Here is a 49,183-nt window from a genome sequence, read left to right as displayed (position 1 = left end):
GATCGTGTTCCTTCCTAGTTATGATTCGTCGTGATCATTATTGATCGACGACGCGCCAGAAATTGTTATTTTATGCGCCAACGCCCGTTAGCGCAATATTTGGACGCCCTGATCTCGCAAAAAGTCGTAAACTTTTTGTAGTTCAATCGTCAATTAGTAACCACGCTCTGCAATAATTTTATCTGCGAAGTTTTTCGGCACTTCAGCGTACTCGTGAAACTCCATAGAGTAAGACGCACGGCCTTGAGTTGCAGAACGTAGATCAGTTGCGTAACCGAACATTTCAGATAGTGGTACTTGAGCACGGATGATCTTAAGACCAGCCACACCTTCGTCCATGCCTTCAATGATACCGCGACGACGGTTTAGGTCACCAACAACGTCACCCATCCAGTCTTCCGGAGTGGTTACTTCGACATTCATCATTGGTTCTAGAATCACAGGTTGTGCTTCTAGTGCACCTTTCTTGAATGCCATCGAGCCAGCGATCTTAAACGCCATCTCGCTTGAGTCTACATCGTGGTAAGAACCATCAAATAGTGTAGCTTTAATATCTAGTACAGGGTAACCCGCTAGAACACCACTATTCATTTGTTCCTCGATACCTTTCGATACTGAACTGATGTATTCCTTAGGAATCACACCACCCACGATTTCGTCTACGAATACGAAACCTTCGCCAGGTTCAGAAGGCTCAAGTTTGACCCACACATGACCGTATTGACCACGACCACCTGATTGACGAACAAACTTACCTTCAACTTCCGCTTTACCACGAATGGTTTCACGGTAAGCAACCTGAGGTTTACCAACGTTACAATCAACGCTGAATTCACGCTTCATACGATCAACGATAATGTCTAGGTGAAGTTCACCCATACCTGAGATCAGAGTCTGACCTGATTCGTCGTCCGTTTCCACGCGGAATGATGGATCTTCCGCAGCCAGTTTACCTAGCGCGATAGCCATTTTCTCTTGGTCTGCCTTAGAACGAGGTTCTACAGCAATCTGAATAACTGGTTCAGGGAACTCCATGCGCTCTAGAATCACTTTGTGGTTCTGATCACACAGTGTGTCACCTGTTGTTACGTCTTTCAGACCGATAGCAGCAGCGATATCACCAGCGCGAACTTCTTTTACTTCTTCACGCTTATTCGCATGCATCTGAACGATACGACCGAAACGCTCTTTCTTCTCTTTTACAGAGTTGTAAACAGCGTCGCCGGAGTTTACTACACCAGAGTAAACACGCATGAACGTTAGCGTACCCACGAATGGGTCAGTCGCGATCTTAAATGCTAGCGCAGAGAATGGTTCGTTGTCGTCAGCGTGACGCTCAACTTCATTTTCTCTTTCGTCAACACCTTTAATTGCAGGTACGTCAACTGGCGATGGCAAGAACTCGATCACAGCATCTAGTACCGCTTGAACACCTTTGTTCTTAAACGCACTACCACAAGTGGCCAGTACGATTTCGTTGTTTAGTGTACGAGTACGTAGAGCTTGTTTGAGCTCAGCTTCAGTCAATTCACCTTCTTCAAGGTACTTGTCCATCAGCTCTTCGCTAGCTTCAGCAGCGGATTCAACCATGTGGTTGCGCCACTCTTCAGCAAGTTCGATCATGTCAGCTGGGATGTCTTCGTAAGTAAACGAAGTGCCTTGATCGGCTTCATTCCAGTTGATCATCTTCATCTTGATAAGGTCGATGACACCTCTGAACTCATCTTCTGCACCAACGTTCAGTTGGATTGGAACAGGGTTCGCACCAAGACGATTTTTAATTTGGTCCACAACGCGTAGGAAGTCTGCGCCCGCACGGTCCATCTTGTTTACAAATACCAAACGTGGAACGTGGTATTTGTCTGCTTGACGCCATACAGTTTCAGACTGAGGTTCAACACCAGATGAGCCACAGAACACAACCACAGCACCATCAAGTACACGAAGAGAACGCTCTACTTCGATAGTAAAGTCAACGTGTCCAGGGGTATCAATGATGTTTACGCGATGCTCAGGGAACTGTGCTTCCATACCACGCCAGAATGTAGTAGTCGCAGCGGATGTGATAGTGATACCACGTTCCTGCTCCTGCTCCATCCAGTCCATGGTTGCTGCACCATCGTGAACTTCGCCGATTTTGTGAGAAAGGCCAGTGTAGAACAGAATACGCTCAGTTGTGGTTGTTTTTCCTGCATCTACGTGAGCACAGATACCGATATTACGGTAGCGCTCAATAGGAGTTTTACGAGCCACGATTGTATCCTCTTACTAAGGTGTACCTTAGAGTATAGAAAAGTGCTGCGAGAGAACCTCGCAGCACAGAAGGTATTACCAGCGGTAATGAGCGAACGCTTTGTTTGCGTCAGCCATGCGGTGAACGTCTTCACGTTTCTTAACCGCAGTACCTTTGTTCTCAGACGCGTCTAGCATTTCAGCTGCTAGGCGTTGAGCCATAGATTTTTCACCACGCTTGCGCGCAGCTTCAACCAACCAACGCATAGCAAGTGCGTTACGGCGAACCGGACGTACTTCTACAGGTACTTGGTAAGTTGAACCACCAACACGGCGAGATTTAACCTCTACCGCTGGGCGTACGTTTTCAAGAGCTTCTTCAAAAATAGCTAAGTGGTCTTTACCAGACTTTTCAGCCATAGCATCTAGTGCAGTGTAAACGATTTTCTCTGCAGTAGATTTTTTACCGTCAACCATTAGGATGTTAACGAATTTTGCCAGCAATTCAGATTTGAATTTTGGATCTGGAAGGATCTTACGCTGACCAATGACGCGACGACGTGGCATGGATTTATCTCCGTTGTCTTCTTCAGGTTTTATCCAAAACTTTTCAGTTTTTTCAAAAAATTAAAAATAATTTAGTGTTTGGCCTTACTTAACGGAATCCATTAAGACTTAGGACGCTTCACACCGTACTTAGAACGACCTTGTTTACGGTCGTTAACGCCAGCACAGTCAAGTGCACCGCGAACAGTGTGGTAACGTACACCCGGAAGGTCTTTTACACGACCGCCACGGATTAGTACAACACTGTGCTCTTGAAGGTTGTGACCTTCACCGCCGATGTACGATGTAACTTCGAAGCCGTTTGTCAGACGTACACGACAAACTTTACGAAGTGCTGAGTTAGGTTTTTTAGGTGTAGTAGTGTAAACACGAGTACATACACCACGTTTTTGTGGGCACGCTTCTAGTGCAGGCACGTTGCTTTTAACAACTTGCTTTGCACGAGGCTTACGTACCAACTGGTTAATAGTTGCCATTAACTAGCTCCTGATTTACTTGAAAGTAAGCTTTGTGAAAAATCTATCCCCAACTACCATTGCAGTTAGGGACGCAAAATTCTATGCAGCAGTGAGAGGTGTGTCAAGAAATATACGGATCTTTTTTGTTCAATTAGGACAATTCATCCGTAAAGCTTTAGCGACAGTAAATCACGTTCAATCCCAAGTAAGCGATTTATCCTGTTTAACTGTGAGCTCAACGAAGCCTGAGTAATTCACGATCGTCAGTGATGGACTGATACGATTCGCAATACCGCGAGCGTGAATATCGCTCTCTAGCACAAATACACTGCGGTTTTTTAGGTGGGAGAACGCTTTATGCTGCGAGTTAGCAGCGTACACGGCATCTTCTATAAGTAAGATGTCATCCTGTGCACTGCATAAGGGCATGGCGTCTTCTAGAGCGGAGACCGTTTTTATAATATGTAGCATAACTTCCTCAGAACGACAGTAGCTTGCCAGCGTGTTGCAACTTATCTTTGAGCTGCTCTGAGCTTAACGCTTGAGCTTCAATGACTAAGTCCGCTTGAGCCAAACCTCGCTGAGCTAATGACTCTGAGCACACAAAGACTTGTTCAATATCGTATAAATCGAAGAGCTTCAGCATCGGCGCATAATCTTTGCTCAAGATCTTACTCGGTTCTTGTCCTAGTAGAAGCTGGTAAACCCCATCTCCCATGAAAATGACGCTGATATCTTCACTGTAAGCCGATGCAGCTAACAGTGCATCCACACCTTCACGACCAGCCGCACTGCCATGCGGCGCACTACGAAATAGATAAGTTAGCTGACTCAAAACTGTACCACTCTATCTTGGGTTAACATCGCTTCGGCTAAGCTACCTAAGCCGGCTTGCTCAAAACCTTCCGCTAGATTGCTCTGGACCAAACCATGTTGATTCGCTTCTTCTTCACTTACGATCCCGCGACGCAAAGCCGCAGCAACACAAGTTTCTAGACGAACACCATGCTCTTTTGCCAAAGATTGCCATGCCTTATTGAGATCAAATTCGTCGTTGGCAGGCACACTCAAAGCAGTACCATTGGTCACGCCCTCTTGATAAAAGAAAACGCTCACTAACTGATGGCCTTGCTCAATCACCGCCTTGGCGAACTGATAAGCACTGCGCGCTGACTGGCTACCGTAAACAGGACCGTTCACCACCAACGTGTAAGTCAGTTTACTCACTTTTCATCGTCCTCGGTTTTACGTTGACGAATGTATAAGTAGACGGTGTGTTTTGAAATGTTAAGACGATCTGCAACGCGGTTGATGGCATCCTTAATATCGAAGATGCCTTTGTCGTACAATTCCATCACGATTTGGCGATTCTTGGTGTTGTTCGATACCGATTTATCCGCATTGATCTCTTCGATGGTGCGTTCAACAGTTTGGTCCACCAGCTCTTCTACGTCACTAGCAAAGTTAACCGAGGAAGCCGCTTCTTTTGCTTCTTGCGTTGGCATGAAAGATTGAAGGACTTGCGAGAAGGGCGCGTCCAAGTTGACGTTGATACACAACAAACCAATCACGCGATTTTCACCATTACGAATGGCAACAGTGATCGACTTCATCAACACGCCACCTTTTGCACGGGTAAAGTACGAACGTGAGAAGTTGCGCTCCGAGCCTTCGATGTCTTTTAGCATTTTAAGCGCTAAATCAGTGATCGGTGAGCCGACTTGGCGACCCGTGTTTTCACCGTTAGCGATTTTAATTGCAGAGGTATTTAAGTCTTCTAGCGAGTGAAGAACGATTTCACAAAAGGGACCTATCAGGCTGGCGATACCATCAACGACCGCCTCATAAGATCTTAAAATGATTTTGTCGTGCTCGGTAAACGGCATCACGTTAACGGATTCCATTTCGAGCAACATCTCCGCGTTTATTGTTTCTGTAGTTGTCATAAGCCTTCGAGCGAAAAATCAACAAATTGGTGTAAGTTTATCAGAAAATTTGAAAATCAACCTAGCAAACTCACCAACTAGTGACCTAGAACAAAAAAGGCCCGTTAAACGGACCTTTTTCAATAACTTATCGCTGCTTATTGTTATTGCTCTGCGTTGTCGTTCTCGACTTTTAGCAGCTCAACTTCAAATACTAGCGTTGAGTTAGCAGGAATGCTTGGTGTGTCTTGATCACCGTATGCTAGCTCTGGCGGGATGACGAATTTGAATTTAGAACCCACAGGCATTAGCTGAACACCTTCTGTCCAACCTGGGATTACACGGTTAAGTGGGAAGGTTGCAGGTTCACCACGATCGTAAGAGCTATCAAATTGCGTACCATCGATTAGCGTACCTTTGTAGTGTACTTGAACCGTATCAGTGTCTTTTGGCTTCTCGCCTTCAGCTGGAGTAATAACTTGGTATAGAAGACCTGTATCTGTCTTCACTACGCCTTCTTGCTTCTCGAACTCAGCACGGAAATCATCGCCAGCTTTTTTTGCTTCAGCTGCTTTCTCAGCCGCTTGTGCTTGCATCTTTTCAGCAACACGCTTATCTAGAGATTCTAGTGCTGCACGTGTTTCTTCTTCATTCAATTCAGCATTGCCTTTGAAGACGTCTTCGATACCTTTTAGTACCAAGTCTTTGTTAAGATTAATGCCGATTTCGCTTGGCTTGTCGATGCTTGTGCTTAGGTAGTTAGCAAATGAAACACCGATTGCGTATGCCGCTTTATCGTCGTCGGTTTTAAAGTGAACCGCTTTACCGGTTTCTGCTTGAACTTGTTCTGCTTGAGGTGCGGCTTCTGTTTTAGTTTCTTCTTTCTGACAACCTACCGCTAGCATAACTGTTGCAGCAAGTAGCGACACTTTTAAAACTGATTTCATTAAATTCTCCCAATAATGGCTTTGCCATTGGTTGTTGTGCACAAATCTTCTATGAGACTAGTGAAGACAATCGTTATATCAATATACTAGCTATATGTCTTAAGACACAAACCGGATTATTAGATGTGATGCAAAGAATTTCTCATTTATTCCTATATTTAATTGTCATCACCACGTTAAATGGTTGCTTTTTCGCCGAGCGTGAAGTGCAGCGTTGGCCGATAGAACCTCAGGGTGCGACGAGCTTCGCACTTAGCAGAGATGGACGATTTGCTCTGCTCTATTCTCAGCAACACCATTTGATGTTGTGGGACCTAGAGCAAAATGAACAACTAGCCAACCTGGGTGAGCTCGATGCCGATGCCAACGTGGTATCCCATATTCGTATCTCAGACAATGGTCGCTATGCAGTCACAGCAAGCCAAATGAACTTCGCAGTTTGGGACTTAGGTTGGACGCAATCCGAAGGCCTTTGGTCTATTTCTGATGCGCTCATTCGCGACGTTGATATCACCAGTAACGGTGAGCAAGTTCTGCTCGGGTTATCCAACGGTAAAGCAATTTACGTCAACTTAGTCACCGGACGTCGCTTGGAGTTCCTTGCGCATCGTGAAAAAGTCAATTCCGTCGCCATTTCTCCTAATGGCCGATTCGCACTGACTGGTGGTAATGACTACAAAGCGTATTTGTGGGACACCGAAACCGGACAAGTGCTGCGGACCTTCGAACATGAACAACGGGTTGTTCGTGTTGCCCTGCAACGAGATGGCAAGTTAGCAATGACATCCGATGGCGGAAACCAAGCGGTAATTTGGGATTTAAAAACTGGACAAGAAGTCACACAGTTGAGCAGTTGGTCGCGCCAATTGATCTTCTCTACTGCGCGATTTTCTGATGACGGAACTCAGTTAGTGACAGGAACGCCTTCTGGCCGCGTTTCAATATGGGATACTCAAACCGGACAACGAATGAGTGGATTTGAAGTGGAGCCCAAAAAAGACACTCGCCCTCCCCGTGCGGTCGTGTATGATGCAGCCTTTGATTCAAAACAACGCGTAATTACTGCTACTTCAGCAGGTATTGCCCAAGCTTGGCAGTTAGAGAACGGATCATGACAGAAAAAATCATTCAGCAATTGGAAGCACGCATTAATGACTTAGAATGTCAGCTGGCGTTCCAAGAACAGACTATTGAAGATCTGAACGGTGCCTTATCGCAGCAGCAACTGCAAATTACCAAGATGCTCGATCAGATGAAATATGTGGTAGGTAAAGTAAAAAATATGGACTCGTCGAATTTAGCCGATCCGTCAGAAGAAACCCCACCACCGCATTATTAAAATGCAGGCTCAAATAGCATAAAGCCCAGAACGTGTTCTGGGCTTTGTTGTATTGATTACTTAAGAGGCACTCAAGAGGAAGCTATTCGTCGGCGTAAATTTTAACACTCAGCTCGCCTTGCGTATTAATGCCAGCTCGGTACATGCCAGAGCTGTTCATCGCAAAGTGCAGCTCACCTTGCGCGTCAATTGCGATTAAACCGCCTTCGCCGCCCATCTCTTTCAGTTCCCCCTGAATAATATGCTCACAAGCCGTATGAATATCTTCTTGTAAGTAACGCATCCGCGCGGCGACGTCTTCTGCGACACGTTTACGAATAAAGAACTCGCCGACACCCGTAGTGGAAACTGCGACAACGCCATTTTCGGCCACCGTGCCACAGCCTATCAAAGCCGAATCCCCAACTCGATTGTATTGCTTATTCGTTACGCCACCCGTGCTGGTTGCAGCTGCTAAGTTACCTTGTTGGTCCAACGCTACGGCTCCGACGGTGCCATGTTTACGATCATCTGGGTAGCGAGATTCCGACAAAGCAAACAGCCCTTTCTCACGCATAGACAGCAACTGCTCATAACGGCGATCAGTAAAGAAGTAATCCTGTTCGGTATACTCATGGCCTTGTTCAAAAGCAAACTTCTCTGCGCCCTCACCCACCAACAACACGTGATTGCTGTTTCGCATTACGTCACGAGCGAGCTCAATTGGATTCTTGATATGACGAACACCAGCGACCGCGCCTGCGGCTTGGTTTCGACCATCCATGACAGAGGCATCCATTTCTACCATTTCGTTGTTGGTCAGCACCGAGCCTTTACCCGCATTAAAGTTAGGCGAGTCTTCCAATACTTTTACTGCAGCCACAACCGCATCCAAAGCGTCGCCGCCTTTCTTTAGAATTTGATAGCCAGCTTTTACCGACGCTTCCAAATCAGCCAAGATGGATTGCTGAAGTTCATTGCTCATCTGTTCACGTAAAATGGTGCCTGCGCCACCATGAATCGCAATCGAGAAAGGTTTTGTCATCGCTTTTTCCATGAGTTGTTCTTTTCTTCTATGCACTTCACCTTAGATAAACAAAAAGCGCAAGTTGAAACCTCAACTTGCGCTTTGCAAAGCTTTACTAGATAAAACTATCTAGTAAAGAAGCTTGTGATTAGTGAGAACCACAGCTACCGCCGCCACAGCAGCCTTCATCGTCGTGATCATGGTCATGACCACAGCCACCAGCTTGATGGATATGACCGTGTTCGATCTCTTCTGCTGTTGCTTCACGTGTAGACATAACTTCTACTTCGAAAGTTAGTGTTTGACCAGCTAGCATATGGTTACCGTCAACAACCACTTCGTTGCCGTCAACTTCTGTTACTTCTACAGGGATTGGACCTTGGTCAGTGTCAGCTAGGAAGCGCATGCCCACTTCGATTTGGTCAACGCCTTGGAATACGTCCGCAGGAACGCGTTGTACTAGCGCATCGTTGTGCTCGCCGTAAGCTTCTTCAGGAGCTACCGTTACTGAGAACTTGTCGCCAGCCACTTTACCTTCAAGCTCTTTTTCAAGACCAGTGATTAGGTTGTTGTGACCGTGAAGGTAATCTAGAGGCGCTTCTGCTGTTGATTGATCAACAACTACACCGTCTTCCAACATTACTTTGTATGCAAGGCTTGCAACAACGTTCTTTTCAATTTTCATACTAACTCCAGGGAGATTAATTGACTTAACCTGAATGGGGTTAAGTACTGAGATATCTGGGTGTATTATGGGGATCAATTATCGAAGTTCAATTATTCCGGCTTAAAAATTCCGATCATTTCCTGATCTGAGTGTTTATTTTTCTCTACAGATTGCGGTTTACGCTGCTCAGTAAATTCACACTCGACACACTCAACTAACTCGATATTATTTTCAATCCACCAGCGCAGGGTATCTTGCTGGCTGCAATTTGGGCAGCTAGCGCCGGCAATAAAACGTTTTTTGATTTTCACGCTATTTCCTTAGCTTGAGTCTTGGCTCAAGTACTACTTCCAATGATTAGGTGACTGATGGTCGCTCTCCATCTCACGACCAAAAATTTCTTCTAGCTCTTTGCGTGCCTCTTTCGCTCTCTGAGCCAATTTCTTATCTTCATTGTGCTGAGGCAATAAGTCCTTAAGCATAGCATTATCTAACTTACGAAAATGTGCTTCTGCCCGCTTTGCTTGATAAGGGTGCATACCAAGTTCTACGAGCGCTTGACGACCGAGATCCAATGCCCCTAAAAATGTTTCACGAGAGTAATTCTCAACACCGTGGCTCATTAACTGATACGCCTCGACACGGCTTCTTGCTCGAGCTAGCAACTTAAGTTTCGGGAAGTGCACGCGGCAGATATCAACGATGGCCATCACCTCATCAGGTGAATCGGTACAAATGACCAATGCTTCTGCTTTATCTGCGCCAGCAGCCCGCAAAAGATCAATTTGGGTAGCATCGCCATAAAACACTTTGTAACCATACTTGCGCAGTAGGTGAATTTGGCTGGCATCACTTTCTAATACCGTCACTTTGATTTTATTGGCATACATTAAACGTCCGACGATCTGACCGAAACGTCCAAAGCCTGCAATGATCACACGTGGCCGACGATCCACTACTTTCGTGGTCATGCCCTCTTCTTCTTGATTCAGGGTATGAGCAAACCATTTTTTTTGTCCCATCAGCAAAAGTGGTGTCGTCACCATGGATAGACTGACCACCACCAACAAAAACGCTACTTGCTCTTTGGATAAAATGCCCTCTTGGCTCGCTGCGGTAAATATGACAAAGGCAAACTCACCACCTTGGCTTAAAATCGCGGCCATACGGCTTCTCGCTTTAGCTCCGACACGGGCAGCTCTCGCCAATGCATACAAAACCAAGCCCTTAACCACGACCAAAGCCACCACCGCGCCCAGAATCTCTAAAGGGTGTAATGCCAATAACCCCAAATTTACCGCCATGCCAACCGCGATGAAGAACAACCCCAACAACAAACCTTTAAACGGCTCGATAGCGATTTCCAATTCATGTCGATACTCACTCTCAGCCAGCAGAACGCCGGCTAAGAAAGTCCCTAGAGCCATAGAAAGCCCGAGCTTTTGCATCACGACAGAAATCCCAAGCACGACCAATAGTGCGGCGACGGTAAAGAGCTCACGAACGCCGCTCATCACAACAAAACGAAACAGTGGACGCAATAAGAAATGACCACCAATCAACAGGGCCACCACACTGCCTAATACCGTGAAGACATCCAACCAACTACCGCCACTCTGCCCGCCAGCAAGCAAGGGCAACATTGCCAACATTGGGATCACGGCAATATCTTGAAAGAGCAATACCGCAAAACCAGACTGACCCGTTTCGGTGCCATTGAGCCCTTGCTCTTCAATCACTTTAAGAGCAATTGCCGTCGAGGACAGCGCCAACCCCATCCCAATAACCAAACTCACTTGCATGCTTACGCCGAACATACTGACGACACTGCCGAGCACGGCGGTCGTAACCACCACCTGCGCGCCGCCTAAACCTAGAATCGGTCCTCGCATTTGCCACAGTTTTTTAGGATTTAGTTCAAGGCCGATCAAGAACAGTAACAACACGACCCCAAGTTCAGCAAAGTGCAAAATAGCATCAACATCACTGATTAAGCCAAGACCCCAAGGGCCAATCAACACACCGGCAAGTAAATAACCTAAAACCGAGCCAAGTCCGAGACGCTGAGCAATCGGCACCGCGATAACCGCAGCCGAGAGAAAGACCACGCTACTTTGAAGAAACTCACTGGTTATCGCCATACTGACCTCCTTGGTCTGTTGCTTCCCAGTTTTCAAGTGGGTTGTTCAACCACCGACGATACAATTCGGCGTGCTCATACCGCTCAATATCCGAGACATTACGCGACCAATACAACACCAAAGGTTCAATCCAGTGCATTTGACACAAGGCGGCCGTCAGTTCAAACGGTTGTAAGATTTGCTCTAATGGATATTTGTTGTACCCCTTCGCGCTAAAGGCCTCTTCTTTCCCCCCCGTTGTAATCACACTGCGCCAGTATTTTCCCTCCAGCGCCGAACCTCCGCCAAAAGCAAAACCTTTGCCCAGCACTCGGTCCAACCACTCTTTTAACAGGGCTGGGCATGAATACATATAAAGCGGGTGATGAAACACGATCACATCATGCGTGAGCAACAACTCATGTTCATAATTCACATCAATAAAGAAGTCAGGGTAAACACCGTAAAGATCGTGCACAGTGACGTGCTCAAGCGACTGAGCTTTTTTAATCATCACTTGATTAGCAATCGAGTTATGTGGCTCTGGATGAGCATAAATGACCAGAACTCTTGGGAGAATAGACGGTGCAACAGCCAAATGGTCGTCCTTGTGGTTATTTTTATCCGTTATCAAATTGTTATACTTTTTTGTACAGCATAATGCAATTAAAGCGAATCAATCGACTTTTCCGGCCAATACCCCTACTATTCACCGCTAGATATATACCCAAGTGGCTTTAAAAACGATTGAAACCACTTCGCTATGTAACCAAGCAACGCGCACTGCGCAAAGTGAATGAAAACTTTATGATTACCTTCTCTGATATTCAGTTACTGCGTGGCGGTAAACCTCTTTTAGATCAAGCTTCAGCGACTATCCATCCTGGCGATAAAGTCGGCCTTGTGGGCAAAAACGGCTGCGGTAAATCAACGCTATTTGCATTGCTGAAAGATGAACTGTCGATTGATGCAGGCTCATTTAGCCAACCTCAACATTGGGAGTTGGCCTGGGTCGCACAGGAAACGCCTGCGCTAGAGCGCACTGCACTGGAATACGTCATTGATGGTGATCGCGAGTACCGAGCGCTCGAAAAGCAGTTGGCTGAAGCGGAAGCACAAGACAACGGCACCTTGGTTGCCGAGATCCACGGTAAAATTGAAACCATCGGCGGTTATAGCATTCGCGCTCGCGCGGCAGAATTGCTCGACGGTTTAGGTTTCAGCCAAGAGCAAATGAGTTGGAGTTTGACTCAATTCTCAGGTGGTTGGCGTATGCGCCTTAACTTAGCCCAGGCGCTATTGTGCCGTTCTGACTTATTGCTACTCGATGAGCCAACCAACCACTTGGACTTAGACGCAGTGATGTGGCTTGAACGTTGGCTACAAAACTACCCAGGCACACTGATCCTGATCTCGCACGACCGTGACTTCCTTGACCCAATTGTTGGCCGTATTATTCACATCGAAAACCAACAATTGAACGAATACACGGGTAACTATTCGTCGTTCGAAAACCAACGAGCGCAAAAAATGGTGCTGCAGCAAGCGATGTTCGAGAAGCAACAGAAACAGATGTCGCACATGCAAAGCTACATCGACCGTTTCCGTTATAAAGCCTCTAAAGCACGCCAGGCTCAAAGCCGTATTAAAGCTTTGGAGCGCATGGAGAAAGTGTTACCCGCTCAATTCGATAACCCATTTAGCTTCCAATTCCGTGAGCCCGCGGCGCTGCCAAACCCAATCATGATGATGGATGAAGTATCGGCAGGCTACGGTGACAACCTGATCTTAGAGAAGATCCGCTTGAACTTGGTTCCTGGCAGTCGCATTGGTCTACTCGGCCGTAATGGCGCGGGTAAATCGACCTTGATCAAATTGCTCTCTGGTGAGCTTAACGCGCAAGGTGGCGATCTGACTTACTCACAAGGCGTAAAAATAGGTTACTTTGCCCAGCATCAATTAGAAACGTTGCACCCAGAGGAAACGCCGCTGCAACACATGATGCAGATCGCGCCGGATCAAACCGAACAACAGCTACGTGATTACCTAGGCAGCTTTGGCTTCCAAGGAGACAAAGCACTGGAGAGCGTCGCGCCGTTTTCGGGTGGTGAAAAAGCCCGTTTAGTGCTGGCCTTAATTGTGTGGCAAAAGCCAAACCTGTTGCTACTTGATGAACCAACCAACCACTTGGATTTGGACATGCGTCAGGCATTGACGATGGCACTGCAAACGTTCGAAGGTGCAATGGTGATTGTTTCGCACGACCGTTACCTATTGCGTGCTACAACCGATGACTTGTACTTGGTGCACGATCGTCAAGTTGCGCCGTTCGATGGTGACTTAAACGACTACTACAAGTGGTTAACCGAGCAACAAAGAGCGGAACGCAAAGAGGCACAAGCCACACAGCCAGCCAAAGATAGCGCCAACAGCGCCGCAGCGAAAAAAGAGCAGAAACGTCGCGATGCAGAATTTCGTAAGCAGACGGCGCCAATTCGCAAAACGCTGACACAATTAGAAAATAAAATGGATAAGTTAGGTGCTGCACTGGCCGAAGCTGAAGAACAATTGGCAGATAACTCACTGTATGAAGCCGAAAATAAAGCTAAACTTAACCAAGTGCTGGCTCTTCAAGCTTCTAGTAAGGCAGAGCTCGAAGAAATTGAAATGGAATGGATGTCTGCTCAGGAAGAACTGGAGCAGATGGAGCTAGAGTTTAATCAATGAGTAATCAACACGCTGAATACACACTCACCCTAGAACACCTTTGGCAGTTCAGTCTGCAGTTTTATGGTGTGCGAGAAGTGAAAGAAGCGTGTTTATTATTACAGAACAATTATCACGGCAACGTGAACCTACTCCTGCTGCTCAGATGGCTCGATGAGCAGCAACTCATTTTCCAAGAAAAAGACTGGCCTCTGGTACAAAGCTGTCTGGGCCGAAGCGAAACCTTACTGCACTCTTTTCGCGACTTACGTCGCCATCTTAAGTCTCAAGTCAATGACGCTTTATATCGTGAAACCTTGCAGTTTGAGCTGCAACTAGAAAAGCAGCAACAAGCGGATTTGGTGAACTGCATTAACTCGCTCACGCTGGTCAAAAATGATGGCGCCCCACTCACGCTGAGATACTGTCGTCAACTTGGTGGTGAGCATTTGCAACAGGCCTTTGCTATTCCGGTGCCAAACATTCACCCACCAAAACGCCCATAAATCTGTAGAATACCTATAATCTTTATAAAGGATTATATTAATAAGTTCTTCAACTGACACCGAAGAACCGCATAAGAGCAGTTAGGTATGACACAATTTTTCGCAGCCGCCGGGATCAAAAACCCGCATCTTCAAACGCTTTTACCGCGTTTTATTCGCAAAAAAGCGTTGTTTACGCCGATTTGGCAAACCCTCGATACATCCGATGGAGACTTTCTCGATCTCGCATGGAGCGAGGACCCAACCCAAGAACCTGCGCAAAAAAAGCCGATTTTTGTTTTATTTCATGGACTAGAAGGCTGCTTCTATAGCCCTTACGCCAATGGCCTAATGAATGCATTTGCTCAATCCGGATGGCTGTCGGTGATGATGCATTTCCGCGGTTGTAGCGGTAAGCCAAACAAGAAAGCTCGCGCCTATCATTCTGGTGAAGTGACTGACGCTCGCCACTTCTTAGAGCACCTTGAGCAACGCTTTCCTGATAACCCCAAAGTTGCGGTTGGCATTTCTCTTGGCGGTAACATGTTGGCGAATTATTTAGCCCAATACAAAGACCACCCCATTTTGAATGCGGCGACCATTATCTCAGCACCTTTAGACTTAGCAGCGTGTGCGAACCGTATTGAACAAGGCTTTTCGAAAGTGTATCGCCGTTACCTACTCTCTTCACTCAAACGCAACGCATTGCAAAAACATCACTTGTTGCATGGCGAGCTCGCTTTGTCCTACAACTCAATAAAACGTGTCACACGATTGTATGAATTCGATGATTTGATCACGGCACCACTGCACGGTTTTAAAGACGCACAAGATTATTACGATCAATGTTCTGGCTTAAGTAAATTACAACAGATCACGCTACCGACACTGATCATTCACGCCAAAGACGATCCATTCATGACTGACGATGTGATCCCGAAATTTGTTCTGCCAGATAATATTGATTACCGTCTCTTTGAGCACGGTGGGCATGTTGGTTTCCTTACAGGTTCAGCGCTCAAACCGAAATTTTGGTTGGAAGAAGCGCTGCCAGCGTATTACGAAAGTATTGCCGCAGATTACCTTTCTGCTGTATCCAAGCAGCGAAAGCAGTAAACTAGCCGCTCATCATAAAAGTTCGAGGTATTTATGATCATTCCATGGCAAGACATTGCGCCAGACACATTGGAAAACTTAATTCGTGAATTCGTCTTACGTGAAGGCACGGATTACGGAACCGTCGAGATTTCTTTGCAAGACAAAGTGGACCAAGTAAAAACTCAATTAGAAAAAGGCGAAGCGGTTATCGTGTTCTCTGAACTGCACGAAACCGTCGATATTCAGGTAAAAACAAAATTTTAGACCCTTCACATTTTACCGTACCCCACTCAATGACAAGGCATTGTTACGTGCTATAGTGGGTTATCGACCGTGCAGTAGCAGCCTACTGCACATTACAGGTAAGTAATTTTCGACAAGGTTTGTCATGTCAGCTAAACACCCAATTATTGCGGTTACTGGTTCATCCGGTGCCGGCACGACCACTACATCTGAAGCCTTCCGTAAGATGTTCAATATGATGAACGTTAAACCCGCATGGGTTGAAGGCGACAGCTTCCATCGCTTTACTCGCCCTGAAATGGATATAGAAATCCGTAAAGCGCGCGAGCAAGGTCGACACATTAGCTACTTTGGCCCTCAAGCTAATGACTTTCCAGGATTGGAAGAGTTTTTCCGTAAATATGGTCACGATGGCGCAGGCAGCGTACGTCGCTACCTACACACCTTTGACGAGGCCGTACCTTATAATCAAATGCCTGGTACCTTCACACCGTGGCAAGACTTACCGGAGAACAGTGACGTTCTCTTCTATGAAGGCTTGCACGGCGGTGTTGTGGATGGCGATGTTAATGTTGCGCAGCATGTGGATTTCTTGATTGGTATGGTACCAATCGTAAACTTAGAGTGGATCCAAAAGTTTGTGCGTGATACTCGTGACCGCGGTCATTCACGAGAAGCAGTAATGGATTCTATCGTGCGCTCGATGGACGATTATCTTAACTACATCACTCCGCAATTTTCTCGCACTCATATTAACTTTCAGCGCGTTCCAACGGTCGATACCTCTAACCCACTTAACGCGAAAGGTATCCCAAGCCTGGATGAGAGCTTTGTCGTGATTCGCTTGCGTGGGATAAAGAAAGTCGACTTCCCATATCTCCTAGCTATGATTGATGGCTCATTCATGTCACGCCACAACACGATTGTCGTGCCAGGCGGTAAGATGAGCTTTGCAATGGAGCTCATAGTTCGGCCTATCCTACAACAGCTCATCGAAACAGGGAAAATTGGCTAAAAACCTGCCTGCGAAGATGTTTACTTTTCATACCGTGATCATGTGCACAGTTTTGCTTACAAAATCTCAATCATGGCACGATTAAAATCAAGAAATCGTTTTCGAAAAAGGATACTATTTCTTACCGAAACACAAGAGAGCTTGCAGCATATAAAAAGTGCTCTTATTCTAGTAGGCCTAATTCAGGCTTAGCTAAAATATGGATAGCGCAAGCGTACCCTGCAGAGGAAGTGAGATATTATGGTTCTAGGTAAACCTCAAACCGACCCAACATTAGAGTGGTTTCTTTCACACTGTCATATTCATAAGTACCCTTCAAAGAGCACGCTAATTCACGCGGGCGAAAAGGCAGAAACTTTGTACTACATCGTTAAAGGTTCTGTTGCGGTTCTTATCAAAGACGAAGAAGGTAAGGAGATGATCCTTTCTTACCTAAACCAAGGAGACTTTATTGGTGAACTTGGTCTATTCGAGGAAGACCAAGAGCGCACAGCTTGGGTTCGTGCTAAATCTCCTTGTGAAGTTGCTGAAATTTCTTTCAAGAAATTCCGTCAGCTTATCCAAGTAAACCCAGACATCCTAATGCGCCTTTCTGCGCAGATGGCTCGTCGTCTTCAAGTAACTAGCCAAAAAGTGGGTGACCTGGCGTTCCTAGACGTAACTGGTCGTATCGCTCAGACGCTTCTGAACCTTGCAAAACAACCAGACGCAATGACTCACCCAGACGGCATGCAAATCAAGATCACTCGTCAAGAAATCGGTCAAATCGTTGGCTGTTCTCGTGAGACAGTAGGTCGTATCTTGAAAATGTTAGAAGAGCAGAACTTAATCTCTGCGCACGGTAAAACTATCGTGGTTTACGGTACTCGTTAATCTCAAACCAGAGTGACGCGAACAAAATTATAAAAGCCACCAATGGCGACATTGGTGGCTTTTTATTTGTCTTGTAACCACATTAAGCTCAGAGCAACAAAAGACTAATGAGCAAGTTGGTTAGCCGAAAGGTTAACCCTAAAAGTTAGCCATTCGTACTTTCAAAGATTTTGTCCGCTGAAGCCGCCACAAAACCTGGGTACAGCTCACCATTTTCCATCGGGTAGCGCTTAGCAAACTCGTAAAAGCCACCAGGGATAATTTCAGTGCCTTCGCTAAAGCGAACCGCCACTTTATCCGCCATGGTCGATGATTGTTCTAGTAGCACCTCAGGAGTGCCCTTCACTTCCCCGCCGTTTTCATTGATGGTAAATCCGGCCGTACGTAAGTGATCGTTTACTTGCTTCACTTCTTCGTATTCATTGAGCTGGTTAACGCTCACCGTGAAGTGGTTTGCGCCGTAACCATGCGCAGCCAACCAAGATGCATACTCACTTTCTTTAGCCAACGTTTGGTAGTCAGCAAAGCTTAAATCCCACAAGCGTCCACCATGTAAGAATGCGCTATCGTTCAGCTTGCCTGCATCGACTTGTGCCACCAGCTTTTTCACAATCTCTTGCAGCTCAGGCGAACACTCCTCAACTTTTAGCTCACTAATAAAGACTTTAGGTTGCTTCGGATCAGGGTGCTCATAGTGTTTAGCAACCAGCTTTTTACTTTCGAAAACGTAGTCACCACATGCCTGGTAGCCAATGGCTACAAATGGTTTAGCTAAGGTTTCGATACCAAGAGGCGCAATATTGAAGGTACGTAAAGCTATATGATCATTAATCAGAGGCTCATCTTCTTGAAGCAGCTGATGTACTTTCGCAGCTGAGGGGCAAAGACGTTGAATGTAATCTTGCCATAGCGATTCAAATAACACATCGGGCGTCATAACGACTCCTTGTTACGAGATGTAGAGTTAAAAGGTAAGCGGAAGTTGACTGCTCGCTCACAACGAAAAGTTGTCCAGAATAATGAACGAGCAGCCATCAACCTGTGACGGTAAATGCCAGTCAGTCAACACGCTTTTCCGAGTCTTTGCTCACTTTCCGTGTTCTGCCAACGATCACTACAACCCATACCTAAATGATTCGCCGGCAAGGTGAGCCCCAATACATGGTTGCGACTCTGTTATTAAAACTTATAGCGCCACACCTGGGCTTAATGTTGCTGGCAGGATAGTCTCGTGACCTTCCATTGATGCCATCGGGTACGCACAGTAGTCTGCTGCGTAATAGGCGCTTGGACGTAGGTTACCTGACGCACCAGGACCACCAAATGGCGCATCACCACTTGCACCTGTGAGCTGGCGGTTACGGTTCACGATCCCAGCACGAATATGGTCAACGAAGTATTCCCATTCTTGGTCGTCAGTTGAAACTAAACCAGCAGAGAGACCAAAGCGCGTGTCATTCGCCAGTTCTACGGCTTTTTCTAGCCCTTCGTAACGCACCACTTGCAGAAGTGGACCGAAGTACTCTTCATCTGGTAGCTCAGCAATGTTCGTTACATCAATAATGCCCGGAGAAACAAACGCCGCCTCTCCTGCTTTAGCTTCAATCAAGCTTTCACCACCAAGTGATTGTAGGTTCGCTTGTGCATCGAGAATGAACTTGGCTGCGGCAACGGAGATTTGCGGCCCCATAAATGGCGCAGGCTCTGCAAATGGTTGGTCTACGCGAATATTGAGTGTCGCTTCGACGAGCTTGGTGATAAGCGCATCGCCTTTCTCACCCAATGGCACGTACAAACGACGAGCACATGTACAACGTTGACCAGCACTGATAAACGCTGACTGGATGATGGTGTACACCGTGGCATCCAAATCACCATATTTATCAGAGATCACCATCGGGTTATTACCACCCATTTCTAGTGCTAACATCTTGCCTGGTTGACCCGCAAATTGACGGTGCAATACATGCCCCGTGTTCGCGCTGCCCGTGAACAGTACGCCATCAATGCCTTTCGCATCAGCAAGCGCAATACCGGTTTCTTTCGCACCTTGGACAAGGTTGATCACGCCTTTCGGCAGACCTGCTTCTTCCCAAAGTTTCATAGCTAGCTCGCCAGTCCAAGGCGTTTGCTCGGATGGCTTGAACACAACGGTGTTACCCGCTAGTAACGCAGGCACAATGTGACCATTTGGTAGGTGACCAGGGAAGTTATATGGCCCAAATACCGCCATCACGCCCAGTGGGCGATGACGCAACACAATTTGGTTGCCCGCCGCTTCACGGCTCGCTTCACCGGTGCGGTCATGGTAAGCACGAATAGAGATTGCAATTTTACCTGCCATTGCCGCTGCTTCAGTGCGCGTTTCCCAAATTGGCTTACCAGTTTCTTTGGCAATGACTTCGGCGATTTTCTCGCTGTTCTCTTTTACTTTCTCAGCAAAAGCCAACACGATCGCTTCACGCTCTGCAAATGGGCGTTTTTTCCAGTCAATAAACGCTTCACGCGCTGCAGATACCGCTTGATTCACCTGCTCTGCCGTTGCACCGTTGCCTTGCCAGATCACTTCTTGGTTGTAAGGTGACAGAGACGTAAATGCTTCACCCTGACCTTGTACCCATTCACCTGCAATCCAATGTGTCATTGTTTCTATCCTTAAATTCTGTCGTCTGTTACTGCGGAAGAAGGCGAACAAAATCCCCTTCCTCAACCAAAAGTGCATCCGCAACGTCTGGTGCGATCATGACGCTTTGTGTTTCAGCGTCATACGCCGCTTTGGTGACTGCTGCGCGGAAGTTTTCGAACGATGAGTTGCACATCAAGAAGTCTTGCGTACTGCTATGTTGTGCAATTTTCACTTGCGCACGGAACGAGTGACGTACCGATTCAATATTGCGTAAGTCACATTCAACGGTTGGACCCGCATCGAAAATATCCACGTAGCCACGGTTAGTGAAGCCTTCACGCTCAAGCAGCTTTAATGCTGGGCGAGTATTGTCATGCACTTGGCCAATGACCGCTTGCGCTTCTGGACTCAACAGGTTGATGTAAATAGGCAGCTTCGGCATTAAGTCAGCAATAAAGCCTTTCTTGCCGATACCTGTGAGGTAATCCGCAAGCGTGAAATCGATGGAGAAGAAATGTTCTTGCAACCATTGCCAGAACGGCGAGTTGCCTGCGTCGTCTGAAACACCACGCATCTCCGCAAAGATCGTTTCAGAGAAACGCTCTGGGTGCTCAGCCATCATGAGGAAACGACACTTCGACATTAGACGACCATTCAGACCTTGGCGGAATTTCTCACGCAAGAACAAGGTACAAATTTCGCTGTTACCCGTGTAGTTATTACCAAAAGTAAGCAGTTTGACGACATTATTGACGCCAAGCTTTGGTGACGAGTGCACCACTTTACTAATGTGATACGAGTAAAATGGGACATCCCAGCCGATAGATGCTTCGATTCCGGTGGTACCCGCAACCTCACCCGTTTCAGAGTCAAAGCCGACCATCAGGTAGCCTTCATCACCTGGTTCTGCCACATCTGGCTTACCAAAGCTGTACTCTGAGTGTTTGATTCGATTGGTTAACAGTTCTTCGTTAACCGGTAGAGATGTAAATCCGTGACCAGACTCCACCGCACAAGTGTGCAGCGCGTCATAATCCGACATCGCGATAGGGCGAACTACTAGCATCAATACTCCCTCCAGATGCAAGAAGATCCTAACTATATTGTAGGAACAATTCCCCCATCAGAGATCCTTGACGGGGGTGTCTGCGTTGACGTTGAAACTGATATCGCGCTTAAACTAAAGTCGCGATCGCTTTATCCAGTTTCGCCAAGCCTTCTTCAATTTCTTGTTGTGTGATAACGAGTGATGGTGTGAAACGTACGACATTGGCACCCGCAACCAATACCATTAGACCTTGTTTGCCTGCAGCGACGAGAACATCACGTGCGCGGCCTTGCCATTCTTCATTCAGTGCAGCGCCAAGCAATAGGCCTTGACCGCGCACTTCTGAGAAGATGTTGTACTCAGCATTGATCTTCTCTAGACCTTCGCGGAACATCGCTTCGCGTTCTAGCACACCAGCCAACACTTCAGGCTTAGTAACTTCGTTCACAACTGCTTCTGCTACAGCACACGCGAGTGGGTTACCGCCGTATGTTGAACCGTGCGTACCGACTTTCATGTGCTCTGCTAATTTTGCAGTAGTCAGCATTGCACCGATTGGGAAACCGCCACCGAGTGATTTCGCGGTGCTTAGAATATCAGGTGTAATACCTAAACCTTGGTAAGCGTAGAAGTTACCTGTACGACCATTACCGGTTTGCACTTCATCGAAGATCAGTAGCGCGTTGTGTTTGTCACACAGCTCACGTACTGCTTGAGCAAACTCAGGCGTTGGTGGCACGATACCGCCTTCACCTTGTAGCGGCTCCATCATCACCGCACATGTGCGATCAGACATGTGTGCCTGTAGTGCTTCGATATCATTGTAAGGTAAGTGGGTAACGTCACCAGGCTTAGGACCAAAACCGTCAGAGTAAGCCGCTTGACCACCAACCGTTACGGTAAAGAACGTACGACCGTGGAAACCTTGTTTGAATGCGATGATTTCTGATTTCTCAGCGCCATGTACGTCAGCAGCGTAACGACGTGCCAGCTTAAGTGCCGCTTCGTTCGCTTCTGCGCCAGAGTTAGCAAAGAATACGCGCTCAGCAAAGCTCACTTCTGTTAGCTTTTTCGCCAGACGAAGTGCTGGTTCGTTCGTCATCACGTTACTTAAGTGCCAAAGCTTGTTAGCTTGCTCTGTTAATGCGTTTACCATTACTGGATGACAATGGCCAAGACAGCTCACTGCAATACCACCAGCAAAGTCGATATATTCATTACCTTCCTGATCCCAAACACGTGAACCTTCACCTTTAACAGGGATCATTTCCATCGGGTTATAGCAAGGTACCATTACCTCATCGAATAAACCGCGCTCTACTTTAATTTCCGTTGTCATTGCACATTCCTTCTTGATACCGCATGCGTAGCAGATAAGCGAATTTAACCGGCTCTCTTTGCCAGCAAATAATGTTTTGCATTTAAGCTATTGCGGCATTGTATTTACATTTAATTAACCATTTCAATAGTGATTTATTCTTTTCGTTCTCGAAAGCAACTTCCATTAATCACTGCTTATGACTATTTATGCATCAAGAAAGTAAAATAGAGAAGCGATTTTTTATAAATGTTATGTAATACAGGGGATAGAAGGTTTAAAAAGACATGAATAGACAAAGAGGCCAGAATGAACCGCATAGTTTTGCAATCCACTCACCTCGGCAAAAAGATGAATGATTTGTTAAGAAAAGTGATCGCGATCAGATCGCTTTACGTGCTAAAAAGTTCGCGAGCAACTCGTGACCTTGCTCTGTTTTGATCGATTCTGGGTGAAACTGCACTGCGTCAATTGGCAGAGTTTTATGTTGGTAACCCATGATTTCGTCCATACTTCCATCCGGCAGCTCAGTCCATGCGGTCAGTTCAAACACATCGGGTAACGTACCGTTTTTCACCACGAGAGAGTGATAACGGGTTACGGTGAGTGGGTTATTCAGGTTTTTAAACACACTGCGACCATTGTGACGAATAGGTGACGTTTTCCCATGCATCACTTGTCGGGCGCGCACGACTTCCCCACCAAACACTTGCGCTATCGCTTGATGACCAAGGCAAACACCCAATATTGGAAGCTTACCAGCGAAGTATTCTATAGCTTGTAGAGAGATACCTGCCTCGTTTGGCGTACACGGTCCAGGTGAGATCACCAAGTGAGTTGGGTTCAACGCTTCAATCCCTTGAATGTCGATTTCATCGTTACGCACGACTTTTACACTAGCGCCAAGCTCGCAAAAGTATTGGTAGAGGTTGTAAGTGAAAGAATCGTAGTTATCGATGATCAACAACATAGAGTGTCAGCTGCTCCAATCCGTTTAGGCAAGACTTAAGAGATGATTGTCTGGTTTGCGACAATTAAGGGCGGTATTTTGCAACACCAAACTAGAAAGGCAAGTCTTTGTGCAATAAAAAGGCCAGCATCGGCTGGCCTTTGGTCTTTACAGCTGTATTTTAGGAGACAAAGGCTTAGTTGCGGCGACGTAGTAAGCCAAGTCCAAGCATCGCGAGTAGCGCGCCAAAACCAAACGAACCACCATCTGAATCCTTCGAACCTTCTGCACCCGTTTCGGTTTGCGTCATTGAAACATCACGAACAGAGCTAAACTTAACGACGTTGCCTGTCGAGTCTGTCACTTTCTCTTCTAACTGGTAATTACCTTGTTCTGGCGCTTGTTCAAACTCAATATTCACGCTGCGTGCGTCAATGTCAGTTTGAGTCAAGGTTTGGCTAGCCGAGTAAACTTTTGCATCACTGCTTGTCGCGGCCGCTTGTGTGGATGCTGTTAAGTTCACTGTCACAATATCGCCCGCAACCGCAGTTGGTGGTAGACGTACATCAATAGCTAAGTTTTCACCCGCTTTCGGTAAATCGATATCATCATCTGGCAAATCAATAGCAATAATCACTGGATCATGATCAGACGCTGAGAACGCATCTTTGTACTTCGGCATGTCACCCGTGTATTTGCTGCTGTATTCAAACAAGTTACTTTCTAGGGAGTTGATGTGCCAATCTTCAATCGCCACCACTTTTTGCGCTAAACTGCTGCTTGCCAATGCATGGTCCAAGTTCCCCAACTCGCCTGAATAGGTGTACGAGAACGTATCAGCGCCATGCAGCAAGGTGTTTAAATTGTGCAGACCGTAGCCTTTTTCAATCTTGGTTTTCTCTACTTGAAGCTCACCGCCACCAATGGTTGTGTAAGCGGCAGTGTAGATATCACGGCCGTATTTCTCTTGTGAGTAATCAGTGAGGGTAAGTAACGGATCTTCTTTGCCGTAAGCGTTCAAATCGCCCATGACGAGCACATCGCCATCAATATCTTTCAGCGCTTCACCAACGACTTTCGCAGCAGAAACACGGAAGTTGTTGCAGTTACCTTGCAGATCCGCGGGTTCTGAGTCTTCTACACCAGCAATCCACTCTTCAATACATTCAGAACCTTTCGATTTAAAGTGGTTCACGACCACTGAAAGATCTTCGCCAGTCTCTTTCACTGTAAAGGTCTGTAATAAGCTATGGCGTTGGTACTTGTCGTAAGCAGGGTTACTTTCTGTGCCCTCTTTACGAGTAATGGTGTTCTCTGCAATGTGTTGCTCTGGCGTCACAATGACTTTTGCTGCTTCTTTTGGTGTTACTGCGTTAGCACGATATAAGATCGCCACCATGATCGCATCACTGCCAAAGTATTCCTCTTGGTATTTATCTTGCTCTTCGATTTCGACATACGTGTAATGCTCTTCCACGTCATCAATCTCAGCGTTTAAAGCATCAACCAAGTTTTGGATAGCGCTACCATCACCAAAGCCGTTATTTTCCACTTCCATCAAGCCAATGATGTCCGCGTCCATCTTATTCATCGCTGAAACTATTTTCGCTTGCTGGATCAAGAACTCATCAAGGTTTGTCGCGCCACGATTTTGCCCGGTTGGGTTGTCGTGCCCGCTGTCAGCAACTGAAGTGAAGTAGTTAAGAACGTTGAAGCTCGCTACTCGTAAATCAGAATCGGCTATGGCTGGCGCCGCTTTACGCGCAACGTCAAAGTCATCACCTGACGTGACAAAGTTGCTGCTATCAACTTCATTGGTCGCAATTAGGCGGTACTCGTTGTAGCTGTAAGCCACAACACCTTGCAGGCCCTCGACACGAGAGCCTAGGCGAATGTGCTGCTCTGAAGAGCCATTTTGGTCAAGATCTTGTGCAAACGTTGGGAAATATGGGATTTGACCATTTGGCGCTTTGCTATCCGATTCCAAGTAAATACGGTTGGCCGCATTCTCTTTGGCAAGGGCAACCGCAGCGTCACTCTCTGCTGCATGCAATTGAGTCGGCTTTAACAATGGCGCTTCATGAGAGAGCATCATGTTGTTGCGTCGAGAGTCATAATCGTAAGAAAAGTTACGAGTAACGAAAAGTTCGCTAGCCGAGCTGAGCTCAACTTGCATACCTTCATGACGCTCTAGTGCATCACGTAGTGTTTCCCCTTCCTTAATCGTTAACGGAGTAACCAAAGAGGCGTTTGATGTGCCTGTTTTTACATAACTGTTTGCATCAGAAGAAAGCTGAGTGTTGCTGTAGTACTCTTGTACTTTCCCTTTCACACAAACAACATCACCAGCTTTCAGCTCTGTATCGGCAACATCGGTGTGAATAAACAAACCTTCAGATGTCTTGTCGTTGCCATCATTCTCAAGTGCTTGCAGGTAGAAGCCTTTAGTTAAGCCTGTTGTTACCGCACTGACCACACCAGTTACGAAGTGATCTTCGGTCGTGATGTAAGGGTAGCCATCAATAAATGGAGAAGAAGCACCTTCACCTTGAATCTCTTGGATGGTGGTAAAGGCTGGTTCTTGTCCATCTACTTCACAAGCAAATGGCGCAGGTGGCTCAGTTGTATTTAATTCTCCTAAACCATCAATATTATCTTTAGGTAAGGCTGTCCACTGAGTGGATTGGTAGGTAGTTGAAGGTGTAAGCGCATCACTGTTACGAACTAACGTGGTGTCTTTAGCGAAATCCACGTCCCCCATCACACCTAATATATCGTGCACTTCCCCATCTTTAAGAAGTGCCAACGGATCGTCGCCGTTAAAGTTCGCTACATTTTTATCAGTGTAATCCGCAACCGCCTTTATTGCTTCGCTCGCATCGCCATGAGCAAGCACATACACTTGCTTCGCTTGTAACGTTACGTCACTAAGATCAAGAGTGCTGCCCCACGAGCCGCCACCATTCGAAGATTTTGCTAATTCATAGCCTGTGAGTGTCACCGCAGTATCACCTGTATTGGCGATCTCGACCGCTTTATTATAAGCGCCGCCTTCCACATACTGGGAAATAATAATCTCTGCGTTCGCGTTTGCGCTAAGTGCACTGGCGATGGTTAGTGCGAGTATTGAGGGTTTGATTAACGTGTCCATTGTCATACCTGATATTTATGTAAATGCAAACTTAGCTCTGATCAGAGCCTACCATTTGCGTCTACTATCAGGTTTATTTATGAAATAAATAAGAATGAGCAATTAAAGCCGTGAAATGAATCACATGTGAATGTAAGAAAATATGCCAGAACATCCCATTCAAACATTTTTTGTAATAAATACAGAACGCTATTGATAAACAAATCAAAATTTAGATTAATTACTCAGTTTATTTTTTCACTTCATGTTAAGGAGTAGAAAATACATCGCTCGTGAAGTGGCTTATTAACCAAGCTCACTTTGTTATAAATGAAAATATAATTAATCACTAATTTAGAAAGCTTTGATTTTCATTTTTATAGCCATGTCTAAACTTAAGTCACCTATTATTCGCTCGGCTTTTTCTTACGAATGACCCTCATACTTCAAAATTTTCCTCATTTGCTCAATAACTTCTCCTTATTCACTAGCCAAATTCATACACAAAAGATATAACACCTGCGCGAGACATTAAGATCTCATTAGCTGTAAACCCAGGAACGATAAATGAAAAAAATTCAACGCAGTGCGCTAGCTCTCTTCTTACTTGGCTTGATAACGGGATGTCAATTGACCGCCAGTGAGCCACTTCAACCTACCGCGAATCAAAACATCATCGAATCAGCCAAAAATGAGCTGGATGGAATTGAAGAGTTAGAGGTCAGTGACGAGGGTGTTATTACTTTTACCCAGCGTCTAAGAACACCAGGAACCTACTGGATCCCAGCGAGAATTAAAGAACTTAGCTACGATATATCATGCGTGCAGCTCAGTTACTTCATTGATAGAGGCATGGTGGTGAAGTCCGCCTTTTTAGGAGCTCGAGGACGTGTTGAATATTACGATATGGAACGTTGCATGAAAGACACGCCATTCCAGTAAAAAGCATAAAAAAAGCTCCACCAACGTGGAGCTTTTGTAATCTATTCTTAGCGACTATGGGCGAGCGACAAAGCCTACCGCTTTGTATGCTTTCTTCAGCGTTTCAGCAGCGCGAGCTGATGCTTTTTCCGCACCTTGCTGCATTACCTCATCCATGTAAGCACGATCAGCGCGAATACGATGGTATTCTGCTTGAATTGGCTCAAGCATTGCTACAACCGCCTCACCAACATCTTTCTTAAATGGACCATACATTTCTACGCCTTTGTACTTGGCTTCGATCTCTTCAAAGCTCATGCCTGTCGCCGCAGAGTAAAGTCCCATTAGGTTCGCGATACCCGCTTTGTTCTCGATATCATGGCGAATGCTTGGTGGGGTTTCGGTGTCTGTTTGCGCCTTGTTGATCTTCTTGATGATCGACTTTGGCTCTTCAAGCAGAGTAATCACATTCTTACGGTTATCATCTGACTTCGACATTTTCTTCGTCGCGTCTTGAAGACTCATCACACGTGCATTGACTGTTGGAATGTACGGCTCAGGAACGGTAAAAATCGGACTTTCTGGTGAGTAGATGTTGTTGAAACGCGTTGCGATATCACGTGCTAACTCAAGGTGCTGTTTCTGATCGCTACCAACTGGTACTTGGTGTGCGCCGTAAAGCAAAATATCTGCTGCCATCAACACAGGGTAATCAAACAGACCCACGTTTACGTCATTCGCGTAACGTGCCGATTTGTCTTTAAACTGAGTCATACGGCTCAGCTCACCCATTTGCGTGTAACAGTTAAGAAGCCAACCAAGTTGAGCATGCTCTGGTACGTGTGACTGAACAAATAGCGTGCTCTTCTTCGGGTCAACACCAACTGCCAGACAAATTGCCAGTGCGTCTAATGTCGCTTCATGCAGTGCTTTAGGATCCTGACGAACCGTAATCGCATGAAGATCTACTACACAGTATTGGCAATCATAATCGTCTTGCATCTGCTGCCATTGACGTAGAGCACCCAAGTAGTTACCGATACTTAGTTCACCTGACGGTTGAACACCACTCAATACAATGGGTTTGCTCATTAGAATGATTCCTTTGACTTCTTAATCTAATTAAAATGAAAAACCGTGCGGCTTTTAGCGCACGGTTTACTCAGTGTACTCATTAACAAGTATTTTGGAAGATCTTTTGTTGCCGTTATGCAGAAACAGCGACGACTTCCAGTAATTCCGCGAGGCGGTTCGCCACTACGTCAGGGTTCGAAGCTGAAATGGGCTCGCCATGGTTATAACCGTAAGTTAAACCAAATGAAGCACAACCCGCATTTTTAGCCGCCAAGATATCGTTTTTCGAATCCCCAACCATCAGCATCTCTGCTGGTTTTACCTGGTGCTTTTCCATTAGCCAGTTCAGCGCCACCGGGTTTGGTTTTTTCTCTGGAAACGCGTCACCACCTAATACGTCTACGAAGTACTTGGCGATGTCATGCTGCTCTAGAATTTCTGGTACGAATTTCGAGGGCTTGTTCGTCACAATCGCCATCGTAAAACCAGCTTGGTGTAGCTCTTCAAGCGTCTCTTTTACTGTTGGGTAAAGGTGACTTAGCTTATGGCCGCTTTGCTTGTAGTATTCATCAAACAGCTCACGCGCTTTAGCACGCAGCTCATCACTCAAATCACTGCTGATGGTCATGCTTTGGCTTAATGCACGTCCAATCAATATATCAGCACCATTACCAACGTAATCACGCACCTGCTCTTCTGATACAGAAGGATAGCCTAACGCCTGAACTGCTTGATCGGCCGCTACGGCAAGATCTGGCACGCTATCAAGCAGTGTTCCATCCAGATCAAAAGCAATCAATTTAATATCTTGTTGGGTCATAAATTCCCTAGCTAAAATAACACAGGATGGTTCCCCATCCTGTGTGCTTAATCTTGATGTCACTCAGTGTCACACTCAGCGACGCTTAGTGTGCTCGCCTTATTTTTGGGCAGCCAAACGCTGACGAACCGCTTCAAACAAACAGATACCAGAAGCCACTGATACGTTCAAGCTTGATACACTGCCCGCCATAGGGATCTTAATTAAATCATCGCAGGTTTCGCGAGTAAGACGACGCATACCATCACCTTCAGCACCCATCACGATAGCAAGAGGACCAGTAAGCTTAGCTTGATAAATGTCGTGCGTAGCTTCACCAGCCGTACCCACAAACCAAATACCTTTTTCCTGTAACGTACGCATTGTACGTGCAAGGTTGGTTACACGAATCAAAGGCACAACCTCTGCAGCGCCACATGCTACTTTACTTACCGTTGCATTCATTGGTGCAGAACGATCTTTCGGTACGATGATCGCCGCAGCGCCTGCCGCATCTGCGTTACGCAAACACGCACCAAGGTTGTGCGGGTCCGTCACACCATCTAACACTAACAGTAGCGGTGATTCATGCTGCGCTAAGATGTCATCAATGTCGTTCTCGTTCAGCTGTTTTGCTGGTTTTACGCGAGCAATGATGCCTTGGTGATTTGCACCACGCGCTTTATCATCCAGAGTTTTACGCGTCATTTGTTGAATAGAGACACCACAAACCTGAAGATCATTTAGGATTGGCATTAGGCGATCATCTTGACGACCTTTTAAAACGTATGCCTCGATAAAACGCTCTGGTTCGCGCTCCAATACCGCTTTCACTGCGTGAATGCCGTAGATAAATTCGTTACTCATTGTTTAACCTGTTGTTCGGGTCGCATTGCCTGCGCCAGCCGAGTTTGAACTGAGCTGGCGCTTCAGCCTACTACGCTTCTTTTTTAGTGCGCTTGGTTTTCTTCGGCTTACTGTGTGGCTTTTTTTTACGTGCTTTTTTCACTTTAGGCTTCTTTTTGCCTTCGGCGTCATCACGTTTGGGGCCATTGCGCTTACTCACTGCGCCCGTTTCTTCTGGACGCTTAGTTGGCTCTATCGCAGGAACTGCGCGAGGCGCGCCACCTTCTTTCGATGAAGAGCGAGTCGCAGCGCGTTTTTTATCTTTCGCTTTGCGTTTTGCTTCCGCTGCGCGTTTCTTCGCAGTCTTACCTTCACCGCGTAGCTTACGACTTGTTTCGACCAATTCAAAGTCAATTTGCTTATCATCGAGGTTAACAGCCAGTACTTTTACTTTTACTGCATCACCTAAGCGATAGATGTTACCGAAACTTTCACCAATAAGTCGTTGACCAATCGGGTCAAATTGATAGTAGTCGTTCGCAAGGGTAGAAATATGCACCAAACCATCGATGTGCAAATCCGTTAAACGTACAAAGAAGCCAAAGCTAGTGACATTAGCAATCACGCCGTCTAGTTCGTCACCGACGTGGTCTTGCATGTATTCACACTTCAACCAATCCGCAACATCACGTGTGGCATCATCAGCACGGCGCTCTGTCATCGAACATTGTTCACCGTAAAAGTCCATATCATCGAACGAGTAATGGTAGCCACCCGTTGGTGTCCACCGGTCTTGATTACGACCTTCTTCTTTCGCAATCAGATACTTGATTGCACGGTGAAGTAACAGGTCAGGGTAACGACGAATTGGCGACGTAAAGTGCGCATAGCGTTTCAGTGCCAATCCAAAGTGCCCCGCGTTATCTGCGTTGTATACCGCTTGCTTCATTGAACGCAGCAGCATGGTTTGAATCAACTCTTGATCTTGACGCCCAGAGATTTGACGTGCGAGATCAGCATAGTCCGTTGGTGAAGGCTCTAGACCACCTTTTAGCTCAAGACCAAGTTCACTTAAGAAGTCACGGAAACCTTGCAGGCGTAATTCACCTGGAGATTCGTGGATACGATAGAGCGCAGGCTCTTTCGCTTTTTCTACCAGAGATGCCGAAGCAATGTTGGCTAAAATCATACATTCTTCGATGATCTTGTGCGCGTCATTACGAATCACTGGCTCAATGCTTTCGATTTTACGTTCCGCATTGAAGATAAACTTGGTTTCAACGGTTTCAAATTCGATTGCACCGCGTTGATCTCGTGCATCTTTCAGCACTTTGTACATCTTGTGCAGCTCTTCTAGATGAGAAACAAGCGGCTGGTAGCGCTCACGTAGTTCTTCATCCCCTTCTAGAATCGCGCTCACTTTGCTATATGTGAGACGAGCGTGCGAGTTCATCACGGCTTCGTAGTGCTTGTAGCCCGATAGTTTACCCGTCTCTGAGATGGTCATTTCGCACACCATACACAAGCGATCAACTTGTGGGTTAAGTGAACACAAACCATTTGATAGCACTTCCGGTAACATTGGCACTACTTGCGATGGGAAGTACACCGAGTTACCACGGTTGATGGCTTCTTTATCCAGCGCAGAGTCAGGACGAACGTAGTAACTGACGTCAGCAATCGCTACCCATAAACGCCAACCACCTTCTTTGTTCTTCTCACAGTAAACAGCATCATCAAAGTCTCGTGCGTCTTCGCCGTCAATGGTCACAAGTGGTAACTCACGTAGATCCACACGACCAACTTTGGCTTCTTCTGGTACTTCTTCGCCTAAGTTTTCGATTTGTTTATCGACGGCCTCTGGCCACTCGTGAGGAATTTGGTGTGTACGAATCGCAATTTGCGTTTCCATACCTGGTGCCATATTTTCACCAAGTACTTCAACCACTTTACCCATCATGCCACGTGAGCGTGAGCCACGATCAGTAATTTCAATCACGACCACGTTACCCATGCGTGCACCCGCTTTGTGCTCATTTGGGATCAGAATATCTTGGCTGATACGCGAGTCATCAGGGACAACATAGGAATAACCATATTCGAGGAAGAAACGACCGACGATTTGATCATTACGCTCCTCTAACACTCGAACCAAGCGCCCTTCACGACGACCGCGCTTGCTGTTGTCTGTAGGTTGCACTAAAACAAAGTCACCGTGGATGATGTTCTTCATTTGATGGTGCGGTAACAGAATATCATCATCCTTGCCGACGCTGCCTTCTGGACGCACCCAACCGTGGCCATCACGATGACCAATCACGTAACCTTTCACCATTTCAAGTTTTTCAGGCAATGCGTAGCACTGACGGCGGGTAAACACCAGTTGACCATCTCGCTCCATCGCACGTAGCCGACGACGCAACCCTTCGTATTGCTCTTCGCCCTCAAGCTTTAGTGCCTCAAACAAGTCATTGCGATTCATTGGAACGCCCGCTTGCTCTAGAAACTCGATGATAAACTCTCGGCTTGGAATTGGATTTTCGTAATTTTTGGATTCACGATCTGCAAAAGGATCGTTTGGAATATTGTCTGACATAGGCACGCCTATCTAGCAAGGAAGGTATATGGCTAGTATATCTGAGTCTCTCGATAAGCTACAGAATTGCTTTGAAAAAAGAATGATCGAGATCGACTCTAGACGTGCAAATGAGTTAAGGACGAGCCAGTAAGATCAACAACTCAGAATTGTCGCTCAGCAAGGATTCGATCGTGCAATCATCCAGCTCCGCCAAGAAGGCACTTTTTGCTTTTGCCAATTTATCTTTGAGGCGACAGGCAGGGGTAATATGGCAAAAATCTACGCCGCAATTGACCAAATCTAACGGCTCTAAATCTCGCACGACAACACCTACTGTGATTTCAGAAGCAGGTTTCATCAGCCGAATACCACCGTTTTTTCCACGCACGGTGTGGACATAACCTAGTTGCCCTAAACGGTTGATAACTTTGACCATATGGTTACGTGACACACCAAATAAATCCGTCACTTCAGTGATATTAGTTAACTCATCTTCCGGCAACGAAGCCAAGAAAATTAAGGTTCTCAACGCATAATCAGTAAAGCTCGTTAACTGCATATTCTCTCCCAAAGTGCGACTCAATAACTCGCTGGTGACACTAAAACGCCAAACTTGAGCTATCGATAAAAGTGTAAATCTTTTCTTGATCGAAAGATACATTTGAGATACAACTTTAAACATGCATTATAAATACAACTTAAAGTAGGAAGCCCATATGCTCAGCAATCAAACCATCGAGATCGTCAAAGCGACCGCACCACTTATCGCCGAAACGGGACCAAAACTGACCGCGCACTTTTATGAACGTATGTTTACTCATAACCCAGAGTTGAAAGATATTTTTAACATGAGTAACCAGCGTAACGGCGATCAGCGTGAAGCGCTATTCAACGCCATCTGCGCCTATGCTGCCAATATTGAAAATTTGCCAGCCTTACTTGGCGCAGTAGAAAAAATTGCGCATAAACACACAAGCTTTTTGATCACAGAAGATCAGTACCAAATCGTTGGTAAACACTTACTTGCGACGATTGATGAGTTGTTTAATCCAGGTCAGGAAGTATTGGATGCTTGGGCTGAGGCTTACGGCGTACTTGCGAATGTATTTATTCAGCGCGAAGAACAAATTTACCAACAAAATGAAGCTCTAGAAGGCGGTTGGCGCGGTCTACGCGAATTTGAGTTAGTTGATAAACAAATAGAGAGCGAACACATTTGCAGCTTTGTGTTCAAGCCAACCGATGGCCAAAAAGTGGCACCGTATAAACCGGGACAATATCTTGGCATCTATATCAACAGTGACCAGTTAGAAAACCAAGAAATTCGCCAATACAGCCTATCCTCTGCGGTTCAAGAGAACACTTACCGTATCTCGGTAAAACGCGAAGAAGGCGGAAAAGTATCGAACTTCCTGCACGATAGCCTGAACATTGGCGAAAAAGTGCAGCTTGCCGCCCCTGCCGGTGATTTCTTTATGGATGCCGAACCACAAACACCCGTTGTTCTAATTTCTGCAGGTGTAGGACTGACGCCAACGCTGTCCATGCTAGAAAGTCTCTCAGCACATCAAGCACCTGTAACTTGGGTTCATGCAACAGAAAATGGTCAACAGCATGCTTTCAAGCAACACGTGAACCAACTAGTCGCGACGAAAGAAAACATGAACGCGCTCGTTTGGTATAACCACCCAACGGCAGAAGACAAACTAGGTGAAGACTTCCACTTCACGGGTTTTGTCAATCTGTATGAAATTGAAGCCGCATTAAAGCAAGATAACGTGCAGGTGTACTTCTGTGGCCCTGTCGGGTTCATGCAGCACGTAGCGAAACAACTATTAGAACTTGGCGTACCACAAGAGCAATTCCATTACGAATGCTTCGGTCCACACAAAGTCGTTTAATCGCTCAAGATTACTCTTCGGGAAAACAACAAAGCCCACATTATGTGGGCTTTGTTGTATGAAGTTGTTTGCCTTGATAGGACGTTACCAAAAGGTGTCTCGCCTTTTAGCTCGAGCAATAACGTTTTGTGGCATGCGCTGCTCGAGGCCATTTCTCAATACAGTGATACGCTTATGCTGCCGCTTATCTGCTGTGACAGAGTTATATAACCAACGATACGCATCTTCGTAATCAAGTGGGCTGCCGTAATCACGCAGGAGCAATTCGGCTAAATGAATACGCGCATTTAGGTTTCCCATTGAGGCGGCTTCTCGCAAGTAAGGAATTGCTCGTTCTTTATCTTGCTGCACTAAAGTGCCACGCGAATAGTATCGGCCAATCTGCTCTAGCGCGGCAGGTAATCCCTGATGTGCTGCATTTTCGATGTAGTAAAGGCCCAGTTCGACATCTTGCTCGACACACACACCCCACGCCAACATGTCGCCGTACAGAAATTCATAAGCGGGCAAGTTAATTCGAGTCGCACGAGCAACGATATCCTCCACCAGCTGGCAGTTATCAGCGCGCACACGTTGTAAGTGCTTATTTTGCTCAATAAGCTTTATCAGCTCTGCTTCGGTGTAGATAGGAACTGGCGCCCCCACATCAGCAACATTGGCTTTCGCTGTGGTAGCTACCAAGGTCAATAACAGTGAAGCAGCCACTGTTCGTAACTTCATAAACGTACTCTTTAAGGTATCTAAGAAACCAAAGATCGATGAAGGATCTCCTCTGCTTGATAACCTTATCGGCAAAAACCAGCTAAGCTTTAGACAATTTTTGCCTCTGACTTAGACTCAGCGGCAAAAATTTGCCATATGAGAATCACTGCCGTTTTTTGTTCAGATACAAAAAAGCCGACCAGAAGGTCGGCTTTTGCAATCTTTAACGACTATCAATTAAGCTTCGAATGGATGAACCTTGATGATAGTTTCGTTGCGGTCAGGACCTGTTGAAATGATATCTACAGGCACACCTGTTAGCTCTTCAATACGCTTGATGTAGTTAAGAGCCGCTTGTGGTAGATCTTCTAGCGCTTTAGCACCGAATGTGTTCTCAGACCAACCAGGCATTGTTTCGTAGATTGGCGTTGCTTTTTCGAATGCTTCAGCAGCCATCGGAGAAACTTCTAGCACAGAGCCATCTTCCATCTTGTAACCAGTACAGATTTTTAGCTCTTCTAGACCATCTAGTACGTCTAGTTTAGTTAGACAGAAACCAGATACAGAGTTGATTTGGATTGCACGACGCATAGCAACAGCATCGAACCAACCTGTACGGCGTAGACGACCAGTTGTCGCACCGAACTCGTGGCCAACTTCACCTAAGTGCTTACCAATTGGATCTTGCTTATCTAGACCATCGTATAGTTCAGTCGGGAATGGACCTGCACCAACGCGAGTACAGTACGCTTTCGCGATACCCAAGATGTAACCGATGTGACGAGGACCAAAACCTGAACCTGCAGCAACACCACCAGCAGTCGTGTTAGAAGACGTTACGTATGGGTAAGTACCGTGGTCGATATCAAGTAGCGTACCTTGTGCACCTTCGAACATGATCTTATCGCCGCGCTTACGTGCTGCGTCTAGTTCGTCAGTTACGTCGATAACCATTGAAGTAAGTAGCTCTGCGTAGCCTTTTGCTTCTTCAAGCACAGCTTCGTAGCTTACTGGTTCAGCTTTGTAGAAGTTAACGAGTTGGAAGTTATGGAACTCCATGACTTCTTTTAGCTTCTCAGCGAACGATTCCATATCGAATAGGTCGCCAACGCGTAGACCGCGACGAGCAACTTTATCTTCGTATGCTGGACCGATACCACGGCCTGTTGTACCAATAGCTTTTTTACCGCGAGCGATTTCGCGAGCTTGGTCCATTGCAACGTGGTAAGGAAGAATTAGCGGACATGCTTCAGAAATGAAAAGACGCTCGCGTACTGGAATACCGCGCTCTTCAAGAGGTTTCATTTCTTTAAGTAGAGCTTCAGGTGATAGTACAACACCGTTACCGATAACACATTTTACGTTATCGCGAAGGATACCTGATGGAATTAAGTGAAGAACGGTTTTTTCACCGTCAATTACGAGAGTATGACCTGCGTTGTGACCGCCTTGGTAGCGTACCACGTATTTTGCATCTTCAGTTAAAAGGTCTACGATTTTACCTTTACCTTCGTCACCCCATTGGGTGCCTAGAACGACTACGTTATTTCCCATCTTTCCAAGTCTGATTGCTAGTTAAAAATGGATTCTAGCACCGAATCACGCTTCTTGCAGTCATTTTTTGTTCACAGAGTTGCTACCAGAATGTCATCTTGCTGCTTTGCTCATTTTGAAATCAGCATATCACTGATAGTATTTAGTTTTCTTTATTCGACTGGAAAGCGGTATGTCTGAATCCATATGGTTGGCGATTGGGCTCGTCTTGATCGTGGAAGGCATTGGACCACTCATTGCTCCAAACGGTTGGCGGAATATGGTGGCTCAATTAAGTGAACAGCCCAACAATCAGCTACGACGCATCGGTGGCTGCCTAGTAGTTGCTGGAGCCGTAATCGCCATAATGATGAGCTAGCACTTAGCATCAGATACAAAAAAGGCTCCCTAAGGAGCCTTTTGTTTCATTTGACGCTGAGATTATTTCTCCATGCCGCCCTTCGACTGGTTCATGTATTGGAAGAACTCACTCTTCGGATCAAGTACCAGGATATCGCTCTTAGAGCTGAAGGACTTCTCATACGCACGTAGCGAACGTAGGAAGCTAAAGAATTCAGGGTCTTTGTTGTATGCTTCAGCATAAATCTTCGCTGCTTCTGCATCCGCTTCACCTCGTGTTACACGAGCAGTCTTATCAGCTTCAGCTAGAATGGTTGCCACTTCTAGCTCAGCTTGAGCACGAATAACTTCTGCTTTCTCACGACCTTGAGAACGGTGCTTACGAGCTACAGACTCACGCTCTGCACGCATACGACGGTAGATAGACTCACTGATTTCATCAGGCAGGTTGATTTTCTTCATGCGGAAATCAACAACACGAACACCCAAGTCTTTCATCGCGCTTTCACGCGTGTCTTTCAATACTTCAGACATGATTAGGTCACGTTCACCATCAATCTCAAGCGCTTCACGTGCCGCTTCAGTTGCGACAACATCTGCACTTGCATCTTCTGGTAGTACATCATCGTTACGTGGACCAGATACAATCTGTTTGATTTCACGAGCACCGATTTCAGAACGAAGCACATCCGTTACTTTACGCTCAAGTAGTGCCTCCGCCGTTAGCGAATTACCACCGCCTGTTGCTAGGTAGTAACGACCAAAGTCTTCAATACGCCACTTCACGTAGGTATCAATAATAACGTCTTTTTTCTCAGACGTTACGAAACGGTCTGCACGGCCATCCATCGTTTGGATACGTGCATCAAGTTGTTTCACACGGTCAAACAGAGGCATCTTGAAATGCAAACCAGGTTCGTAAATTCGAGTGATGTCGTTGTTGTCTTTAAGAACACGACCAAATCGAACCACGATACCGCGCTCACCTTCAGGAATCACAAACAAAGACATCAACATTAATGCCAGTGCGATTACCAATACAGGGATCATTAACTTACGCATTCTTAGTATCTCCCTTGACGTGAACCTGTTGAACGAGACTGCGTGTTCGAAGTGTCTTCTTGTGTACGCTCAGACTCCAGTTGAATTTGATCGTAGGTTGAAGATGACTTCGATTTACGTTTTGTGTCTGCCTGACCTTCTTGGCCCGCCAACTTATCGATTGGAAGGTACAGAAGATTGCCGCTTGATTCAGAGTCAATCAACACTTTCGAAGTGCTTGAGTACACCTCTTCCATTGCGTCAATGTACAGACGGTCACGCGTTACACCTGGTGCCGCTTGGTATTCTGGTAGTAGTTTTTCGAACTGTGCTACCTGACCAAGAGCCTCGTTAGTGACACGTTCATTGTAACCTTGCGCTTCTTTCTTCAAACGTTCAGCACGACCCGTTGCCTTCGGCAAGATTTCGTTCTTGTATGCTTCAGCTTCACGGATGAAACGCTCTTCATCCTCACGAGCTGCGATTGCATCATCAAACGCATCTTTCACTTGCTCTGGTGGACGCGCAGACTGGAAGTTTACGTCAACAAGTACCAGACCCATATCATAGCTATCAATGATTTGGTTCAGTGTTTCTTGCGTAGTTTGACGAATTTGCTGACGACCACTGGTTAGAATGCTATCCATCAATGAGTCACCAATTACTGCACGTAGTGCAGAATCCGTTGCTTGACGCAAGCTATCGTCCGCATTGGTTACACGGTACAAGTATTTGTACGGGTCAGTCACTCGGTACTGAACATCCATCGCGACTGTTACGACGTTTTCATCTTTAGTCAGCATTAGACCAGATGCACGTAGTGAACGAATCGCTTGTACGTTTACCGCTTCGTATTCATCAATAAAACGAGGGCGCCAGTTAAGGCCTGGGTCTACGATACGATCGTATTTACCTAAACGCAGCACAACACCACGCTCTGCTTCACCGATGGTGTAAAATCCAGCGAAGAACCAAACTGCAACAGCAATAAGAGCAATCACGCCAAAGCCAATTGCACTACCACCACCGCCGCCGATTGGAGAACCACCGCCGCCTTTTTTACCAAACTTGCCACCCAGTTTTTGACTCAGTTTATTGAACACTTCATCTAAATCTGGCGGACCTTGATCTCGGCCACCAGGACGCTGGCCACCACGATTATTATTACCCCAAGGGTCATTATCGCGGCCATTGTTGCCGTTGTTATTTCCAGGCTCATTCCACGCCATTAGAAAGCTCCATCATTTGATATGACGTTATACTGTAGCAGTCCTTTAAGTGACTATAAAGCCAGTCAAAACTGCCCCTTCTCTTTTTTCAAGTCTAGACCAATCTACTTGCTGCATTCGAATATCGATCAACAAGTTACCATCCTGGTCATATTCCTCACGTTGAATACACTTCATTTGGAAGAAGGTACTACGGAATCGTCCTTGATACTGTGGAGGAATTCGCAACTGATGCTCGACCATTTGTGACGCCAGACGTTCCGTCAGTGCCTCAAACAGGACATCAATGCCCAACCCATCCATTGCTGAAACCCAAACTGCGCGAGGTACGCCTTCCTCGTCTCGTTCTATACGTGGTTTCTGCGAATCTAGATTGTCGATTTTGTTCATGACAACCAGAGTCGGCACTTCATGTGCGTCGATCTCTTCTAGTACTTCATGAACAGCTTGAATATTCTCACGAAAACGCTCATCACTGGCATCAACAACATGTAACAAAATGTCAGCTTCTTGCGTTTCCTGCAAGGTTGCCTTGAAGGCCGCAACCAAGTCGTGAGGCAAATGTCGAATAAAACCAACCGTGTCTGCCAAAATGGCAGGCCCAACATCTGCTAACTCTATCTTACGTAAAGTTGGGTCCAAAGTAGCAAATAGTTGATCAGCGGCATACACGCCAGCTTCTGTAATACGGTTGAAGAGTGTCGACTTACCCGCGTTGGTGTAACCCACAAGTGAAACCGTTGGGATTTCAGCTCGATTTCGGGCGCGGCGCCCTTGTTCACGCTGCTTCGCTACTTTGTCTAAGCGTCGCAGGATGGCTTTGATTCTGTCACGCAATAAGCGACGGTCGGTTTCCAGCTGGGTTTCACCCGGGCCACGTAAACCGATACCCCCTTTCTGCCTTTCAAGGTGCGTCCAACCACGAATCAAACGAGTAGAGATATGACGAAGTTGAGCCAGCTCTACCTGTAGCTTACCTTCGTGTGTTCGAGCTCGTTGAGCAAAGATATCGAGAATAAGACCAGTGCGGTCGAGAACTCGACATTGGCACAGTGCTTCGAGGTTACGTTCTTGGGCAGGAGAGAGGGCGTGATTAAAAATCACAATTTCGGCACCTGTCGACTGTACCGCAGTAGCAATCTCTTGGGCCTTACCCTCTCCGACATAGTATTTCGGGTGTGGGGATTGACGACTACCAGTTACCACTTGTAGTGCCTCTACCCCAGCAGAAGAAACCAGCATTTCGAACTCAGCCAGATCTTCCCATTCACCTTCTTGCGTGAAGTTGATATGAACAAGTACGGCTCGCTCACCGGATTCATAACGGTCAAACAAGCAATCAACTCCTTATTTTAAAAATACTCGATGAAGAATTAATCTTCTGATTTCTCTTGTGGACGCTCACCTTGTGGACGTTCACCGCTGTGATGGCTCACTGGACGAGCCGGCACAACTGTTGAGATCGCGTGCTTGTACACCATTTGGTTAACAGTATTCTTCAGCAGGATCACAAATTGATCGAACGATTCGATCTGACCTTGTAGTTTAATACCATTCACAAGGTAGATAGATACCGGGATACGCTCACGACGTAGCGCGTTTAGAAATGGGTCTTGTAGAGATTGCCCCTTAGCCATTTTATTTTCCTTATTTAATTTGTAGTTGTAATTATTTAGCTAGTGGTGCAATGCAAAAGATACTGCTTTTGCATCTGAGCTAAACGAATCAAAAATGCACTCTAAGTAATTAGCAGCATAGTATAAAAACCGCCAACAACAGATCCTTTGAGAGTGCGTTCACGCAAAAACGATCACATTATACACAGCTATGTCAATCAGATGCTATTGCTTCCGACATCGTTTCTAATGCCTGTTCAATGTTCTCGCTATCCAACCAAGTTAAGTCATCCCAGCTGCGTAACCAGGTGATTTGACGCTTGGCCAATTGACGAGTCGCGCATACGCCACGAAATACTGCTTCGTCACGTGTACACTCCCCATCTAAATACTCCCACATCTGTCGGTAACCGACGCATCGTATGGAAGGAAGATCGGGGTGAAGATCTTTTCGCGAATGTAGCGCTTTCATTTCTTCTTCAAAGCCCGCTTCCATCATCTTTTCGAAACGAAGTTCAATTCGACGGTGAAGTTCTGCCCTATCCTTGGGAGCTATTGCAAACTGCTTGACTCGGTATGGCAGGCTTTCACCTTTCGTTTGAGTCAATTCAGTCAAAGTTTTACCTGAAATACGAAAAACTTCCAATGCCCGAGATAAACGTTGGGGATCATTGGGATGGATTCTCGCTGCTGACACAGGATCAACCTCTTTGAGTTCATCGTGCAACACTGACCAACCTTTAGTCAATGCTTCTTGTTCAATTTGCTGACGAATTTCAGGATTTGCAGCAGGAAGTGGGGATAAACCTTCAAGTAGCGCCTTATAATACAGCATTGTCCCACCCACTAAGAGTGGAATTTTTCCTTCTGCAACAATATCATCCATCGCTTTCAATGCATCACGACGAAAGTCGGCTACAGAGTAAGATTCGCTCGGATCCAAAATATCAATCAAGCGATGAGGCGCTAAACTTAACTCTTTTTCATCCGGTTTCGCCGTACCGATATCCATCCCTTTATAGATCAAAGCAGAATCAACACTGATGATCTCAACCGGGAACTTTTGACGAAGACGAATCGCCAACTCAGTTTTGCCTGATGCAGTTGGCCCCATTAAAAATAGCGCCAAAGGTAGTTTATCTGTCATGGTTTTAATTTGGCTATCGTGGCAGAGAAATCAACAGCGGATACAAATTTTGTATCTTCTAATGGCAATTGACCATCTCTTAGCTGTTCAAGTTCCGCAATAATTTGAATTGCTTCAGAAAAAGTATAGTGACTCTTCACTGTCGTGACCTGCAATGCGAGCCAATCTATCAACTCAGACAGCATCTGAGCCGTTGCTATACCTTCCTTCACACAAGATTGCGCGTAAGATAACAGATCTGGTACTAGATTTTGTAAGTTTTGTTGACGTAGCGGCGCGGGAACGCCCATCACCATTAAGGCTTGCTCATTTCTCGCTTTCAATTGAATGCCAAGTAACGCCAAATCTTGTTGATAATCTTGAGCCAGCTTCACTAACTCGGCCTCTAACTTAATAGATAGAGGAACGAGTAGAGGTTGTGCTTTAAGCGCGCCATCGCTTGGAGTGAGCTGCCCTTTTACACGATAAAATTCCGCTCTAGGTAACGAGACTAACGCCGCCCCACTGTCACTGCTCATCAAAACAAATTGCTCATCGACCATCACTAGCGCTTTGCCTAATGCATTAATCGATGGAAGTGATGCATTCGAAGTTGCCTTTTGGGGCTCTATCGGCGTTACGGGTTGAGACTCAAACTCGGGCGTTTTCAACAACTCGTGATAAGCGCGCACTTCTTGCTTGCTTGGTGCTGGCTCAACATGGCGCTCTTTATTGTGATTCGGCTTTGGTGCGGGTTTGGATTCCACCCAATCAGTACGCTTGAACGAGTCCGCAACGCGAGCTTCTCGCACGGAAGTATCCCTAGGACTGCGATCGCGAGGTTTAACTTCATAATCACTGCGTCCAGGATAAGCCGGTGTACTCTCTATCGCTTGATAAACACGCTCTGGAACTGGTGAAGGTGTCGGCCTTTGCAATTTTTCAGGCTCAGGCGAATGCTCAACCTCTTCGGACTCAGTCGGTTCCACACGATGAAATGCGGATTCATTAACCTGTGGTTTATCAATCACGGCGCTTTGCGCAAGTGCATCCGCCAAAGCTTGATAGATGAAATCATGCACTAAGCGAGCTTGGTGAAAGCGCACTTCATGCTTAGCGGGGTGAACATTCACATCTACCTGGTGCGGGTCTAACTCAATAAAGAGCACATAGGCAGCGAACTGATCTGGCTTTAAGCTCATTTCATAGCTTTGACGAATCGCGTGATTGATTAATTTGTCACGCATCATTCGGCCATTCACATAGCAATACTGTAAATCGCTTTGCTGCCTTGCTCCCTCTGGAGTGGTAATCCAACCATGTAGCTTTAATCCTTGATGCTCAAGCTCGATTCTGAGCATATGCCGCACAAACGCATTACCGCAGACAGCTGCAATACGTTTTTCGGTTTGAAGCTGATTTTTCGCCGCACGATATTGACGAATGATCTTGCCGTTATGGCGCACATTGATGGTGACATCAAAGCGGCTTAACGCAATGCGTTTCAATAACTCATCAATATGAGCAAATTCGGTTTTCTCGGTACGCAGAAATTTGCGACGCGCGGGAGTATTAAAAAATAAATCCAACACCTCAACAGTCGTACCAATCGGGTGCGCTGCAGGCTTAAGCTTCACCTGCATATCACGCCCTTCGGAGTAGGCACTCCAGGCTTCTTCTTGTGCCGCAGGACGCGATGTGAGCGTCAAACGCGAGACTGAGCTAATACTGGCTAACGCTTCTCCGCGAAAACCTAGACTCATGATGGCTTCAAGATCATCCAAGGTATGTATCTTAGATGTAGCATGACGACTGAGCGCTAAGCCGAGTTCATCTTTCGCGATACCTTTGCCGTTATCACGAACACGAATCAGCTTTGCGCCTCCTTTCTCGATATCGATATCGATTCGAGTTGCGCCAGAATCAAGACTATTTTCAACCAGTTCTTTAATCACAGAGGCGGGTCTTTCGACCACTTCCCCTGCTGCGATTTGGTTTGCAAGTCTAGCTGGCAAAATTTTAATCGTCATAATGAGTTAAAAGCTCACCTACTTGTTTGGAATGATAAGAACTTGCCCAACCGCCAGCTGATCAGAGCGTAAGTTGTTCGCTTTACGAATGCTCGAAACGCTGACGCCGTATTTGGACGCTATTTTACCAAGGTATTCACCTCGAGAAACTTTGTGCTTACGGATCGGCTTATCTTTGACAGCGACGGTTATCTTCAACTTTTGTCCTACCCACAAGGTATCTGACTTCAGGTTGTTCTCACGGCGGATATCTGAAACCTTCACTTTATAGTGACTCGCGATCTTACCTAAGAACTCACCTGACTTAACCTTATGAATGATGGTTTCTGTCTCAACAGTAATCGGTTTACTTGGTACTTTAATCGTGCCAGCAGAAGGGATTTTGAGCTTCTGACCAATTGCTAATCCAGTCGACTTCAAGTTGTTTGCCGACATCAGCGCTTTAGAGCTAAGCCCATATTTATTCGCAATCACCGATAACGACTCGCCACGTTTTACGGTATGCACTATTGGCTTCGCTGAAGGCGAGAATACCGTACCCTCTGGTGGATTATCTTTTAAGTACTTAACGACCGCCTTAGTGATCGCCTGAGCTAACTTATCTTGGTGCGCTCGTTGAAACAGCAACCGCTCTTCTGTTGGGTTAGAAATAAAGCCCGTTTCCACTAATACAGACGGAATCTGCGGAGAGCGTAAAACAGCAAGGCTAGTATTAATCGGTTTGGTGTTATGCAGGTGCGCAACACGTCCCATCTCACCAAGGATTTCTGTTGCCAGCTTATACCCTTCTTTTTGTGAATGACTAAACTGCAAGTCCAACAAAGTTTGGTTCACGTTACGATCTTTGGTCTTAGTGAAGAACGCATTACCCGAACCACCTAATATTTCAGATTGTTTCTCATGGTTCTCAACCCAGCGAGCAATTTCAGTATTTGCACGACGAGTATTCAACACGAAAACCGAACCTCCGCGAGGCTTCGGTGAGGTAAACGCATCAGCGTGAATGGAAATTAGTAAGTGCGCATCATTTTCACGGGCAATGGCTACACGACGGTTTAGATTCACAAAGTAATCTCCGGTACGTGTCATACGCGTTTTAATCCCAGGCGTAGCATCAAGCTGAGCGGCGATTTTTCGTGAAATACTTAATACTGCATCTTTTTCATACTTACGGCGTGAAGGGCCAATAGAGCCAGGATCTTCACCACCGTGACCAGGGTCGATAACGATCAAGACTTCTTGAGCTCGTTGTACTGAACTCATGTCTTTACTGGTCGCCGCTGGCTTGCTCGGTTTAGAGGCTGAAGTCGATGCTTTCTTACCGTGCGGCAGGTCAATCACCAAACGGTGACCATATTGCCCGCCAGGTGTTGGGCTTAATTTAAACAATTCTGCTTGAACGCTCTTTTTCAGTTCAAACACCAAACGATAGGTGCCCTTCTCTGGCGGAGAGCTTTTTCGAACTAGCTTTAAAACCGGGCTGTCCGTAACAGTAACAGGCAGTTTGGCCTGCATGGTCGTGCTTTTTAAATCCACGACAAGACGATCCGGTCCGGATAAAGAGAAATAGGAATAGTCAGCTTCCGAGCCTAAATCGATGACAACACGCGTTTCATCAGGTGAAGGCCAAACTCGAAAACTCTTAACGACGTTAGCAAATGCTAAATTGGGGATGAGAAGGAGAAAAGTGGCGACAAACGTCGCCACTACTCTAAAATTTGAAAAACTCAACATAGCTCCAATCGACTGAGTAACTGCACACCATAATCATTATTAGCTGTTAGTTCGGCTACACGCTGCTCACCTTGGTAGCGAATGTTCACATCAAGATCCGGTTGTGGCAACAAACCATGCCCTTTTTCAGGCCATTCAACCAAGCAAATTGCATCATCTGTGAAGTAATCTCGAATCCCCATGAACTCAAGCTCTTCAGGATCCGCAAGACGATAAAGATCGAAATGGTACACTTGCCACTGATCCAACTGATACGGTTCGACTAGAGTATAAGTTGGGCTTTTCACGTTACCTTGATGGCCAAGAGCACGGACAAAACCACGACTAAAGGTTGTTTTACCTGCACCCAAATCACCATGCAGATAAATTGTGGTTTGTTGCGAACAAAGGTGAGCCAGAGCGGTACCTAGTGCAACCGTTTCGTGCTCATCTTTTAAATTGAATTGTTTCGTGCTCATTGATGCTTCTCTAACTAATGATCGTTGACTATATAAAAATCAAAAGAACAGGAATAGTAAACCGTGTTGGTTTTGAGAGACAAGCTTTCAAATGTCATATGTGCGAAAAAAGTATCCAAGGAACGGTATCTTAATCACCTTAGTATCGACCTAGATTTAGAATATATGCAAATGACTTCAATAAGCAGTATTCACAGCATCAAAAACGTCCATAACTGGGTAGCACCAAAGCCAGAGATCCGTTAAGATCCGCCCCCCTTTTATTCCGGTGGTTAGCATGAACTACGAACAACTCGCACAACAAATCAAAATTTGGGGAAAAGAGCTCGGCTTCCAAAAAGTTGGGATCTGCGACGTTGATCTGAGTGAGCATGAAGCCGCCCTGCAAAAATGGCTCGATGCAGGCTATCACGGCTCAATGAACTGGATGGCTCGTCACGGTATGATGCGAGCTAGACCCAATGAGCTACTCCCGGGAACCGTTCGTGTGATCAGCGTTCGGATGGACTACCTACCACCAGAAGCACAATTCGCTTCAAACCTAGCGAATAAAAATCATGCCTATATTAGTCGCTATGCATTAGGGCGTGATTATCACAAGCTCGTCAGAAAACAACTGAATAAACTTGGCAAACTTATTGAACAAGAAGTTGGTCAGTATGGTTACCGACCTTTCGTCGACTCCGCACCAATATTGGAGCGACCACTTGCCCAAAAAGCAGGCTTAGGCTGGACAGGGAAACATTCCCTGATTTTAGATCAAGACTGTGGCTCGTGGTTCTTTTTAGGCGAGTTACTTATCGACTTGCCACTTCCCGTTGACGAGCCAAGCGTTGATCAGTGCGGTAAATGCAAAGCATGCATTACCTCATGCCCAACACAAGCCATCGTTGAAGACAAAGTTGTTGATGCTAGACGCTGCATCTCTTACCTCACCATCGAGTTCGATGGCGTGATCCCTGAAGAGTTTCGCAAGCCAATGGGTAACCGCATTTATGGCTGTGATGACTGCCAATTGGTTTGCCCATGGAATCGCTACGCCGACATAACGGAGCAGAGTGATTTCCATCGTCGCGATAGTTTCAAAAACCCGGATCTCGTAGACATGTTTAACTGGGATGAAGCGACTTTTCTAAAAAATATGGAAGGCTCCGCTATTCGTCGCATTGGTCATATACAGTGGCTGCGTAATATTGCTGTCGCACTTGGTAATGCAGAATACAGTCAACGAGTCATTGATGCGTTAGAAAGTCGACAAGGTGAAAATAAATTACTTGATGAACACATCAAATGGGCTTTGGCCGAGCAACTGAATCAACTCCCCATTGAGAATAAAGCATCTACAGAGACGAAAAAGCAGCGCTTAATAAGAATAGTCGAGAAGGGGCTACCAAGAGACGCATAGTGCGTAGTCTATATGCAAGAGATTGAAAGCACTTTTACATGTTCAATTCATGACCTTGTTCTCAATTTTGTAATGTGGAAAAAAATTTGAGATTCAAGAAAAACAAGCTAGCAGAAAAAAGTTAAACACAGCTTGGAGAAATGACTAGGATCAAAAAAATACCAGTTAATGATCGTATTTTAACGTACCCGATCCGACAAAAAACTTATTTTTCTCTTATTTAACAAAGACTTAATCAATATTTCGTTATTATTTCGACTTTCCTTCAGCGAAAAGATCTTTCTTCTCCATCGCAAAAAGTCAAGCTAAAAACACTTTATCAACTAACTTATCCACAGAACGACGTATGTGGATAACTCTGTTAATTAAAGTAGATAAAACATGCAGAACCTCATCATGCTTGTACGCCAGCCGATTCATATCGTGTTTTAAACACAAACGAAATCGTCCGACATCATATGATGCGGATAAAATTTAGTTTTTGGGGATTCATGCTTCGCAGCATTATGAAAAGAGCGATGTGATTGGTTGCGAGAAGCAGGAATTGAATCAAGCGGCGCATCCGTCGACGACTTAGGATTGTGCTAATAAATAAGCATTCAATCTATCGTCTTGTATTTGGTTGCGGGGGCCGGATTTGAACCGACGACCTTCGGGTTATGAGCCCGACGAGCTACCAAGCTGCTCCACCCCGCGTCCGAGTGCTTCATCTTTGTTGATGATGAAGGCTTTGCTTTCATTTATAAAAAAGAAACTGGAGCGACACACGAGGTTCGAACTCGTGACCTCAACCTTGGCAAGGTTGCGCTCTACCAACTGAGCTAGTGTCGCTTTTGTCACCGTTAAGCACGATGAAGGCTATATATTGGAGCGACACACGAGGTTCGAACTCGTGACCTCAACCTTGGCAAGGTTGCGCTCTACCAACTGAGCTAGTGTCGCATTTCGTCACCGTTAAGCACGATGAGGGCTATATATTGGAGCGACACACGAGGTTCGAACTCGTGACCTCAACCTTGGCAAGGTTGCGCTCTACCAACTGAGCTAGTGTCGCATATTAACAGCAGTCGCTATTAAT

46 protein-coding genes and 4 tRNA genes are annotated in these 49,183 nt (G+C 46.0%); 12 read left to right on the top strand and 38 right to left on the bottom strand.

Annotated elements, in window-relative coordinates; genetic code table 11:
* Positions 1 to 153 precede the first annotated feature (153 nt).
* From fusA to fkpA, 8 genes are all read right to left on the bottom strand, one after another.
* On the bottom strand, positions 154 to 2,253 hold the full coding sequence (gene fusA / locus NDJ01_RS08205) for an elongation factor G (protein ID WP_005397643.1): 2,100 nt from the start codon (positions 2,251 to 2,253) through the stop codon (positions 154 to 156).
* A 75-nt stretch (positions 2,254 to 2,328) separates the two neighbouring features.
* The gene (gene rpsG, locus NDJ01_RS08200) at positions 2,329 to 2,799 is read right to left on the bottom strand and encodes a 30S ribosomal protein S7 (RefSeq protein WP_005382796.1); all 471 of its coding nucleotides are present in this window, start codon (positions 2,797 to 2,799) and stop codon (positions 2,329 to 2,331) included.
* Positions 2,800 to 2,900: 101 nt separating this feature from the next.
* Positions 2,901 to 3,275 carry a 30S ribosomal protein S12 gene (gene rpsL / locus NDJ01_RS08195; protein WP_004399892.1) on the bottom strand — a complete coding sequence of 125 codons (375 nt, stop codon included), beginning with the start codon at positions 3,273 to 3,275 and terminating at the stop codon, positions 2,901 to 2,903.
* A 177-nt stretch (positions 3,276 to 3,452) separates the two neighbouring features.
* On the bottom strand, positions 3,453 to 3,728 hold the full coding sequence (gene tusB, locus NDJ01_RS08190; protein WP_041852883.1) for a sulfurtransferase complex subunit TusB: 276 nt from the start codon (positions 3,726 to 3,728) through the stop codon (positions 3,453 to 3,455).
* 7 nt (positions 3,729 to 3,735) lie between these two features.
* Positions 3,736 to 4,092: a sulfurtransferase complex subunit TusC gene (tusC, locus tag NDJ01_RS08185; protein ID WP_258586534.1), complete on the bottom strand. Its 357-nt coding sequence runs from the start codon at positions 4,090 to 4,092 to the stop codon at positions 3,736 to 3,738.
* Positions 4,089 to 4,484 carry a sulfurtransferase complex subunit TusD gene (tusD, locus tag NDJ01_RS08180; protein ID WP_046874531.1) on the bottom strand — a complete coding sequence of 132 codons (396 nt, stop codon included), beginning with the start codon at positions 4,482 to 4,484 and terminating at the stop codon, positions 4,089 to 4,091. The genes tusC and tusD overlap by 4 nt, the downstream gene beginning before the upstream one ends.
* Positions 4,481 to 5,203 (bottom strand): transcriptional regulator, encoded by a 723-nt coding sequence (locus NDJ01_RS08175; protein ID WP_031780643.1) that lies wholly within the window; start codon positions 5,201 to 5,203, stop codon positions 4,481 to 4,483. Before NDJ01_RS08175 ends, tusD begins: the two co-directional genes overlap by 4 nt.
* A 143-nt stretch (positions 5,204 to 5,346) precedes the next feature.
* A complete protein-coding gene (fkpA, locus tag NDJ01_RS08170; RefSeq protein WP_005397659.1) occupies positions 5,347 to 6,129 on the bottom strand; it encodes an FKBP-type peptidyl-prolyl cis-trans isomerase in 783 nt (260 codons plus the stop codon).
* A gap of 128 nt (positions 6,130 to 6,257) precedes the next feature.
* Here fkpA and NDJ01_RS08165 point away from each other — a divergent pair, with 128 nt between their 5' ends.
* A complete protein-coding gene (locus NDJ01_RS08165; RefSeq protein WP_085344619.1) occupies positions 6,258 to 7,244 on the top strand; it encodes a WD40 repeat domain-containing protein in 987 nt (328 codons plus the stop codon).
* Positions 7,241 to 7,468, top strand: coding sequence for a SlyX family protein (locus NDJ01_RS08160; RefSeq protein ID WP_005381455.1), 228 nt, complete (start codon positions 7,241 to 7,243; stop codon positions 7,466 to 7,468). The genes NDJ01_RS08165 and NDJ01_RS08160 overlap by 4 nt, the downstream gene beginning before the upstream one ends.
* 82 nt (positions 7,469 to 7,550) lie before the next feature.
* Here the strand turns inward: NDJ01_RS08160 and NDJ01_RS08155 are convergent, their stop codons facing one another.
* The 5 genes from NDJ01_RS08155 to kefG form a co-directional block, all read right to left on the bottom strand.
* Positions 7,551 to 8,492, bottom strand: a complete 942-nt coding sequence (locus tag NDJ01_RS08155) for an isoaspartyl peptidase/L-asparaginase family protein (RefSeq protein WP_258586535.1) — start codon at positions 8,490 to 8,492, stop codon at positions 7,551 to 7,553.
* A gap of 130 nt (positions 8,493 to 8,622) precedes the next feature.
* Positions 8,623 to 9,159 (bottom strand): peptidylprolyl isomerase, encoded by a 537-nt coding sequence (gene slyD / locus NDJ01_RS08150; protein ID WP_047010415.1) that lies wholly within the window; start codon positions 9,157 to 9,159, stop codon positions 8,623 to 8,625.
* Positions 9,160 to 9,251: 92 nt separating this feature from the next.
* A complete protein-coding gene (locus NDJ01_RS08145) occupies positions 9,252 to 9,452 on the bottom strand; it encodes a YheV family putative zinc ribbon protein (protein WP_005381449.1) in 201 nt (66 codons plus the stop codon).
* Positions 9,453 to 9,485: 33 nt separating this feature from the next.
* Positions 9,486 to 11,282 (bottom strand): glutathione-regulated potassium-efflux system protein KefB, encoded by a 1,797-nt coding sequence (gene kefB / locus NDJ01_RS08140; RefSeq protein WP_046874533.1) that lies wholly within the window; start codon positions 11,280 to 11,282, stop codon positions 9,486 to 9,488.
* Positions 11,266 to 11,859, bottom strand: coding sequence for a glutathione-regulated potassium-efflux system ancillary protein KefG (gene kefG / locus NDJ01_RS08135; protein ID WP_005397668.1), 594 nt, complete (start codon positions 11,857 to 11,859; stop codon positions 11,266 to 11,268). The genes kefB and kefG overlap by 17 nt, the downstream gene beginning before the upstream one ends.
* Positions 11,860 to 12,068: 209 nt before the next feature.
* On the opposite strand from kefG, the gene NDJ01_RS08130 reads away from it, so the two are divergent.
* The 6 genes from NDJ01_RS08130 (at position 12,069) to crp (ending at position 17,681) form a co-directional block, all read left to right on the top strand.
* On the top strand, positions 12,069 to 13,988 hold the full coding sequence (locus NDJ01_RS08130; protein WP_054868301.1) for an ABC transporter ATP-binding protein: 1,920 nt from the start codon (positions 12,069 to 12,071) through the stop codon (positions 13,986 to 13,988).
* Positions 13,985 to 14,473, top strand: a complete 489-nt coding sequence (locus NDJ01_RS08125; RefSeq protein WP_258586533.1) for a TIGR02444 family protein — start codon at positions 13,985 to 13,987, stop codon at positions 14,471 to 14,473. The genes NDJ01_RS08130 and NDJ01_RS08125 overlap by 4 nt, the downstream gene beginning before the upstream one ends.
* An 87-nt stretch (positions 14,474 to 14,560) precedes the next feature.
* Positions 14,561 to 15,568 carry a hydrolase gene (locus tag NDJ01_RS08120; protein WP_046874535.1) on the top strand — a complete coding sequence of 336 codons (1,008 nt, stop codon included), beginning with the start codon at positions 14,561 to 14,563 and terminating at the stop codon, positions 15,566 to 15,568.
* 33 nt (positions 15,569 to 15,601) lie between these two features.
* Positions 15,602 to 15,814, top strand: coding sequence for a YheU family protein (locus NDJ01_RS08115; RefSeq protein ID WP_237309547.1), 213 nt, complete (start codon positions 15,602 to 15,604; stop codon positions 15,812 to 15,814).
* 124 nt (positions 15,815 to 15,938) lie between these two features.
* Positions 15,939 to 16,808 (top strand): phosphoribulokinase, encoded by an 870-nt coding sequence (locus NDJ01_RS08110; protein ID WP_005397679.1) that lies wholly within the window; start codon positions 15,939 to 15,941, stop codon positions 16,806 to 16,808.
* Positions 16,809 to 17,048: 240 nt separating this feature from the next.
* Entirely contained in the window at positions 17,049 to 17,681 is a 633-nt protein-coding gene (gene crp, locus NDJ01_RS08105; RefSeq protein WP_005381432.1) for a cAMP-activated global transcriptional regulator CRP, read from the top strand.
* A 145-nt stretch (positions 17,682 to 17,826) separates the two neighbouring features.
* Here crp and NDJ01_RS08100 read toward each other — a convergent pair whose 3' ends face one another.
* From NDJ01_RS08100 to NDJ01_RS08075, 6 genes are all read right to left on the bottom strand, one after another.
* A complete protein-coding gene (locus NDJ01_RS08100) occupies positions 17,827 to 18,618 on the bottom strand; it encodes a DUF1338 domain-containing protein (protein ID WP_005397681.1) in 792 nt (263 codons plus the stop codon).
* 249 nt (positions 18,619 to 18,867) lie between these two features.
* Positions 18,868 to 20,325, bottom strand: a complete 1,458-nt coding sequence (astD, locus tag NDJ01_RS08095) for a succinylglutamate-semialdehyde dehydrogenase (RefSeq protein WP_258586532.1) — start codon at positions 20,323 to 20,325, stop codon at positions 18,868 to 18,870.
* Between the two features lie 28 nt (positions 20,326 to 20,353).
* The gene (gene astA, locus NDJ01_RS08090) at positions 20,354 to 21,373 is read right to left on the bottom strand and encodes an arginine N-succinyltransferase (protein WP_005397686.1); all 1,020 of its coding nucleotides are present in this window, start codon (positions 21,371 to 21,373) and stop codon (positions 20,354 to 20,356) included.
* A 109-nt stretch (positions 21,374 to 21,482) separates the two neighbouring features.
* Positions 21,483 to 22,694 carry an aspartate aminotransferase family protein gene (locus tag NDJ01_RS08085; RefSeq protein ID WP_258586531.1) on the bottom strand — a complete coding sequence of 404 codons (1,212 nt, stop codon included), beginning with the start codon at positions 22,692 to 22,694 and terminating at the stop codon, positions 21,483 to 21,485.
* 361 nt (positions 22,695 to 23,055) lie between these two features.
* Positions 23,056 to 23,643, bottom strand: coding sequence for an aminodeoxychorismate/anthranilate synthase component II (locus NDJ01_RS08080; RefSeq protein WP_005397690.1), 588 nt, complete (start codon positions 23,641 to 23,643; stop codon positions 23,056 to 23,058).
* Between the two features lie 175 nt (positions 23,644 to 23,818).
* The gene (locus tag NDJ01_RS08075) at positions 23,819 to 26,773 is read right to left on the bottom strand and encodes an ExeM/NucH family extracellular endonuclease (RefSeq protein WP_258586530.1); all 2,955 of its coding nucleotides are present in this window, start codon (positions 26,771 to 26,773) and stop codon (positions 23,819 to 23,821) included.
* Between the two features lie 546 nt (positions 26,774 to 27,319).
* On the opposite strand from NDJ01_RS08075, the gene NDJ01_RS08070 reads away from it, so the two are divergent.
* Positions 27,320 to 27,694: a hypothetical protein gene (locus NDJ01_RS08070; protein WP_012841336.1), complete on the top strand. Its 375-nt coding sequence runs from the start codon at positions 27,320 to 27,322 to the stop codon at positions 27,692 to 27,694.
* A 54-nt stretch (positions 27,695 to 27,748) separates the two neighbouring features.
* Here NDJ01_RS08070 and trpS read toward each other — a convergent pair whose 3' ends face one another.
* From trpS to nsrR, 5 genes are all read right to left on the bottom strand, one after another.
* Positions 27,749 to 28,765 carry a tryptophan--tRNA ligase gene (trpS, locus tag NDJ01_RS08065; protein WP_053807770.1) on the bottom strand — a complete coding sequence of 339 codons (1,017 nt, stop codon included), beginning with the start codon at positions 28,763 to 28,765 and terminating at the stop codon, positions 27,749 to 27,751.
* 115 nt (positions 28,766 to 28,880) lie between these two features.
* Positions 28,881 to 29,567: a phosphoglycolate phosphatase gene (locus tag NDJ01_RS08060; RefSeq protein WP_005395368.1), complete on the bottom strand. Its 687-nt coding sequence runs from the start codon at positions 29,565 to 29,567 to the stop codon at positions 28,881 to 28,883.
* A 99-nt stretch (positions 29,568 to 29,666) separates the two neighbouring features.
* The gene (rlmB, locus tag NDJ01_RS08055; protein WP_005395369.1) at positions 29,667 to 30,413 is read right to left on the bottom strand and encodes a 23S rRNA (guanosine(2251)-2'-O)-methyltransferase RlmB; all 747 of its coding nucleotides are present in this window, start codon (positions 30,411 to 30,413) and stop codon (positions 29,667 to 29,669) included.
* Positions 30,414 to 30,483: 70 nt separating this feature from the next.
* Positions 30,484 to 32,988, bottom strand: a complete 2,505-nt coding sequence (rnr, locus tag NDJ01_RS08050) for a ribonuclease R (RefSeq protein WP_170903563.1) — start codon at positions 32,986 to 32,988, stop codon at positions 30,484 to 30,486.
* Between the two features lie 115 nt (positions 32,989 to 33,103).
* Complete coding sequence (nsrR, locus tag NDJ01_RS08045) at positions 33,104 to 33,529, bottom strand: nitric oxide-sensing transcriptional repressor NsrR (protein ID WP_065644998.1); 426 nt, start codon at positions 33,527 to 33,529, stop codon at positions 33,104 to 33,106.
* A 157-nt stretch (positions 33,530 to 33,686) separates the two neighbouring features.
* On the opposite strand from nsrR, the gene hmpA reads away from it, so the two are divergent.
* The gene (hmpA, locus tag NDJ01_RS08040) at positions 33,687 to 34,871 is read left to right on the top strand and encodes an NO-inducible flavohemoprotein (RefSeq protein WP_258586529.1); all 1,185 of its coding nucleotides are present in this window, start codon (positions 33,687 to 33,689) and stop codon (positions 34,869 to 34,871) included.
* Between the two features lie 84 nt (positions 34,872 to 34,955).
* Here the strand turns inward: hmpA and motX are convergent, their stop codons facing one another.
* Together motX and NDJ01_RS08030 are read right to left on the bottom strand one after the other, a co-directional pair.
* Positions 34,956 to 35,591: a flagellar protein MotX gene (motX, locus tag NDJ01_RS08035; RefSeq protein ID WP_005387944.1), complete on the bottom strand. Its 636-nt coding sequence runs from the start codon at positions 35,589 to 35,591 to the stop codon at positions 34,956 to 34,958.
* Positions 35,592 to 35,810: 219 nt separating this feature from the next.
* Positions 35,811 to 37,127: an adenylosuccinate synthase gene (locus NDJ01_RS08030; protein WP_005395372.1), complete on the bottom strand. Its 1,317-nt coding sequence runs from the start codon at positions 37,125 to 37,127 to the stop codon at positions 35,811 to 35,813.
* A gap of 172 nt (positions 37,128 to 37,299) precedes the next feature.
* On the opposite strand from NDJ01_RS08030, the gene NDJ01_RS08025 reads away from it, so the two are divergent.
* Positions 37,300 to 37,485, top strand: coding sequence for a DUF2065 domain-containing protein (locus NDJ01_RS08025; RefSeq protein ID WP_005381383.1), 186 nt, complete (start codon positions 37,300 to 37,302; stop codon positions 37,483 to 37,485).
* 62 nt (positions 37,486 to 37,547) lie between these two features.
* On the opposite strand, the gene hflC is transcribed toward NDJ01_RS08025, so the two are convergent.
* The 8 genes from hflC to tsaE form a co-directional block, all read right to left on the bottom strand.
* Positions 37,548 to 38,528: a protease modulator HflC gene (gene hflC, locus NDJ01_RS08020; RefSeq protein ID WP_005395373.1), complete on the bottom strand. Its 981-nt coding sequence runs from the start codon at positions 38,526 to 38,528 to the stop codon at positions 37,548 to 37,550.
* Between the two features lie 2 nt (positions 38,529 to 38,530).
* Positions 38,531 to 39,736: an FtsH protease activity modulator HflK gene (gene hflK, locus NDJ01_RS08015; RefSeq protein WP_005395374.1), complete on the bottom strand. Its 1,206-nt coding sequence runs from the start codon at positions 39,734 to 39,736 to the stop codon at positions 38,531 to 38,533.
* A 45-nt stretch (positions 39,737 to 39,781) separates the two neighbouring features.
* Entirely contained in the window at positions 39,782 to 41,071 is a 1,290-nt protein-coding gene (hflX, locus tag NDJ01_RS08010) for a ribosome rescue GTPase HflX (RefSeq protein WP_005381380.1), read from the bottom strand.
* A gap of 38 nt (positions 41,072 to 41,109) precedes the next feature.
* Positions 41,110 to 41,373: an RNA chaperone Hfq gene (gene hfq / locus NDJ01_RS08005; RefSeq protein WP_005381379.1), complete on the bottom strand. Its 264-nt coding sequence runs from the start codon at positions 41,371 to 41,373 to the stop codon at positions 41,110 to 41,112.
* A 193-nt stretch (positions 41,374 to 41,566) separates the two neighbouring features.
* On the bottom strand, positions 41,567 to 42,499 hold the full coding sequence (miaA, locus tag NDJ01_RS08000; protein ID WP_005395375.1) for a tRNA (adenosine(37)-N6)-dimethylallyltransferase MiaA: 933 nt from the start codon (positions 42,497 to 42,499) through the stop codon (positions 41,567 to 41,569).
* On the bottom strand, positions 42,496 to 44,508 hold the full coding sequence (mutL, locus tag NDJ01_RS07995) for a DNA mismatch repair endonuclease MutL (RefSeq protein WP_243328452.1): 2,013 nt from the start codon (positions 44,506 to 44,508) through the stop codon (positions 42,496 to 42,498). The genes miaA and mutL overlap by 4 nt, the downstream gene beginning before the upstream one ends.
* An 18-nt stretch (positions 44,509 to 44,526) precedes the next feature.
* Positions 44,527 to 46,242 (bottom strand): LysM peptidoglycan-binding domain-containing protein, encoded by a 1,716-nt coding sequence (locus tag NDJ01_RS07990; RefSeq protein WP_005395379.1) that lies wholly within the window; start codon positions 46,240 to 46,242, stop codon positions 44,527 to 44,529.
* Positions 46,236 to 46,700: a tRNA (adenosine(37)-N6)-threonylcarbamoyltransferase complex ATPase subunit type 1 TsaE gene (gene tsaE / locus NDJ01_RS07985; protein ID WP_005395381.1), complete on the bottom strand. Its 465-nt coding sequence runs from the start codon at positions 46,698 to 46,700 to the stop codon at positions 46,236 to 46,238. The genes NDJ01_RS07990 and tsaE overlap by 7 nt, the downstream gene beginning before the upstream one ends.
* Before the next feature lie 277 nt (positions 46,701 to 46,977).
* Between tsaE and queG the strand changes: the two genes are divergently transcribed.
* Positions 46,978 to 48,105, top strand: coding sequence for a tRNA epoxyqueuosine(34) reductase QueG (queG, locus tag NDJ01_RS07980; RefSeq protein WP_167426173.1), 1,128 nt, complete (start codon positions 46,978 to 46,980; stop codon positions 48,103 to 48,105).
* Between the two features lie 619 nt (positions 48,106 to 48,724).
* Here the strand turns inward: queG and NDJ01_RS07975 are convergent.
* The 4 genes from NDJ01_RS07975 to NDJ01_RS07960 all read right to left on the bottom strand — a co-directional run bounded on the left by NDJ01_RS07975 (position 48,725) and on the right by NDJ01_RS07960 (position 49,159).
* Positions 48,725 to 48,801 (bottom strand) — tRNA-Met (locus NDJ01_RS07975).
* Positions 48,802 to 48,860: 59 nt separating this feature from the next.
* Positions 48,861 to 48,936, bottom strand: a tRNA-Gly gene (locus tag NDJ01_RS07970).
* A 35-nt stretch (positions 48,937 to 48,971) separates the two neighbouring features.
* Positions 48,972 to 49,047, bottom strand: a tRNA-Gly gene (locus NDJ01_RS07965).
* Positions 49,048 to 49,083: 36 nt separating this feature from the next.
* Positions 49,084 to 49,159, bottom strand: a tRNA-Gly gene (locus tag NDJ01_RS07960).
* Positions 49,160 to 49,183: the final 24 nt, after the last annotated feature.

The organism is Vibrio sp. HS-50-1 (assembly GCF_024747315.1).
Classification (GTDB): domain Bacteria; phylum Pseudomonadota; class Gammaproteobacteria; order Enterobacterales; family Vibrionaceae; genus Vibrio; species Vibrio diabolicus.
Note: the sequence above shows the minus strand (reverse complement) of the source record. Positions and strands in the feature narration are given on the sequence as shown.

Coding starts and splice junctions, on each gene's coding strand:
- NDJ01_RS08075 (WP_258586530.1), bottom strand. CDS start 26,773: ATGGACACGTTAATCAAACCCTCAATACTCGCACTAACCATCGCCAGT.
- nsrR (WP_065644998.1), bottom strand. CDS start 33,529: ATGCAGTTAACGAGCTTTACTGATTATGCGTTGAGAACCTTAATTTTC.
- NDJ01_RS08025 (WP_005381383.1), top strand. CDS start 37,300: ATGTCTGAATCCATATGGTTGGCGATTGGGCTCGTCTTGATCGTGGAA.
- trpS (WP_053807770.1), bottom strand. CDS start 28,765: ATGAGCAAACCCATTGTATTGAGTGGTGTTCAACCGTCAGGTGAACTA.
- queG (WP_167426173.1), top strand. CDS start 46,978: ATGAACTACGAACAACTCGCACAACAAATCAAAATTTGGGGAAAAGAG.
- rpsG (WP_005382796.1), bottom strand. CDS start 2,799: ATGCCACGTCGTCGCGTCATTGGTCAGCGTAAGATCCTTCCAGATCCA.
- NDJ01_RS08165 (WP_085344619.1), top strand. CDS start 6,258: ATGCAAAGAATTTCTCATTTATTCCTATATTTAATTGTCATCACCACG.
- NDJ01_RS08100 (WP_005397681.1), bottom strand. CDS start 18,618: ATGACGCCCGATGTGTTATTTGAATCGCTATGGCAAGATTACATTCAA.
- motX (WP_005387944.1), bottom strand. CDS start 35,591: ATGAAGTTACGAACAGTGGCTGCTTCACTGTTATTGACCTTGGTAGCT.
- tsaE (WP_005395381.1), bottom strand. CDS start 46,700: ATGAGCACGAAACAATTCAATTTAAAAGATGAGCACGAAACGGTTGCA.
- hmpA (WP_258586529.1), top strand. CDS start 33,687: ATGCTCAGCAATCAAACCATCGAGATCGTCAAAGCGACCGCACCACTT.
- NDJ01_RS08080 (WP_005397690.1), bottom strand. CDS start 23,643: ATGTTGTTGATCATCGATAACTACGATTCTTTCACTTACAACCTCTAC.
- NDJ01_RS08175 (WP_031780643.1), bottom strand. CDS start 5,203: ATGACAACTACAGAAACAATAAACGCGGAGATGTTGCTCGAAATGGAA.
- astA (WP_005397686.1), bottom strand. CDS start 21,373: ATGCTAGTAGTTCGCCCTATCGCGATGTCGGATTATGACGCGCTGCAC.
- rpsL (WP_004399892.1), bottom strand. CDS start 3,275: ATGGCAACTATTAACCAGTTGGTACGTAAGCCTCGTGCAAAGCAAGTT.
- NDJ01_RS08125 (WP_258586533.1), top strand. CDS start 13,985: ATGAGTAATCAACACGCTGAATACACACTCACCCTAGAACACCTTTGG.
- hfq (WP_005381379.1), bottom strand. CDS start 41,373: ATGGCTAAGGGGCAATCTCTACAAGACCCATTTCTAAACGCGCTACGT.
- NDJ01_RS08030 (WP_005395372.1), bottom strand. CDS start 37,127: ATGGGAAATAACGTAGTCGTTCTAGGCACCCAATGGGGTGACGAAGGT.
- NDJ01_RS08130 (WP_054868301.1), top strand. CDS start 12,069: ATGATTACCTTCTCTGATATTCAGTTACTGCGTGGCGGTAAACCTCTT.
- rlmB (WP_005395369.1), bottom strand. CDS start 30,413: ATGAGTAACGAATTTATCTACGGCATTCACGCAGTGAAAGCGGTATTG.
- fkpA (WP_005397659.1), bottom strand. CDS start 6,129: ATGAAATCAGTTTTAAAAGTGTCGCTACTTGCTGCAACAGTTATGCTA.
- slyD (WP_047010415.1), bottom strand. CDS start 9,159: ATGAAAATTGAAAAGAACGTTGTTGCAAGCCTTGCATACAAAGTAATG.
- NDJ01_RS08060 (WP_005395368.1), bottom strand. CDS start 29,567: ATGACCCAACAAGATATTAAATTGATTGCTTTTGATCTGGATGGAACA.
- rnr (WP_170903563.1), bottom strand. CDS start 32,988: ATGTCAGACAATATTCCAAACGATCCTTTTGCAGATCGTGAATCCAAA.
- miaA (WP_005395375.1), bottom strand. CDS start 42,499: ATGACAGATAAACTACCTTTGGCGCTATTTTTAATGGGGCCAACTGCA.
- hflK (WP_005395374.1), bottom strand. CDS start 39,736: ATGGCGTGGAATGAGCCTGGAAATAACAACGGCAACAATGGCCGCGAT.
- kefB (WP_046874533.1), bottom strand. CDS start 11,282: ATGGCGATAACCAGTGAGTTTCTTCAAAGTAGCGTGGTCTTTCTCTCG.
- NDJ01_RS08110 (WP_005397679.1), top strand. CDS start 15,939: ATGTCAGCTAAACACCCAATTATTGCGGTTACTGGTTCATCCGGTGCC.
- tusB (WP_041852883.1), bottom strand. CDS start 3,728: ATGCTACATATTATAAAAACGGTCTCCGCTCTAGAAGACGCCATGCCC.
- NDJ01_RS08120 (WP_046874535.1), top strand. CDS start 14,561: ATGACACAATTTTTCGCAGCCGCCGGGATCAAAAACCCGCATCTTCAA.
- NDJ01_RS08115 (WP_237309547.1), top strand. CDS start 15,602: ATGATCATTCCATGGCAAGACATTGCGCCAGACACATTGGAAAACTTA.
- mutL (WP_243328452.1), bottom strand. CDS start 44,508: ATGACGATTAAAATTTTGCCAGCTAGACTTGCAAACCAAATCGCAGCA.
- NDJ01_RS08085 (WP_258586531.1), bottom strand. CDS start 22,694: ATGACAACGGAAATTAAAGTAGAGCGCGGTTTATTCGATGAGGTAATG.
- astD (WP_258586532.1), bottom strand. CDS start 20,325: ATGACACATTGGATTGCAGGTGAATGGGTACAAGGTCAGGGTGAAGCA.
- NDJ01_RS08155 (WP_258586535.1), bottom strand. CDS start 8,492: ATGACAAAACCTTTCTCGATTGCGATTCATGGTGGCGCAGGCACCATT.
- NDJ01_RS07990 (WP_005395379.1), bottom strand. CDS start 46,242: ATGTTGAGTTTTTCAAATTTTAGAGTAGTGGCGACGTTTGTCGCCACT.
- NDJ01_RS08070 (WP_012841336.1), top strand. CDS start 27,320: ATGAAAAAAATTCAACGCAGTGCGCTAGCTCTCTTCTTACTTGGCTTG.
- NDJ01_RS08160 (WP_005381455.1), top strand. CDS start 7,241: ATGACAGAAAAAATCATTCAGCAATTGGAAGCACGCATTAATGACTTA.
- hflC (WP_005395373.1), bottom strand. CDS start 38,528: ATGCGTAAGTTAATGATCCCTGTATTGGTAATCGCACTGGCATTAATG.
- crp (WP_005381432.1), top strand. CDS start 17,049: ATGGTTCTAGGTAAACCTCAAACCGACCCAACATTAGAGTGGTTTCTT.